A 57,671-nucleotide genomic window follows, 5' to 3' on the forward strand; every position below is an offset into this window, starting at 1 on the left:
CTATATGTCTATGTGGTTGCAAGCATGGGAGTTTACAGATACTATGTGCCCTATATGTCTATGTGGTTGCAATGAATTAAAGACCCAACAAAAGGCAACTCAATTGAGCTGCCTTTTTAAAATGAAAGATGGAAACAGAATTAACCTTCCATTCTCGCTACAATTTCTTCAGAAATTCCCACAGAGCAGAAGCCTCCGTCGTGGAAGAGATTTTGCATTGTAACTTTACGGGTAAGATCTGAGAATAAAGTTATAACATAGTCGGCACACTCATCCGCTGAAGCATTTCCAAGTGGTGACATTTGATTGGCATATTCATAAAATGCGTTAAACCCGCTGATACCGGTTCCGGCGGTAGTTTTGGTTGGCGACTGGGAAACGGTATTTACCCGTGTTCCGTTTTTCTTTCCATAGCGATAGCCATAGCTGCGGGCAATTGATTCAAGCATAGCTTTCGCTTGTGCCATGTCAGTATAATCAGGAAATGAACGCTGGGCAGCAATATAAGAAAGCGCTACAAGAGAACCCTTGTTTTCAATAGCATCCAGTTTTTCAGCAACCTGAAGCATTTTGTGGAAAGACAAAGCTGAAACATCAATTGATTTCAGAAACCATTCATAGTTTAAATCACCATATTCTTTGCCTTTACGGATATTTGTACTCATTCCTATTGAATGCAGGACAAAGTCGATCTTTCCGCCAAGTTCTTCCATCGAACCGGTATATAATTTCTCCAGATCTTCAATAGAAGTAGCGTCGGCAGGAATAATTTTTGCCTCGCAATGTTCTGCCAGTTTGTTGATTTCGCCCATACGCATCGCCAAAGGAGCGTTAGTCAAAGTGAAAGAAGCACCTTCTTCCTTAGCGCGGAGTGCTACTTTCCAAGCGATTGAGTTTTCGTCTAATGCACCGGAGATAATACCTCTTTTGCCTTTTAATAAACCGTATGCCATTTTTAAATTGATTGTTGAATGATATGTTTCAGGAGAGTCCTGTGATATTTTTAAGGTAACCTCTTTTGAAAAGGTATTTTGAGGGTATTATGATTTTTGCTAACAAATTGTTGAACTTGATTTTTCAGGGATATTGCTTAGTTTTGGACATTACGAACACTTAAGAAAAACCTCCGGATTTATATGTAGTGAAGACCGCCATTTTATCAGAGTCCTTCTCCTGAATTCCGGGTAAAGGACTTAAATAATTTTATTCAGAATATTGAAAAAATAATGGTTTAAGCCCTGGAAGCTATCATGTTAAAAGCGGATAACGACCTTTAAAATCCCCTCAAAGTAACAACTTTTTTACCAAAAATCATGACACTCAATATTCGAAAAGCGACAAAAGCAGATTTGCCAGAAATTCTTTCTTTATACAGTACGGTACTTGACAACGGAAAAATCTTAAGCCCGGAAAAGGCGGAGGTTCTTTTCAATAAAATGATGAGCTATCCGAATTATAGCATTTATCTCGCTGAAAATGAACATGAAGCCGTCGGAACCTTCGCCTTACTGATTATGGATAACCTGGCACATTATGGAACGCCATCCGGGGTGGTGGAGGATGTAGCTGTTAAAAATGAATACCAGGGAAAAGGAATTGGCAAAGCCATGATGAAATTTGCCATAAAATGCTGTGAGGAAGCAGGTTGTTATAAATTGTCACTTTCAAGTAATCTGAAAAGACATGAGGCACATGCATTTTATGAATCCCTGGATTTTGCAAGACATGGATACAGTTTCCTGATTGATTTGAGATAAAAACTTCAATCTGAGGCATTAAAAATCAGGCGAATCAAGGTAGATACTTGCATTCTACCTAAAAAATAGTTAATTTTGCATCGGTTTTAAAAATGAAGAAGAGGGGTCGTAAATCCCTCTTTTTTATTTCATTAACTTCTGTCTGGCAGCATCCGAAAAATCAGACAAAGCAAAATACTTGAAATGCTTAAAGATAAAATCACAGAACTACTTCAGAAATATCTGGAAGATGATAGATTGTTCATTGTCGAAGTAGAAGTAGGACAATCAAAGACCCGTTCTAATGTAACGATTTTATTAGACTCTGATATTGGAATCACCATTGAGGAATGTGCTAAGATAAGTCGTAAATTAGGGCATGAAATAGAGGAACTAAATCTGATAGAATCAGCGTTTAATTTAGAAGTATCCTCCCCCGGAATCGATCAGCCGCTAAAATTCAGACGCCAGTATGTTAAGAATATCGGCCGCTCTGTAAAGATCATACTGAAAGACGGTTCTGAAAAGAAAGGCAGCCTTGATGCCGTTTCAGATGAAGGCATCACCATCACTGAAGAATTGAAGAAAAAGCCTAAAAAGGGCGAAGAGCATGGTCCTCTTGAAATCCCTTTCAGCAATATAGAACAAACTAAAATTCAGATATCATTCAAATAATGGTATCATTTCGAGTAAATTGAGAAAATCAGAAAAGCAGTATTAATGAATTTTGCTCAGAACTCAGTAATGTCGCTCATTAAAAATAAAAACCAATGAATAGTGCAGAGCTAATAGCCTCGTTTGCGGATTTTGCAAAAGAAAAAAACGTTGACCGCCCGACGATGATCAAGGTGTTGGAAGAAGTTTTCCGCACCATGATTCGTAAAAGATATGGAACTGATGAGAATTTTGATGTAATCATTAACCCTGAGAGTGGTGACCTTGAAATGTGGCGGACCCGTGAGATCGTTGACGACAACTCAGAGGACATTTGGGATTATGACAAAATACCGTTAGCTGAAGCAAAATTAATAGAACCTGACTTTGAAATTGGCGAGGAAGTAGCCGAATTGATCAAACTGGAGGATTTTGGTCGCCGTATTGTTCAGACTGCCCGTCAGACACTGATTCAAAAGGTTAAAGATTTAGAAAAAGAAGGTCTGTTTGAAAAATATAAAGATCTTGTCGGAGAATTGATCACTGCTGATGTTTACCAAATCATTGGAAAAGAGTTAATTTTGATTGATTCAGAAGGAAATGAATTGAGCCTGCCAAAATCAGAAATGATTCAAAAGGATAGATTCAAGAAAGGTGAGCCGGTAAAAGCTGTCATTCATAAAGTTGACATGAATAATGGTACTCCGAAAATTACACTTTCCCGTACCTCTCCGGTATTCCTGGAAAGACTTTTTGAGCAGGAAATACCTGAAATTTATGATGGACAGATTATGATTCGCCGTATCGTACGTGAACCGGGTGAGCGTGCAAAAGTAGCAGTTGAATCTTATGACGACAGAATTGATCCGGTAGGAGCATGTGTGGGTATGAAAGGTTCCCGTATTCATGGAATTGTCCGTGAATTACAGAATGAAAATATTGACGTAATCAATTACACAGAAAACCTTGAACTATTGGTAGCACGTGCGCTAAGCCCTGCGAAAGTAAGTTCAATGAATATTGATCGCGAAAAGAAACGCATTTCGGTGTATTTGCTGCCTGACCAGGTTTCTCTTGCAATCGGTAAAGGTGGACAAAATATTAAATTAGCCGGTAAACTGGTCGGTTTTGAACTGGATGTATTCAGAGATATTCCAAAAGGTGAAGTTGACGATGAAGACGTTGACTTGAACGAGTTTACCGATGAAATTGAAGACTGGATTTTGAACGAATTCCATAAAATAGGTTTAGATACAGCCAAACAGGTTCTGTCTCTATCGAAAGAGGAATTGGTTCGTCGTACAGAGTTAGAAGAAGAAACTGTTCAGGAAGTAATGGACATTCTTCGTTCAGAGTTTGAATAATTTAGCAATGTGATTGAGTGAATGAGTGACTGAGTGCATCTTGACATTTAGTTTATCGCCCAATCATAAAAACTCAGTCACTCAACACACTCATTCATAAAATAATATTATTATAGAAAAGTATCAAGAAAAAAACATGGCAGAAGATAAAATGATGCGATTGAGCCTGGTGGCAAAGCAGATTAACGTGGGAACCTCAACCATCGTTCAATATCTCTCTGCCAAAGGTCACAGGGTTGAAAATAACCCAAATACCAAGCTGAATTTTGAACAACTTAAATTGCTGGCCAAAGAATATAACGCTACCAATTTATTGGATCAGCTTCCAATGTCTGTTCAGAAAGCTGTGGATGAAGTGGTTGCTCCGGAGCCTAAAAAATCGGATGATGATTTACCTTTGTATTTCCGTGGAGATGCTTCTAAAGAAGGTGCAAATGGTCCGAAAGCTGAGGAGAAAAAAGAAGAAGACAAGGAGCCTGAGTTGATTCAGGCTAAAGCGGAAGTTAAGTTCAAGGTTTTAGGTAAAATTGAATTGGATGCAAAAGGTAATCCGGTTCCTCCAAAACCTCAGACAATAGTTGAGCCTGAGAAGGTTGAAGAAAAGAAAGCGGAAGTTGTAGAACCCAAACCAGCAGAAAAGCCGGTTGAAGTCGCTCCAGTAGCTCCGCCCGTGATTATAGAAACTCCAAAATCTGATAACGTGGAACCTGTGAAGGTTGAACCAGTGATTGAATCCCCTAAAGTCGAAGCGAAGGTTGAAGTACCTGCTCCGGAGGCTGTTGAAGCTGTAAAAAAAGTTGAAGTGCCTGCTGAACAGGCTAAAGTTGAGCCTCCAAAGCCACCACAACAACCTCATAATCAACAAAAACCTCAGCAGAATCAGGGAAATGCTAATAATCAGCAGCGACCTTTTAACCAGCAGAATAATAACAATCAGCAACGCAATAACCCGAATCAGCAGGGACAGCGTCCGCAGCAAAATAACCCGAATAGCAATCAGCAGCGTAATAATCCGAATCAACAGAATCCGCAGCAGCCTGCTAAAGCATTCAACCCTAATCAGATTCCAAAACCTCAGCCACCAGCTCCGGCTCCTAAGCCTGAACCGGTTGAAGAACCGGAAATTGAGTTGATTGAGGCAAAAGGTGAAACTTTGCGTGGTTTGAAGGTTTTAGGTAAAATTGAATTACCTGTTGAAATTAGCCGCTCTGACCGTAACGACCGTAACAAGAAGAAGCGTAAGAGAATTAACAAAGCCGGGGAAAAAGTTACTGAAACTGAAATCAGAAACGAAAAAGGTGCTCCACGCCCTCCGAAAGATGGTTCGGCTCCTGCAGGAGGACAACAGGGAGGTTCTAAAAAACCTGGTACCAATAACCAGAATACCGGTGGAGGTAACAATAATAATAATAATAACAACAACAGAAATAAGCCGAATAACAATAATAATACTAATCAGGGAAATAAAGCTCCGCTTAAACCTAAAGAGGATGTAACCGAGAAGCAGATTCAAGACCAGATTAAGGCAACAATGGCACGTTTGCAAGGACAAGCCAATAAGCCAAGTTTCGGCGCAGATAAACGTAGAGCGAAGAGAAAAGTTCGTGCTGAGAAGGAAGAACGTCGTCAGCTTCAGGAAGAAGAAGAATCAAAAACATTGAAAGTAACCGAATTTATTTCGGCCAGCGATCTTGCTTCAATGATGGATGTTTCTGTAAATGAAGTAATCTCGACCTGTATGAGTCTTGGTATGTTCGTTTCAATCAACCAGCGTCTGGATGCCGAAGCAATTACTGTTATTGCGGATGAATTCGGATACGATGTAAGCTTTGTTTCTGCGGAAGAGGAAATAGAAGCAAGTATTGTTGAAGAAGTTGACAATGAAGACGATCTTGTAACAAGAGCTCCGATTGTAACAATCATGGGTCACGTTGACCACGGTAAAACATCCTTGCTTGACTATATCCGTCGTGCCAAAGTGGCTGCCGGAGAAGCAGGAGGTATTACACAACATATTGGTGCATATTCGGTACAAACGGATTCAGGAAAACGTGTTACCTTCCTGGATACGCCAGGTCACGAAGCCTTTACCGCAATGCGTGCCCGTGGTGCTAAAATTACTGACGTTGTAATTATTGTAATTGCAGCAGATGACTCAGTGATGCCACAAACCCGTGAAGCAATCAATCACGCACAGGTTGCCGGCGTACCAATCGTATTCGCTTTCTCAAAAGTTGATAAACCTGGTGCAAATACCGACAAAGTACGTGAAGAACTTGCTGCTATGAATATGTTGGTGGAAGAATGGGGTGGTAAATACCAGTCTCAGGAAATTTCATCGAAATCGGGTCTGGGTATCAATGATTTGTTAGAAAAAGTACTTCTTGAAGCTGAATTACTGGAATTGACAGCAAATCCTAATAAGCGTGCTGTTGGTACTGTAATTGAAGCGGAACTTGATAAAGGTCGCGGTTATGTAACAACAGTACTGATTCAGTCAGGTACTTTACATATAGGTGATATGATGTTGGCAGGAGCACACTACGGTCGTGTGAAAGCAATGTTTGACCACCTGGGAAGAAAAATCAAGGAGGCAGGGCCGTCAACTCCGGTTCAGCTTTTAGGTTTAAGCGGAGCACCTCAGGCAGGTGATAAGCTGAACTCACTTGAAAATGAGAGAGAAGCCCGTGAAATTGCCAACAAACGTGAGCAGATTCTACGTGAACAATCAATCAGAACACGTAAGCATATTACGCTTGAAGAGATTGGCCGTCGTAAAGCTATCGGAACATTCAAAGAACTGAACGTAATTGTGAAAGGTGACGTGGATGGTTCAGTAGAAGCACTTTCTGACTCATTATTGAAACTTTCTACAGAAGAGGTTCAGGTTCGTATCATCCACAAAGCAGTGGGTCAGGTATCAGAATCGGATGTATTGTTAGCTTCAGCATCAGATGCGGTGATCGTGGCATTCCAGGTTCGTCCAAGTGTAAATGCAAGACGTCTGGCAGAAAACGAACAAATCGAGATCCGTACTTATTCAGTTATCTATCAGGCAATTGATGATGTAAAAGCAGCGATGGAAGGCTTATTGGCTCCTACTTTTGAGGAAGTTGTTACTGCCAATATTGAAGTCCGTGATGTATTTAAGATTTCGAAAGTGGGTACAGTTGCAGGATGTTATGTGCTGGATGGTACTGTGAAACGTAATAATAAAATCAGAGTTATCCGTGATTTCGTAGTAGTGCATGAAGGTGAAATCTCAGCACTTAAACGTTTCAAAGACGATGTGGCTGAAGTTAAATTCGGCTACGAATGTGGTCTTTCAATCAAAAACTTCAATGATATCGTTGAATTAGACATTATTGAATGTTATGAATTGAAAGAAGTGAAACGTACACTTTAATCATTGGTCATATTGCTTTTAAAATATACCTCAATGGCCTGGCTATTGGGGTATATTTTTATCAGAAAATTTATAAAACCGATAAACTTTAAACAATAAAACTGTGATTGAAAATCTTTATGGGCTAATCGGCTATCCCCTCGGTCATTCGTTTTCCAAAGGATATTTTACGGAAAAATTTGAAAAATCAGGCCTGGCGGAAACGCATTTGTACGAAAAATTTGAATTAAAAGATATAACAGAACTTCCCGAATTACTTAACCGAAATAAGGCCAATCTGAAAGGATTAAATGTTACAATTCCTCACAAGCAGAATGTAATCCCTTTTTTGGATGAAATTGATGAGGCCGCTCAGAAAATCGGAGCAGTAAATACAATCAAAATCCTTCCGGATGGCAGAACAAAAGGCTTTAATACAGACTACTGGGGTTTCAGATGGACTTTGGAAAAATGGGCAGAATTTACTCAGGTTCAGCCAAAGAATGCCTTGATTTTAGGAAAGGGTGGTGCTTCAAAAGCCATTATTCAGGCACTTAATGATCTTGGGGTGCAAACACAATTAGTTTCAAGGTCGAAAGAATCTGATACAATTACCTATGAGGAACTGACCAGAGATATTATTGCAGAACATCTTCTGATTGTTAATACTACTCCTCTTGGAATGTATCCGAAAACAGAAGGATTTCCGGAAATTCCTTATGAATTATTAACCTCAGAGCATCTTTTATATGATATTGTTTATAATCCTCTGGAAACAGTGTTCCTTAAAAAAGGATTAGAGGCTGGTATCAAATCAGTACATTTTGGACTGGAAATGTTGCATGGTCAGGCAGAAAAAGCCTGGCAGATATGGAATGAATAGATAATAACCGTGATTTCCGGATGAATATGCCTCATTTTATTACCCTGAATGTAATATTGATCCGGACATCAACTGTGTTTTTTACTTTAGGCAACTGATGTTCCCAAAAATGCTGGGTTTCTCCCTGCATTAACAAAAAACTTCCATGACTGAGATCTATTGATCTGATGAGTTTTTTATCCTGATAATTTCGCAGCTGAAAACAACGGCTTGCTCCGAAAGTTACAGAACCGATTACAGGATTTAAACCCAACTCTTTCTCATTATCACGATGCCATCCCATACTGTCTTTGCCATCACGATAGAGATTTAGCAAGGCACTCGTAAACCGTACTTTAGAAATTTCCTCAGCTTTTTGCCTGATTTCAAGCAGGGCCGGAGTCCATTCATGAGGAATCATGGTAATTCCTGAATAAGTATATATTTTGCCCTCATCGCCATACCAGGCAGTGAGCCGGGGTTGCATAACTTCTTTTCCGAAAATCTTAATCGGTTCTTGTTTCCACCGGATTTCATCCAATAACTGATTGAAATAGAAATCACTCTTTGATTTGGAAAAAAAGTCAGGGTAAAAATAAGCTTCGCCCTGAAATGGCAATAAGTTCTGATTTTCTGACATGTAATTAAAGGGCTTTATTTTCGTTTTTCCAGATTTTGTAAGCATTCCTCATGCAATGCCCGCAAGGGCGATATCCTTCAGACTGTGCCTGTTTTTCGGAGCTGAAGAAAACCCGGTTGCTTTTTTTCATACGTTTCCCGGATTTGCAGAGTAAAGTACCATAAATCTTCAAAGCCGCATTTCCTCCAAAAGTTATGACACCTCGTCTGATAAGGGAATGTAAATCGGTTTTGTTCAGATTTTTATGAAAAAACATAGTTTTGCCAAGAGATATTTGTGCAATGATAGAAAAACAGCTTTACTAATTTTCAGCATCATGAAAGATAATGCCCAGAGTATGCCTTTGTCCGGAATGAAGTTCACTTACCCCATGTTTCATATTTACTCGGTAGTAGCCTTTACTTCCTCTGACCGGTCTGAAATTCGTGGTAAAAATAAGAATATCCCCTTTTCCCGGTTTTAAAACAATTGCTTTTGACTGTGCTCTTGGTGTTTGTTCAACCAGGACAAATTCCCCGCCCTGATAATCCTCTTCCGGATCATTCAAAAATAAAACCAGTTGTATCGGAAAAAAGACTTCTCCATAAAGATCCTGATGCAGGGTATTATGACCGCCTTTCCCGTATTTCAGAATTAAAACGGTTGGTCTGGTCTGATTATGCTGATGACATAAAGTATGAAGTTCTTTCAGCGTTTCCGGAAAGAATTTATCAATATTCAGCACCTTCATCCAGCTATTGGCTATAGAGGCAAGTTGAGGATAAACCGTTTCCCGGATACTTTGAAGCAGTTCCGGCAATGGATAACGGAAGTATTTGTATTCTCCAAGGCCAAAACGATATCGTTCCATTGTAATGGTTTTCCGGTAAAGTTCCTGCTTAGAATAGCTATCAATAAGTTCCTGACATTGCTCCGGTGTAAGCACTTTTGTGAGACTTGCAAAGCCTTTGGCGTGCATGCTCTCAGCTACCGAATTCCAGTCGATAGCTGTTAATGTTTCTTCAATGTTTTTCATGAAAATTAGAGGGAATGATTGCTTTTGACTGCTTCCCAGCCAATCATGGCAGTTTTGCGGCTGCTTCCCCAATGGTATTGTCCGAAAGCTCCTGTTGATTGAATTACGCGGTGACACGGGATCAGAAAAGCCACAGGATTATCCCCGATAGCAGACCCAACCGCTCTTGAGGCTTTCGGTTTTTCGATCGCTTCTGCGATATTTCCGTAGGTCGATAATTCTCCCATAGGAATTTTCAAAAGTGTTTCCCAGACTTTAAGCTGAAATTCTGTGCCTTTTAAATGAAGTTTAATCTGATTGAGTTTCTGCCAGTCATGCGTGAAGATATAGAGTGCATTTTGCTGGATCAGGTCAACCATCTGGTGATATTCAGCTTTAGGGAAACGGGTTTTAAATTCAGCAAGTGCATCATCTTCATTATCGGCAAATGACATATGACAAATTCCTTTGGAAGTGGAAGCTACCAGTATATTTCCGAAAGGGCTTTCGGCAAAACTATAATTGATTTGCAGGTTTTCGCCACCGTTTTTAAATTCTCCCGGTGTCATTCCTTCTATCCTGATGAATAAATCATGAAGTCTTCCCGTACTTGAAAGGCCGGTTTCATAGGCTGCATCAAACAAAGTGGCTTGTTTATCTTTCAGGATACTTTTGGCATATTCCACACTTAGATACTGTAGAAATTTTTTGGGGCTTACTCCGGCCCAGTCGCTGAAAAGCCGTTGGAAGTGAAAAGGACTTAGGTTGATTTTTTCAGCTACCTCATCCAGATTGGGTTGTTCCCTGAAATGTAGTTTTAAATAATCTATTGCCTCGGCAATGCGATTAAAGTTGATGTTTTCCTGAGTTGTCATTTTCTTCGAATTTTATGATACAAAGGTATAGCGTCGTCAAATATCATAAAATCCGAAAGTTGCGGAGTTATAAAAGGTCATAAACCTCTTACAGTGAAATAAACAAATGCCATTTTCGGTAATCGAATCTATTGCAGAAAAACACCTGAATTCTCTTCATCATCCAGAATCACACTTACATGTTCGCTGATGGTGGTAGATAAAGCATACCCTACATAATCAGCCAGAATCGGGAAACGGCGATAATTTCTGTCAACAATTACAGCAACCTGGATTCTTTTTACCGGGATGCTTAAAAAAGGTGCAAGGCTGTAAGCAAAAGTTCTTCCGGTATTCAATACATCATCCACAACAATAATTACCTTATTTTCAAGAAAACGTTCGTCGCAATCAAACTCTACCGGAGTTTCATAAGGAACATTTTTATCAAAATCTATCAGAACAGGATTACTCTTGATTCCGGAGATTTCCTGAAGCGTCTGGGCAAGCATCTGAGCAAAAACATAACCCTGTCCGCGAACTCCTGCAATGATGATTTCGCCTTCTTCAAAATTATTTTCATAAATCTCAAACGCAATTCTTCTGATTTTTTGCAAAACCTGCGTTTGGCTTAATATTTGATTAGTACTCGTTTCCATGATGCTAAGATAATAAAAAATGAAAACAGGAAGAATGAATTATATATTATCAGGCAGTAATAATTCGTTAATAACTGAAAATGCTGGTTTTTACCGGCTTTGAAACGAAACTGTAATCAGAAAACAGAAATAAAAAGAATACCTTCAAGCGTCTGAAATTTAAAATAAATATTTCTTCACTTGACACCAATACTCTTCAATCGCGGCATGATTTATGCTGTAAATAAGTTAACACACATGAAAGAAAATGAAAAAATTATGCAGTTTTTTAATTGCCATTGTATTGATTTGTGGCAATAGTGGAGCCGCCATTCCGGAAAACTTCTTAATCACTAAGATACAATCATCCCTCAGGACAGGTGATGCTTCCGAACTGGCCTCTTTATTTAACAAAAAAATAGAATTAATTATTGATTCTGAGCAGGTTGAGTTTAATCAGATTGCCAACGATCATGCTGAATTTATTCTAAAAGCGTTTTTCAGGAAAAAGACACCCAAAGACTTTCTTGTATCCTTTAAAGGAAATGACCCGCAAAAGCAGTTCTTTTCCGGGACCTATGTTACTGATAGTGAGAACTTCAGAGTATATGTCCTGCTGAAAAGGAAAGAAGGCCAATTCCTGATTGATACGATTCATTTCAGAAAGGACAGTTATCGTAACAATAGTATCGTGGCAGATTAACAGAGGGTAAAAACCTGAAACTCTTATTATAGAACAACAAATTTTTGGGCGTTTGAGCATCGAAGTGTTCTCTACGCCTTTTTTTTTGTACCTTTGCGACCAGAAATTTTGTTTGCGATTAGCAAACAGGCTCTTAACAAAGATTTTAAGACTAAATAACCCGATAAATTAACACAATATCATGGCAAAGACTTACGGAGGGCAACAGCAAAGGGTAATGATGCAGTCTCCTTCAAATCCATTGGCGATTAAAACCAAGAAATACGCCTTTGAAAAAAACAAGTATATCTCATTATCAATGCGCCAGTTGATTCAGAAGCAATGGTTTTGGGGATTTGTGCCTCTTGGGATTATTTTCCTGAACGTTATTCTGAATCTTACCGGAGCTTACAAAAACTGGTGGATCTATGTATTTGCTGTATTAGGAGCTGTTTTGTACCTTGCTTTCTGGGCTATTCAATTTACAGGAGTTACACAGCTGGCACAATACAAACAGTTATTCGACAAATATCGTTATGAAATTGACAGTCGTCAGATTTTAATGAAACTGAGCGACCAGGAAGGTGGCGTAATTAAATGGGATATGATTCTTTCAGCCTACAAGGATAAAGAAGCATATATTCTTACCATGGGGAAATTCCAGTTTATATATCTGCCATTCACGATCTTTACAAGTGAAAATGATAAAAAACTAATGGATAAGATTTTGAGAGATAAAGGATTTATCGCTTAATTTACTTCCTTACAACAGTATAAAAAGGCTTATCAGGCATTTGATCTGATAAGCCTTTCTTTTTGTCATTCAGATTAAAGTATCTGCGTTCAGGCTTTTAATGCTGAAAAAGGCGAATAGAAAGGCTTTTGTCTTAAAAAAGATAAAAAAATAGTAGATTTGACATGGTCATTTCATGGTTTGATTACTTTATATATTTGAAATAGTTATCATATGCAGCATAAATTCGAAAAGACTGAAGACTTTCTCAAAGAGCCTTCTTTTGTGGAGTGGGTTAAAAAAACACAGCCCTCAGCATTTTGGGAAAACTGGCTTGCTCTTAATCCTGAAAAAGAACAGGAATTTGAGAATGCCAGAAAGATTGTTTTGACCATAAATTATCAGAAACGATATGAATTGTCTGAAAACGATACAGAAGATATGCTTCATTCAATTCAGCAATTTGAAATGGTTCAGGCACAGAAAAGAACCTCAAAAAAACTGTTGTTTTCTCCTGTAATCCGGTGGTCAGCTGCTGCAATATTGATTCTCGCAATTTTGGGGACTTTTTACCTTAATCAGAACAAGACCAGGGGCACAGAGGCCGCTGAACTTGCTTTTAAGAATGAAAGGACTAAACGGGGAGATCGGAAAACGATAGTTTTGCCTGACGGTTCCAAAGTAACAATTAATGCACAAAGCACTTTAAGTTTTCCTGAACATTTTGAAGCAGGCAGGAGAGAGGTATATTTGAATGGCGAGGCCTTTTTCGAAGTAGTTAAAAATCCTGAATCTCCGTTTATTGTGAAGACCAGAAAGGTTGAAACGCAGGTACTTGGTACGTCTTTCAATGTTAACTCCTATGATGATCTTTCCACAGCTTCCGTAGCAGTAGTTATCGGAAAAGTAAATGTAAAAAACACCAAAGGGAGTGCTTTAATTCTTACTCCCACAGAAATGGGGCTGATTGAATCTGAAAAATCTGAGATTCAGAAAACAAGTTTTGACCCTGATGCTGTCACAGGATGGAAAGATGGAATGCTCTTTTTTGCAAAATCTGATTTTAATGAAGTTTTCAGAAAGATTGAAATCTGGTATGATGTGGAAATAATTGTAGAAGGTAATAATTTGCCGAAAGGAAGATACAGCGGAGCGTTTAAAAATGAAAAACTGGAAGATGTTATGCAAGGCATTGCATTTACGTCAGGATTTAAATTTCAGATCAAAGGGAAACAAATTATCATTCATAACTGACAAATATGATTACAGACAATTACATCTTCTCATACTGATTCCGGCCCGCGGAATGCTTTCCGGTTAGCATCGCATATCTTTTGTATCAGACAACTAAAGCATCACTTCGATGAAATGCTCCATATCCCTTATTCTTAAAAACACGGGATCTATGATCCGGGCGGGGATAATACTGTTTTTGCTGAGCAGAGATTTCAGTATTTACAGTCAGATTCCGGGGAGTGCTGAAGAAGTCAAATTAACTGTGCGATTTGAGAATAGACCTGTTCTGGAAGTTTTTAAGGAACTTGAAAAAAAAACGGGATTCAGATTTACTTACAACGATGCCTACCTGAACGAAAAACTAAAGGTTTCATTAAGAGCCGAAAACAAGAACATTCAGGAAATCTTATCTTACCTGTCAAAAGAAACCAATTTAGCTTTCAAAATTATCAAAAAGCATATTCATGTAATGGCTTTTGAGGATCTGCTGTCTTCCGGATCAGAACCTGATCCAAAAAACTTTTCCTTCAGAATAGAAGGAATGATTACAGGAACAGACACAGGAGAGCCGGTTTTTGGCGCCACTGTTGCTATAAAAGGCAGCACGAGAGGAACTGTCAGCAACGAAAAGGGAGCGTTTGTCCTTGATGCGGATAATGAAAATGCAATCCTTTTGATTTCCTCGATCGGGTTTGTGAAAAAGGAACTGAAAATCGGGAAAAAGACGAAGGTACAGATAACCCTTCAACCTGATATAATTCCTCTGGAAGAAGTGGTGGTGATAGGTTATGGAACTCAGAAGAAGAAAGACTTGACAGGAGCTATATCTACCATTGATCCGGAAAGAATTATCAAAATCGCGACCAATGATGTAACAAAGGCAATGCAGGGGCAGATAGCAGGAGTAAGTGTACACGGAAGCGGTGAACCGGGGATGAACCCGCAGGTAATTGTGAGAGGAATCGGAAGCTTTAACAGTACCAGTCCACTGTATATTATTGATGGAGTGCAGGCTCCGATCGGAGATTTGCCTGTTTCTGATATAGAATCTGTGCAGGTTCTGAAAGATGCTTCTGCCGCCGCAATTTATGGTTCCAGAGCGGCAAATGGTGTAATTATCATTACCACCAAACGAGGTAAATCGGGTAAAATGAAAGTAGATTATAGCTTCTATCATGGCTGGCAAAATATTGCAAAACGATTGGAGGTAGCAAACAGGGAAGAATATCAGATGCTTGTAAATGAGGCTTCTGCTAATGCTGAACCCGCTTTGGCAAAAAAACCTGCAAATGACTCTGATTCTCCGCTTTTTGTAAATAATATTGATACCGACTGGCAGAAAGAAGCATTTAAAACCGGAAAAATTCAGGAACATACTTTAGGTGTTTCAGGAGGAAATGAAACGGTAACGTACAATGTATCGCTTAATTATTTCGATCATACCGGTACCATTGTGGGCTCGGGGCCTGGTTATACCAGATACGGACTTAGGGTAAATACAGATTTTAAACATCAGAGATTTAAGTTTGGTGAATCATTAGGCTTTACCGGGGTTGACCAGAATTTTATGACGTTTGTTCATGACGGAACACCATTGGGATATATCGTCGGGGCAATTCCTACACTTCCTGTTTATGATAATACTACTAAAAACGGCTTTGGAAGTGCAAGTCAGACTATTCACGGATCATATACGGCCAATGCCATTGGTTTTAACAGTACCCTGCAAAGTAAAACGGATCGCAACCGCCTGATCGGAAATATTTACGGGGAATATGCTATTCTGGAAGACCTGAAATTCAGATTGAGTTTAGGATATGAAAGAACTGACTGGCGGGACTTTAATTTTCAACCCAAGTATGATTTTGGGTGGTTTTATGTGAATAATATTGCCAAAATGAATGATTGGCGAGGATACGGCTATACAGGAACGATTGAAGGGACTTTATCTTATGACAAAATAATCGGGAAAAACATTATTTCAGCCATTGCCGGATACTCGGTTTTGCAATCTGCCATCAGCAGAGTACAGGCGCATGCCGAAGGTTTTTCTGAGCCCTATTTCCCTGTTTTAAGCAACGGTACTTCAGGAATCAGCGTGACAGGTTATGAGGAAGAAAACAGACTTCTGTCTTACTTCGGGAGAGTTAATTATAGTTTTAACGACAAATACCTTCTTACTGCTACCATTCGCAGGGATGCTTCTTCCCGGTTTTCCAGACAAAACCGCTGGGGAACATTTCCTTCTCTCGCACTGGGCTGGAAAATGCATAATGAAAGATTCATGAAAGCACTTCCATTTATCAGCCAGTTTAAACTAAGAGCCAGTTACGGATTACTTGGTAATCAGGAAATCCCTTCCTATCAATATGAAGCGGTAATTAACCCATATGCACATGCCGTATTCGGGAATCAGCTGGCGCCTGGTGCCACGCAACTAGAGTTTGCAACACCAGATATTAAATGGGAGTCCAGAGAATCACATAACATTGGTTTAGATGCCGGATTTTTAGGTAACAAAATTACATTAACTGTTGAATATTATCAGAATACCTCCAAAGACATGCTGCTACGTGTAAGAATTCCCGAATCTACCGGAGTATATAACTGGAAGTCTCCTTTTGTAAATGGGGCGTCTGTCGAAAACAGTGGCTGGGAGTTTCAGGCAGGTTATAAAAATACCAGCGGGGGGCTTACCTATGGATTTAATGCCTATCTGACTACTTTGAAAAACAAGGTGCTTTCGCTCGGGTATGGCGATCAGCCGATTGGTGATGGAATTACCAGGACAGAAGTAGGAGGAGAGGTAGGTGCTTTGTATGGCTGGGTGACAGATGGTCTTTTTCAGACGCAGGATGAAATAGATCAGTTGAACCGCAAGTCACCGATCGGAAGATACCAGGAAGTACTGACACGCCCGGGAGATATCCGTTTTAAAGATATTAACGGACGTGATGCCAATGGAAAACTGACAGGCAAGCCTGATGGTAAAATTGATGATGATGACAGAACTTTTCTGGGAAGCGCCATTCCTGACGTCAGCTTTGGAATAAGTGCTAATCTGGCCTTTAAAGCATTCGATTTATCGGTAATGGCTTCAGGAGTCTCAGGAAACCTGATTTATAATGGGTTAAGAGCCAGTCTGGAATATGGCGGAGGCTGGGACAATTATGCTAAAAATTCCCTGAATCGCTGGACGCCGGCTAACACAGATACAGAGGTACCAAGGGTCGTTATGTTTGATCCAAACAAAAATAACAGGGCTTCTGCCCGTTGGCTTGAAAAAGGAGATTATCTGAGAATCACCACTGTACAATTAGGTTATTCTTTGCCTAAAAAGGTATTATCAAAGTTAAAAATGTCAAGACTCAGAGTGTATGTATCAGGGCAAAACCTGCTGACACTTACTGGATATACCGGTTTTGACCCGGATTTTGGAAATGATGGATTGTTCAACCGGGCCATTGATCAGGGACTTGCTCCGAACAGAAACTTTAACGCCTATGCCGGAGGTTTGCCAAACCCCAGAAGTTTTATGGCAGGAGTTCAACTCGGATTTTAAGATTTTAAGTCAAAATGAAGAAACAAAACATAAAATTTCTGATAACAGTCATCTTTTCCATGATTTCATGCAAAAGCGATTTCCTTGATCTGGCCAACCCAAATGTTCAGACCAGTGAAAGTTATTGGAAAACCGAAGATGATGCCTTAAAAGGCGTTAATGCCATTTATCAGGGACTTTATTATGACGGGACCTTTCTGCGTTTTGCCCAATGCGCATTAGATTTCAGGGGAGATGATACCATGAGTCCGAGTACCTGGGATGTCATGTCAAATACCGGGTCTTTCAAATTGTTTAACAATACCATTATGCAGGAATGGTTGTGGACCGCATTTTTTGGAGGGGTAAACAGAGCAAACCTTGTTCTGGATAACATAGAAAATATTCCTTTTAAAGACCAAAACTATAAAAACAGGCTGAAAGGAGAGGCCTTATATCTAAGAGCCCTTAATAATTTTTATCTGGTCAGTTTTTTCAATAATATCCCTCTGATTCTCAAATCTTATAAAAATTCCGGTGAGTATTTTCCTTCTCAGGCAACCCCTGAGGAGACCTGGACTCAGATAATGAAAGATTTTGATGACGCTTCAAAATTATTGCCTTCCGGTTATAGCAATGCCGATTTAGGCAGAGCCACAAAAGGAGCAGCATTAGCTTTTCTGGGAAAATCTTATCTGTTTAATAAAAGATACGCTGAAGCAGCTTTGAAGTTTAAAGAAGTAATTGATTCAAAAATATATAACCTTGTCAGTAATTACGGGGAAAATTTTACCGAATCGGGTGAAAACAATCCGGAATCTATTTTTGAAGTACAGTTTTCCAGAGAGGCAGGCGGGACTACCATAGGCTGGGTAGATGTACCAAATGCAGACTGGTCTAAGACAACTGCCAGAGCAGTTACTTACGCTCCTGCACCTTTCGGTTGGAATGATGCTGCACCTACCAAATGGATTTTTGAGGAGTTTAAGAAGGAAAAGACGATTGAGGATCAGGTTGACCCCAGATTGAAAGTGTCGATTTACTATAATTATCCTGACTGCAAACTTTACGGACAGTCTTTTCAGCAGGTTTATGCAAATGAAACTGATAAACTGGGCATGAAAAAGTATGGAAACGGGGATAGTGGCGTTATTGATGAAAAAGACTGGCGCTCCGGGATTAATGAAAGACTAATGAGGTATTCGGATGTGCTGCTGATGTATGCGGAATGTCTGAATGAATTGGGAAATACAGGACTATGTGCCGATTATATTCAAAAAGTAAGAAACCGGGTGAAATTACCTGACCGCTCTACAGAATTTGCGGGATTTACACAGGCACAGATGCGGGAACAACTGAGTCATGAAAGAGCTTTGGAATTTGCTTTTGAAGGACATCGGTTTGACGATATTCATCGCTGGGGCTGGTTGAAAGACCCTCTTAAACTGACGGAATTAAAACAACATGATGCTGAGTTTAACAGCTATGTTCAGGGAAGAGAATTCTTTTCTATCCCTCAGGCAGAAATTCAGGTAAATCCTAATCTCAGACAAAATCCAGGTTATTAGTCTGAAATACAGATACCTGAAAACAAAAAGAATCGTCGCCGGAGCAACGATTCCTGAGGGTAACAACTGTTTTAAATTAAATTGATTTGGGTAAATTTGATTGTGGATAATATCAGAAACGGACTTTCTTTCTTTTATGAGAAAAAAGCCAGCTTAGTAGATCAGGCTCCTGAAAAACATTGTCCCAGCTGTTATGATTTACATTAGGGTATTCTTTATATTGAACATCAACTTTCAACTCTTTTAATTTCTCTACCATTTTTCTGGAAAGGTTAACATCTACAACCTGATCTATGCTGCCATGAAAAACACGAAATGAAGTTTTATTGACACTCTTGTTATATTTCTCCACATCTCCTCCGCCACAAATAGGAACTGCTGCTGCAAAAATAGAAGGATAGCGGTAAAGGGCTTCAAAAGTACCCATTCCTCCCATCGAAAGTCCGATAATATAAAGATGAGTTTTATCAACGCTCTCAGTATTACAGATGTTTTTAACGATATCAATGGCTGAAACTAAAGGCCATGTTGGTTGACGCGAATAATCAAACTGAAGGTCTAAGGGTGTTTTGGTACGATCTACTTTTACAGAACTCCAGTAACTGTCTTCAGGACATTGCGGGATTATAACGAAGCAAGGGTAATTATTTCTGTTTTCATCTTTCAGGAAAAGCTTTGCTCCATGAGTAAGCTGCTTTTCATTGTCGTTGCCCCGTTCTCCTGCTCCGTGGAGGAATAGAATCAAAGGATATTTTTTGGTTTTATCGTAATTAGCCGGATAAAGAATGCGGTAAGGTAAAATCTTTCCTTCAGGATTTACATATTCTTTTTTCTGATATTCATTCAGATCCTGTGCGGAAATAGTACCTGTGATATAACAAATGATCAGGAATGAAAGGAGAATTTTTTTCATAATTTAAAGCGGGCATATTTTAAAGGAAATCTCCGAAGGAGAATACTTATAAAATTCTTAGGAAATAATCATTGTACCAATGTGATACAATGATAGTTCATATTCTTGAAATATTCAAAATATTTCTGATTTTTTGAATAGGTCCTGCGGCTTAATAATTAAGAATACGGGCTTAAACGTATCCTGTGATATTATTTGGTATAATTAAAACCGGATTAGTGCGTATAACTGGTATTACAGAAAAAGCCCCGAAAATCAAATTTCCAGGGCTTTTGAGCGAAATATAATAATTTTATTCCCCAACAATCTGTGCCACTAATTCTTCAGTATATTCTTCGATGTCTCCTTCCTCAATAATTCTTTTGGGGGATGGAATAGAATCAAGAACCCTTAATGCTTTATCGTAGGCAGGAAAAAGATTCTTTGCAGATGGACGGGAAACGAAAAGATCAAAAGTGTAATTTTCAGCCTTAGCAATTGCATTTAATAAAGTCAGGTAACCAAAATTTCTGGCAGACTTTTCCTGAATACCTTCTTCCGTCTCTAAATCAAAAGCCATAGGCTTAACCAGATGTTTTTGATGGTTTTGCCATTCATAATCAAATTTTAGACTTATCTCGTTAGACGTTACGATTATATCTTTCTTTAAATACTGCTCAACATTTTTATTCTTATAAATGATGCTTTTGAATAATTTCTGACTAATATATTTTTCATTACGCTGATTATCTCTGTGCAAAGGTTCTTCATAATCACTAAAATATAGCTCATAATAAGATGATGCTAGTTCTTCGCAATTTTCAATATCTAATATTCCTGTTCGGAACTCTCCAAACTGTAATGCAGTAGCATCTTCCAGTAAAAATTCACGGGCAACAAATATTTGAGGTTTGGCCAATAAATCATCATAAAACAGGTCCCAGTTAGCTGTAACTGATTGAGCTTTTTGTTTAATACCTTTTAAATGAGCCTTGACAAACCATTCTGAGAAGTTTAGATAACTGTGTGATAGCCTTGATAACCTGGTTGGAGCGTGGAATATGACTCGTTTTTGCCGAGGAAAAATAAACAAAATACCCACATTCAACGCTTCGCCAGACGCCGCCGAATGAACGTATCGTAAAAGGCTATATGTGAAAATATTTGTATTCATTGTAGTATTCCTTTCAAATGATTGACAAAAGTATGGCTATTTTGCTTTGCATTCCATAAATATTTTTGTAAAATCTCTATATCCGGTGAGGCAAAATTTTCCTTTTCTATCTGTTCAACGTAAGAATCCAGGACATTAACGTTTAAACGCTTTAAAAGTTCTTCAAAATCAGCGAAAAAGCCTTCTATTGTTTGCCTATTATGACCTGATAAAAATGGATAAAAAACATGATTGTGATATGGAAAAGTCCAAAGTGGCGATTCCCAACTTTCAAAGCCATGATTTGTACTTAAACAAAACTCATGATCTATTAAATAAATGTCATGATTCCGGATTAATAAATTCGATTTTTCTACAAAACGCCTGTCCAGATTTCCAACAAGAATATCAAATGCGAAAACAGTATCAATTCCAGAAAGCCCTTCTAAAGTATTTTTTGAAATATTTTTTCCAAAATTATTTGTTCCGGATAAATACTCACAGCCAAAATTTAATCGTGCTTCTTTTTGTATAATTTCTTTGCTTAATTCATCAGGAAGGGTTTTCATAAAAGCATCATCAAATCGAATCAATGCTGGTTGAGGAGTCAATAAATCAAATTCATTTATCAAAGCAACGGTGAGTATATCTTTGGCTAAGGCCATGTTTACCTGGACCTCGGTTTTATTGTATAATTTGACTACGAATTGTTGAAGTTCTCTCTTATCATTTCTTACTGTTACAATGATAGGACGGGTTCTTCCTCCTTTCTCAATTCTACTCTCAAAAGTTGTGGCTTTGTAGATAGGTAACAAATTGGTATCTGTTTAAATTAACAATACCTAAATATACAATTTATTCCTAACCTTTGTCAAATGCCTTCTGTAATGCTGTTATGATAAGTAAAGAACGTATAGAATTATTTACTTATTCTCAGCTTTTCGACTGATCTTAACTATCGTTGAGAATACCCGAATTAAACCAAAAAACCCTTCAGAGTTGCCTCTGAAGGGTTTGTGGTAAAGGGCGGACTCGAACCGCCGACACACGGATTTTCAGTCCGATGCTCTACCAACTGAGCTACTTCACCTTGACTGCCCGATTTTTGTTAACACTGTGTCTGTGTTTCGGGACTGCAAAATTAGAGGATGTTTTTTTTTAATCCAAGAGGTCAATTGAAAAAAAATCAATAAAAATTGTATCTGCCTGATTTTCTGTGAAATAAAAATAAAACTTTTTTTCAAATTTGTAAAAAACGTATGGTTTGAACATGAAAATTATCAAAAATCAGGATGAAATTTAAAAAAGAGTCACAAATAGAAGCTTTCGTCGTCGGCGTTTTTATTTCAGAAACCCCGAAATCTCTGATTTCTACCTCTTATTCCGGAATAGATATAAGTTTAGAAGGATTTTCTGGAGATAAACATTCAGGTTTCGGACGAAAAACTGATGCCAGAGATACGCACCGCTATAAAAAAGGAACTGTTGTATGGAATAGCCGGCAGTGGTCGGCCGTATCAGTGGAGGAACTTCAGTTTGTAAGAGAGAAAATGGATTTACCTGAACTTCTTCCGGAATGGCTTGGCGCAAATCTTTGCATTCAGGGGATTCCTGCCTTTACACAGTTAAAACCTTTAACACAATTGCTTTTTATAAGTAAGACCAACGAAGAAACGAGCCTGATTGTGTATGAAGAGAACTTTCCTTGCATAGGTCCTGCCAGAGTGATAGAAAGTCAGTTTGACTTTAAAGCAAAAGTTCCTTTTGTGAAAGCTGCAATGGGGAAAAGAGGGTTGGTGGGATGGGTTGAGAAAGCAGGACGAATTTCTATAGGAGACAGGGTTGAAGTTTGGAGTCCGCAGGTTTGAATTGCTTAACCTGAATCAATGCTATTTATTCAGGTTAAGCAATTTTGTATAAATACTAATGAAAAAACAGGTAGCTCACCAAAATAGCTGAGACAATTGAGGCGAAATCCGCAGTCAAACCAGCCCAAAGAGTATATCTCGTCTTTTTAATGTTTACAGAACCGAAATACAAGGCTACCACATAGAAAATCGTATCAGAAGAACCCTGGAAAACGCAGGACAATCTTCCTGCAAAGGAATCGGCCCCGAAGGTTTTCATATTGTCAATCATCATAGCTCTTGATCCGCTGGAGCTGAAAGGGTGCATTAGTGCGGTGGGAAGTGAATCTGAGAAATCTGTATTAAGGCCTGAAAAAGAAAAAGCATATTTTACGCCGTCCACCACCCAGGTAAGAGCCCCTGAATTTCTCAGTGCACTGATAGCAACGAGCATTCCGACCAGATAAGGAATAATTTTAACAGACGTTTCAAAACCGCTTTTGGCCCCTTCCACAAATGAGTCAAATAAATCAATTTTTTTCCTGACAGCTCCCAAAATAAAAGCCATCACAAAAAGATACAGGATAAGGTTACTGGCAACTTTAGAGGTTGTTTCTATTTCTTCTTTCGTCAGACCTGAAAAATACCAGAGTAGCACGCCTATAAATGCTGTTATTCCTCCCAGCCAGCTTAAGACCACAGGTTCAAAAAGGTTAATTCTTTGCCGGATTGCTACAAAAAGCAGACCTACCAACGTGGCAATATAAGTAGCAATAAGGCAAGGTATGAAAATATCTGAAGCATCTTTGGCTCCGTAAATCGACCTTTGTGCCATAATACTGAGTGGAATTAGCACTGGTCCTGCGCTATGAAGTGTCAGGAACATGATCTGGGCATTGGAAGCAGTATCTTTTTGCGGATTCAGTTCCTGCAAACTTTGCATGGCTTTTAGTCCGAAAGGGGTGGCAGCATTGTCTAAGCCAAGCATATTTGCAGAGAAATTCATAATCATTTGCCCGTGAACCGGATGATTATCAGGAATTTCTGGAAATAATCTCTTGAAAAACGGGCCAATAATTCTGGCAAGAAAGTTGATTGCTCCGGCTTTTTCTCCAATATTCAGAAGACCCATGAAGAAAGTCATAACGCCTACCAGGGGAAGAGCGATTTTCATAACAGCCATTTCAGAGGAGTCAAAAATACCATCAACAATAAGTTTGAAAATCTCTGTGTCACCAAACAGAATCAGTTTGATAAGGGCTACAATGAATGCGATTACAAAAAATGCCAGCCAAAGGTAATTTAATGCCATATTTGATAGATTGTTGTAAATGTTAAACTTTGATTCCTGAAACTAAACATATATACCAATAGGTTTCAAAAATTCTGAGGACTTGTCCGGGTTAAGATTCATTCCTGATTGCCTTCGCTAACCAAAAGGTAATATTTCAGGAAATGCGTTAGAATGTTTAAATACTGGCTAAATTTAGACTAATATTTGTAATCAACAGAATTTGTCATGAAAAAAGTGATTTTTATAAACGCTATTTTGCTGAGCTTTTCATTTGGAATATTCTCGCAACAGAGTCCCTCAAAAAATAAAAAGACCCCGACCCCCTGCCCTTATGAAGTTCAGATGCAGAAACAGGGTCTGGTTGACGTGCAGACCATAGATAAGTCTTTATTGGTGGAATTGAAATACTCAACAACTGACAATTTTGTAGGAAAAGACGTTTACGGATGTATTACAAAATGTTTTATGCAGAAAGAGCCTGCTGAAATGCTGGCAAAAGCCAACCGGATTTTAAAAGAGAAGAAACCGGGTTATTGCCTGCTGATATATGACGGAGGCCGGCCGAACGCTATTCAGAAAGTTTTATGGAATACACTTAGCCAGTATCTGCCTAAAGAACGGGAAAAATATGTCGCAGACCCGGTTCAGGGATCTATTCATAATTTTGGAAGTGCTGTTGATCTGACCGTTGCTGATGCAAAAGGAAAAGCACTTGATATGGGCACAAAGTTTGATTTCTTTGGAGAATTAGCTTATCCGGTAAAGGAGGAATATTTTTTAAAGACAGGCAGACTGACAAAACTTCAGATCCGGAATAGAAAATTACTCAGAGAGGTGATGAAACAGGCTGGTTTTATGCCGATTGACTATGAGTGGTGGCACTTCAATGCATTAGCCAGAGAGAAGGCGAAGCAACGGTACAAAATAATTAATTAACACAACAATCCTTCATCTGACCACTGAATTTCTAATTCTGCCGTTTATCCAAAATCGTTTTTTGGCTTAAGTTTTCATTCGTAACATTGAAACAATAAATGCCTGATCGACAAAAGGCCTGTAAATTGTTTGATTGTAGATAATTCATGGGTGTTATAAAGACTTTCAACGCAAAATGGTCTGACCATGTTACATACATTAAACCGAATGATAACCAGATGAAATCACATTTTTACAAACTCCTGCTCGCAGGAACCCTCTTAACCTCAGGAAATATTTACGCACAAACTGCTATTCAGGCTAATCGTAATGTTTCGAAAATAACCTTAGTTCAGGCAGTTGAAATTGCTTTGCAAAACAATATTTCAGTTAAGCAAAGTCAGGTTCAGGTTCAGAACAATGATTTATTACTTCGTCAGGCTAAATTTAACCGCCTGCCTAGTGCCAGTAGTAATATCAGTGAATCTTTCAGTTTTGGCCGAAGCTTGAACCCTTTTACAAACAGTTATGATTCCCAGAACATCAATTATAACAATATTGGGGTCAATGCAAGTGTAATTCTGTTCAATGGTAGTTTGCTGAAAAACAACATTATTCAGAATGATATCAACCTGAAAGCTTCTCAGCTGGATTTGCAGGCTATGAAGGAAAGCATTTCCTTACAGGTTGTTCTTGCCTATCTGAATATTTTAAGTGCTGAAGATCAATTGAGTATTGCACAATCTCAGACTGAAATCACCAAACTTCAAATCGAAAGAACTACCAAGCTGGTAAACGCAGGTTCCTTGCCGCAATCAAACGTGCTTGATCTTAAAGCGCAGCTTGCCAATGAAGAAACTACTGTTGTGAATAACCAGACAATACTTGATTTGAATAAATTAACGCTTATTCAGTTATTAAATGACAGAAGTATTACAGATGTCCAGCCCGAACGTGTCAGTGTTCCGATTCCGAACTCTCAGAGTTATGATGCTTCAATTGCCCAGATTTATGACATTGCCCAATTAAATCAGCCTGTTGTAAAAGCTGCTGATCTCCGTATTTTAAGTGCTGCCAAAGGTGTTGATATCGCAAGAGCCGGCTTACTGCCTGTTCTTTCTTTAAACGGAAGTATTTCTGCCAACCAGTCAAATGCTCAGAAATCTACACGGGTTGACGGTACAAAGGATAATTATCTGGGTGATGTAGTATTTCAGGGACAGACTATTCCTTTGGTGATCAAACAGCCTAATTATGTAAGTGGTGAAACCATCGGATATTTCGACCAGTTGAATAATACACAGAACAAGGTTTTTGGCCTTAACCTGAACATTCCGATTTTTAGTAAATTCCAGAATAAAACCAGAATTGCCCAGGCAAATCTCCAAAAAATCAATGCTGAATTTGAGGCTCAGAAAACACGCCTTACACTTCGTCAGAATATAGAACAGGCGTATGTTAATCTGACGAATGCTGCCAAACGTTTTGATGCACTTACGGTACAGGTTCAGGCATTGGAAGAATCGTTCCGTGCCGCAGACAGCAAATTTAACGCTGGCGCTATTGATTATGTAAGTTATAGTCTTCAAAAAACAAATCTTGATAAAGCAAAAGCGAATCAGGTTCAGGCAAAATATGATTTTGTGTTCAGAACCAAGATTTTAGATTATTACCAGAACAAACCGCTTACTTTCTAAATCTAAAAAAAGAATTGGGGTGCAAGCTGATAAATCTCATGTTCTATATGAAATTTATCAAAGTCAGGTACCCCGATACGCAGTTTGTTTGCCCTGATATTCAGGAAATTATTTGAATTTAAACCGTTTTCTCACTTTAAAAATACCTCCTGATAGACAGTCCATACCGGAATGTTTATTGAAAATTTAAACGTATATGGCAAAGAAATCTTCAAATCGAATTTGGTGGATATTGGGCGGACTTGTAGTCGTAATTATTCTGGGTTTGATAATCGCTAAGAAACAGGGATGGATCGGCAAAGAGCCTCCTACCGAAGTGGAACTGGCAAGAGCGAAAAAAGCTGATATTATCGAACGGGTTTCAGCTTCAGGTAAAGTTCAGCCTGAAATTGAAGTAAAACTTTCACCGGATGTTTCAGGAGAGATTGTTGGATTGTATGTGACTGAGGGAGATTCTGTTGTGGCAGGGCAATTGTTACTGAAAATCCGTCCTGATAACTATGAATCTTTACTTGCCCGTGCAGAAGCTCAGGTTAATTCTGCCAAAGCAAGTTTAGAACAGTCTAAAGCGGTTCAGGCTCAGTCTGAATCCAGATTAGTAAAAGCAAGAATTGATTTTGACAGAAATAAGAAATTACATGACGACAAAGTAATTTCTGATGCTGATTATGATCAGTTCAATTCTGCCTATCTGGTAGCAAAACAGGATGTGGAATCTGCAAAAGCCAATGTTTCAGCAGCTGCGTTTAACGTAAAAAGTTCTGAAGCAGCCTTTAAGGATGCTAAAGCTAACCTCACCAAAACTACCATTTACGCCCCTCAAAGCGGTACAATTTCTAAGTTGAATGTGGAATTGGGAGAACGCGTTGTGGGTACTTCACAAATGGCTGGTACAGAGTTACTTAGAATTGCGAACCTTAATAAAATGGAAGTTCGTGTAAATGTAAATGAAAATGATATTACCCGTGTAAGTATGGGAGATACTGTTTTGATTGATGTGGATGCTTATTCTACCACTGCAAGGAAGTTTAAAGGAATCGTATATGAAATTGCCAGCTCTGCCAATGGATTGTCCTCAACTACAGCTGCAGCTGCTACAAGTGATGCTGTAACCGAATTTGAGGTGAAAATCAGAATTTTAAGAAGTTCTTACAAAGACCTGATTAAAGGACCGCATTCTTATCCGCTTAAACCTGGTATGACAGCCTCTGTTGAAATTATTACAGATCGTAAAGACGGAGTGCTTTCTGTGCCTTTGGCTGCTGTAACTACCCGTGATCCGAATGCCGCAGCAAGTGATGATGATAAAGAGAAAAAAGAAGGCGAGGACAACAACAATGGTGAGCAGAAAAAACCGGAAACTAAGAAAGAAAAAGTAAAAGAGGTCGTTTTTATACATGAAAAAGACAAAGTGAAAATGATAGAAGTGAAAACGGGAATTTCTGATTTCGAAAACATAGAGATTTTGTCAGGATTGAAGCCTGGTGATGAAGTAGTTTCCGGTCCTTTCTTAACAGTTTCCAAAAAGCTTAAAGATGGCGAAATCGTTGTGAAAAAAGATGCTAATAAAAACAAAGAGCAGAAGAAGTAATCTTTAAATCGCATCGTTTTTGAAAAAATACTGAAATGTGGCTGATTTGAATAAAAATGAGGTTAACCTCAATCAGAGATGCTATCAGGAAGATAATTATTAGTTTGGTTTAGGGTTTATGGAAAACCTGTCCTGAAATGTTGGGGACAGGTTTTTTGTTGTTTCAGGGATAGTCGCCAATTATTTCGTAATTTTGAGAATATTTTAGAACCTGATGGTTGAATTTTATCCCCGGGTTTACTCATCGCAATTGATCCAATGAATTATATAGAAGGCTTAAATGATCCTCAGCGTGAAGCTGTTTTACATACTAACGGACCTTTAATGATTATCGCTGGTGCCGGTTCCGGTAAAACCAGGGTGTTGACTTACAGAACTGCGCATCTGATTGAAAAGGGGGTTGATCCTTTCAGAATATTATTGCTGACTTTTACCAATAAAGCTGCCGGAGAAATGCGGGAGCGTATCGAAAAAGTAGTTGGAAATGAAGCCAGAAATCTTTGGATGGGCACTTTTCACTCAGTTTTTGCTAAAATCTTAAGATTTGAATGTAAGGCATTGGGTTACACTTCTGACTTTTCTATTTACGATACGGATGATTCAAAATCCTTGCTGAGAAGCATCATTAAAGAGAGAAACCTGGATGACAAAGTTTACAAGGTAAACGGTGTTTTTAATCGTATTTCAGGGGCAAAAAACAGACTGATCGGCCCGGATGAATACTTGAATAATCCGATTATTCAGGCAGATGATGCGGCAGCTAAGCTACCGGAAGTTGGTCGCTTGTATAAAATGTATGCGGAAAGATGTTTCAAAGCCAATGCAATGGATTTTGATGATTTGTTGTATCAAACCAATGTTTTGTTCAGGGATCATGTTGAGATTTTGCATAAATATCAGCACAAGTTTCATTATGTAATGGTAGATGAGTTTCAGGATACTAACATTTCCCAGTATCTCATTACCAAGAAGTTATCTGCCGTGCATCAGAATATTTGTGTGGTTGGAGATGATGCTCAGAGTATTTATGCTTTCCGGGGAGCGGATATTCAGAATATTCTGAATTTTGAGAAAGATTACAGTGATTTGACCACCATCAAATTAGAGGAAAACTATCGTTCTACCAATAACATTGTCCAGGCAGCTAATTCCATTATTGCCCGGAACAAAGGACAACTCAAAAAGAACGTTTTCACCAACAATGAAGAAGGGGCCTTAATTGATTTGATTAAAGCTGCCTCCGACAATGAGGAAGGCCGTTTGATAGCTACGCATATATTTGAGTCTAAAATGGCAAATGGACTTAAAAATAATGATTTTGCCATACTATATCGGACAAATGCTCAGTCAAGGGCATTTGAGGAAGCCCTGAGAAAGCTCAACATCAAATATCGTATTATCGGAGGTTTATCGTTTTATCAGCGAAGAGAAATTAAAGATTTACTGGCTTATCTCAGATTTGTTATCAATCAGAATGATGAGGAGGCCTTCAAAAGAATTATTAACCTTCCCAAAAGAGGGATAGGAGATACTACTGTTGCCAAAATTACCGTAACGGCGGCTGAAAATGGAGTTTCTGTCTGGGATGTAGTGGCAAATATTAATCAATTCGGGGCAGGAAGACTTTCGGCTGGCATAGAAGCCTTTGCCGATCTGATCAAATCTTTCAAGATTATGGTCGAAATACAGGAGAAAGATGCCTATGAAGTAGCTTCACATGTAGCAAAAGCATCCGGTATTTTGAGGGAATTATACGAGGATAAAACAGTTGAAGGCCTGTCAAGATACGAAAACGTTCAGGAATTGCTGAATGCCATCAAAGAGTTTGTGGATAGTCCGGAAAATGAAGATAAATCTATTTCTAATTTCCTTCAGACAGTTTCTCTTTTAACTACGGCAGACAATGAGGAAGATGAGGGTGAGAACGATCGTGTGACTTTAATGACAATTCACGGGGCAAAAGGTCTTGAATTTGATCATGTTTATATTGTGGGAATGGAAGAAGATTTATTCCCGAGTCAGATGATGCTTCAGAGCCGCCAGGATCTGGAAGAAGAACGCCGCTTGTTTTATGTAGCAATTACGAGAGCTGAAAAGAGACTGATGATGTCTTTTGCAGAAAGCAGATACCAGTTTGGCCGACTGAAAGCCTGCGAGCCAAGTAGATTTCTTGATGAAATTGATCCGAAATATCTACAGATTGCCAGGAATATCCGAAGAGCAATTGAGCCTCAGGAACGGCCTTCGCCTGCTGCATTCATCAGAAAAGTTGCCAACGATGTGGCTACAAAAGCCACTCCGGCAGCCAGTTTACAGTCAAAACCAAAACCGGTGAATGCTGCCCCTTCAAATTATACACCTTCACCTGATTTTACGGCAAGCGATACTTCTTTTCTGGAAGAAGGACAAAAAGTGGAACATTTGAAATTTGGATTTGGAATAGTGAAAAAAATGGATGTTAATGGAAATGACAGAAAAGCTACTGTATTGTTTGAAGGTGGAGTGGGAGAGAAAACACTGTTATTAAGTTTTGCAAAACTGAGAATTTTATAATTACTATCTGACGCAATACTCCCGTTTCTGCCAAAAGGTTTTTCTGAATCTGAAAATTTGTAAAATATGAAAAAGATCGTTGCTTTTTTCTTAGTAATAGTCATGATTCTTGGTGGGTTATGGTACACCGGACTGCTGAATTTTCCGGAAGGAAAAAATGCTTCTGCGGAAACAACAGGTTCTGCACAAAACGCTCCCGATGAACCTGAATTTAAAAAAGAAGGAGAATTGACTTTTACGAGAAATGGGGAAAAACTTGCGATAGAAATTGCAGACAATGAGGCAGAAACCACCCAGGGATTAATGTACAGGCGTTCCATGCCCGATTCTGTAGGAATGTTATTCATTATGCCTGAAATCAGGCCTCAGAGTTTCTGGATGAAGAACACCTATATTTCACTGGATATTATCTTTCTGGATGAAAATCTGAAAATCGTTACGATTCAGGCTAACCGTATCCCTTTTTCGGAAGAAGAGGTACCTTCTTATGAACCTGCAAAATACGTTTTAGAAGTAAATGCAGGTTATTGTCAGCGGAAAGGCATTCAGAAAGGGGATCAAATCAGTTACAAAGTGCTGTAAATTGTGAAAGAACAACTACTGCTTTCTGGCATAGAAATATAAATGCACAGGTTCTTTGCTGTCACTTTCCTCGCTGATTGTATAATAACCCAAAGCATCAGGTATAAAGCAAATGCCTTCGCCTTGTGGTTCAACCTTGTATGGTAAAACTTTGGCCGGGCGTTTCAAGGTATTATAAATACTTTCATTAGTGCCTCTTTTCCAGTAAAATACCTGAATATAGCTTTTAATGATAATTTCCTGGTTGTTTTGTGCAATGTCACCTGCGGTGATATAAAACGCCTTTTTTATGTCATTGGAAGTGCCGACCGGAAATGAGAAATCTAATTCTCCGACAAATTCTGCGGTAGTAATTCCGGTAGTAGACTGTGGATAAGGGAGGCGATAAAGCCTTTTCCGGTCTTCTCTTTTGCTTAAAATATAGATATCTTTAGTCTGATGATCTACCATAAGGCATTCCGCATCTCTTGCGCCGTCCGGATAGATATATGAAATTTTCTCAACATTTTTGATGGTACTCGAAGGAGGAGTTGAGTCTGAAACCTTCGGTTCCTGGAAACGATAAATAGCACAGCTTGGATAAACACTGTTGTTATCGCCTATGTCTCCTACATAGATCGTTGCCCCGGAAGCATCCCCCGAAATGGCAATATCTTCCCAGTCCCGGTTTTCTGCACCTTCCAGAATAAATTGTTTCTGTCCTTTCCCGAATTTATCTATCAGAAAAATTCTGTTATAGTCACCACTGTCATTATGCGACCAAAGCATATTCGGATTTACTCTTCCGGCTACTAATCCTGAAGCCTCGTCCAATGCAGTGTTTTCAATAATTCCCCGGTCTTCAGCTTCTCCGAATTTTGCTTCCTGATTTACAACAGGCGCAGGGCTTTCCCCGCACGACAGGAAAATGAGAGATGTAAAAAATACAAAAGAGGTAAGTTTTATCGTAATTGATGAAGAAATCATTGAGAAATAGTGTTTCTGATTAATATATTGGTGGTATAGTAATATTTTAATTATTACAAAAAGACCTTCTGATCTGGGCGGGAAGGAAGGTCTGCAGTTTTATTACAACGAAATGAATACGGGGAATAGTATATGTCAGAAACTAAGAGATTTCTCTGCTTGTTTCGTCTTTCACCTGCACATTTCTGGTAATTTTTATCTTTTTGATTCTTCTTGAATCAACAGCCAGAATCCTGAATTTGAACGGATTCAGCTCTATTTCTTCTCCGGAATGAGGAAAACGGCTGAATACTTCAATAAGCATTCCACCAAGAGATTCACTTTCTCCTCTTTCTTTGTCGAAGAAATCATTATCCACACCAAGCGCTCTGCAAACATCATTCATTGATACTTTACCCTCAAATTCAAAGGTATTATCATCAATTTTCTGATACCCTAAATCTTCTTCATCGAACTCATCATTGATGTCTCCTACGATTTCCTCAATGATATCTTCCATTGTCACGATTCCTTCCGTTTCTCCATATTCGTTCACTACTACTGCCATATGAACCCTTTTCTCCTGAAAATCATAAAGAAGGTCATCGATCTTTTTGCTTTCCGGAATAAAAAAAGCCTGATGCAGCAGTTCTTTCCATTCAAAATGTTCATCCTTATCGATATGTGGTAAAAGATCCTTTATGTAGAGAATCCCTTCTATTTTATCAATCGTTTCACGATAAACCGGAACTCTTGAATATCCGGATTTATTGATTTTATCCATTAATTCATGATAATCCAGTGAAATATCAAAAGAAGTAACATCTCTCCGGGCCTTCATTACGCTTCGCGCGGAAGTGCTCCCGAAATTAACAATCCCTTTCAGAATATCTTTTTCCTGCTCTGTAGTGTCTTTACCCGTAGTTATTTCCAGGGCATGATTCAACTCATCAGCAGTAATGGTGTAACCTTTTCGTTCTACTCTCTTTTCAATGATATTGCTGATTCCCAGAAGCATAGATGATAATGGTCTGAAGATCAGTGTGGCAACATCGATAATCGGTGCGGTAGTTTTAGCAAATTGCAAGCTGTTTTGTTGTGCCCATACTTTCGGAATAAGTTCTCCGAAAAAGGAAATCACGAAAGTAACACCAACCAATAAGATAAGAGTAATCAGTAAAGGATCAGCGTTTTTATCTCCGGCCAGCTGTTGTGTCAGATAAGTAGAGATGGTAATGAATGAAATATTGACCAGGTTAATAAAAATAAGAAGCGTTGCCAGCAAAAGCTGAGGTTTGTCCAGCAAATTTGAAATAGTTCTTTCTCTGCTGCTTTCACTTTCACGGCAAGCGGCTCTTTGCTCGGCAGTTAAAGAGAAAAAAGCAACTTCTGACCCTGAAAGAATTGCTGAAAGAAACAACAAAACCAACAGAATGAGCACATTAATTCCATAAACACTAAAAGAGGTACTATCGATTTGGGCTAAAAGCACCCAACCAGGAGGAGGTTCAGACGATGTAATAGAGGAGTGTGTTTCCAAGAGTCTTTTAAGTTTGGTTAATACTGTAGAAGAAGGTGTCCGTTAAATGAAAAGCCGGACACCTTCTTCTATTTAAAATGGCAGGTCGTCATCTCCACCGTTGTTAAACTCGGATGGAGGCGGACTTGCAGGTGTCGGAGCCGGGCGGGGTGATGACTGCGGCTGTGATTGTGGCGCAGATGCTACTCCGGTATTGTTCTCGGCATTATCATTTCTACCTCCGACAAGCGTCAGTGCTGTTCCTCTGATTTTAACAGTTCTTCTTACAATGCCGTCTTTGTCGGTATATTCTTCAGTTCTGATTCTACCCTCTACATAAGCACTATTGCCTTTTCTGAGGTATTGTTCCGCAATATTGGCCAGATTGTCCCAGAGCTCAATACGATGCCACTCTGTCTGTTCGATTCTCTGTCCGTCCTTATTGGTATAAGCTTCCGAAGTTGCAATACTGAAAGATGCAACTTTTGAACCACTTGGTAAGGTTCTGATTTCCGGGTCTGCGCCCAGATTTCCTAATAAAATTACTTTGTTTACTCCAGCCATTGTTTTAAAGGATGTTATAAAATGTTTAAATTAAAAAGTATAGAAACTACCAGAAAGTATTTTGAGTAATTCAGTGCAGGATGTAGAACGATTTACTCAGAATCCTTTCAAAAAGTGAATTTATAAAATAATAGAAACAAATAAAAGCTAAAGATGAGCTATCGGTCGCGATTATTTTTCAAAAAAGTATTGTTTCAGGTAATTATTGACCAGGGTTGATTTGGGCAGGTCATCTATTTCATTCAGAGAATAATACTTCAGGTTCTCTGGAAGTTCAATTTTCGATCCAGGATTAATCTGAATATGCCAGAACTGAGCCGTAATTCTCTGGTGAGTCAGGATATGTAAATATTTTTCTGATTCACCGGAGATTGTTGATTCCCGGAGCAGAGCATCTATAAAAGTATCATTTCCGGCAAGTACCGAAAGATCCTGCATGCTTTCCTGTTCTGTTAAATAAAAATCATACATTCCCGACCATACATCTTTTCCGTTTCGTTCTTTCATGGCGAAGCGACCCTCTTTTTCAAGAATAAAGTAATGGAAGAAGCGTTCTTTTACTTTTACTTTCTTTGACTTAACAGGTAACATGCTCTGTTTCCCCAGTTCATTTGCCGAACATTCCGGTGAAAAAGTACAAAACATACATTGTGGCAGTCCGGGAGTGCATTGAATCGCTCCGAATTCCATGATGGCCTGATTGTAAGTACTAACCTGCTGGTCGGGTAATAATTCCGTTGCCAGTTTGCCAAAGACCTTTTTCGCATCTTTTCCGGCAATATCTGTTTCTACACCAAAAACTCTTGATAAGACCCGGTAAACATTTCCGTCAAGAACTGCCACTTTTTCATCATGAGAGAAAGATGCAATGGCAGCAGCAGTATAAGACCCTATACCTTTTAGTTTTAATAATTCGTTATAAGTATCCGGAAAAACACCTCCGAATTCGCTGACTACCATTTTAGCAGTCGTATGCAGGTTTCGTGCTCTTGAATAGTATCCAAGTCCCTGCCATAAACGGAGTACCTCTTTTTCGTCAGCGGCGGCCAGATCCTGTACTGTAGGAAAGTTTTCAATGAACTTCTGGTAATATGGTAATCCCTGAACGACACGTGTTTGCTGAAGGATGATTTCTGAGAGCCAGATAAAGTAAGGGTTTCGGGTATTTCTCCAGGGCAGGTCTCTTTTATGACGGTTATACCAGCTTATAAGCTTATGAGCAAAAAAATCAGTGTTCAAGGGTATGAAATTTTGGTTGAAATTATGGTTCTGATGAAGCCAGCAATAGTACAAAGTTAAGCCGGAAAGTAGTTGTTATACATCTTTTTATTGAATCATTTTAAGACTTGTTTTTCGGAAAGTGCTAAAAATTAAGCGATTAGCGAAAAAAAGTTTAATACAATATTTAACAGGGCTTTCAAAATTAAAAGCAAACTCGTACCTTTGTGTCCCCTTAATAATCAGGGGGTTACACAAGACCATCATTTAAACAGTATATTCAACTCTTAAAATTCGTAAAAAAGTGACAAAAGCAGACGTAATTGCAGAAATTGCTGAGAAGACAGGCATTGATAAAGCAGATGTAGCAAGCACATTAGAGTCGTTCTTCAACGTTGTTAAAGACAATCTTGCAAACCAGGAAAATATCTATGTGAGAGGATTTGGTAGCTTCATTAATAAGAAAAGAGCTAAGAAAATTGCTCGTAATATTTCAAAGAATACCGCTATTACAATCGACGAACATTACGTACCAAGTTTTAAACCTGCGAAAATTTTCGTAGAACAAGTTAAAACTTCAACTGTGTTAAAGTAAATTCTAAGAGATGGCCAGCGGTAATATTTACAGCCTTACCGCTGGATATTCTAAAATCTAATGAAAAAATCTTTTATTATTGTAATAGTAATTGCCCTAGGGACGGTTGGCGTACTGTACAGCCTTCCGAAAGTAGTTGTAAGCGATGAGAAAAAGAATTTAGAGCAATCTGCTGAAACAACGGGGCAAACTGCAAATCGTGATGCCGGTTTGAAGAAACAGGAAAACCCTTCGGCAGAAGAAATGCATGCCGCATCACTGACTCCGGAACAGAAAAAAGCAATTGACGGCCTTAAAAGCAGGTTTTTGCAAAGTACCGACAGTCAGTCAAAAATTAAAGCAGCTGAAAACCTGATTAAACAGTTCGTAAGCTATACCAAGTACGACAGTGCGGCTCATTATGCTGAAGCTATTGTAAAAATTGATCCTTCTGAATATCATTTGGTTCAGGCCGGAAACCTTTATTACGAAGCATTTACCTATTCACTTAATGACCAGAAGGGTGCAAAGATGGGAGAGAAAGCTCGGGAGTATTATCAGAAAGCCCTTACTGTAAATCCTAATAACCTATTAGTTAAAACAAATATGGCAATGACTTATGTCTCTACGGCAACCCCAATGCAGGGAATTGCTTTATTGAGAGAAGTTATTGGACAGGATCCGGACAATATACCTGCGTTATTTAACCTTGGTATTCTGGCAATCAGATCAAATCAGTTTGGCAAAGGTGTTGACCGTTTCAAACAAATTCTGAAAATTGACCCTGCAAATACAAAAGCGGCATTAAATTTGGGCTATTGTTTTGCGGAGTTGGACAGAAAAGACGAAGCTCGTAAGATTTTAGAAAAAGTTGTTCAGAATACGAAAGACCCGCTCGAGAAATCTGCAGCAAATGAGATATTAGAAAAATTGAAGTAAATTCCGAATAAGTGAACAAATTGATATAGAATTTGTGTATTGTAAAGTAAATCCGATTTTCTTAACAAAACTCAGTGTTCCGGACAAAATTTGCCAGCTGTTCAAAAAACATTGTAAAATATTTTAAACATTTTAATCCTTAAACGTTATGCCTTGCGGAAAGAAAAGAAAAAGACACAAAATTGCAACTCACAAAAGAAAGAAGCGTCTTAGAAAGAACAGACATAAGAAAAAATAGTGCATAGTTTCCAGCGTCTGATGCAGATTTTTTAATGTTTTATTGCTTAATCTACGCACCGGATACTGATAACTAATCACTTTCGAAAACAGGCTGCTTTTCTACACAGAAAAGCGTGCCTGTTTTTGTTGTTTAATTTATTGTTCGAAATCAGGCACATTTTTAATTCTGTAAGTCTTTGATTTGTAGGATTTTGTTTGCCAGTTGAAACCTCTTTGTTTATCAGTTTCAAATCACAAAACGGGAAGAAAAATCCCGGATTTAAAATTGTGTGAAATAACAATTGAGAATGAAATACCTTTTAAGAGAATCCTTATAAAACAAGTCCCTGCCCTAGGAAATAATTTATAACATTGCCTTTTGAACAATAAGTTACTGTTTAATCGATCCAGACACTTCTAATCCTTCAATCACCTGTGAGTAATGAATTAATCATCAATTCGACTCCTAAAGGTGACCGCATAGCTCTTTTGCAGGATAAGAGGATTGTGGAGTATCACCTTGAGGAATCAGAACCACACTTTTCCGTAGGAGATATTTATCTTGGTACGGTCAAGAAGATGGTAACGGGATTGAATGCAGCTTTTATTGATATAGGTTATGAAAAGGATGCTTTTTTGCATTATCATGATTTAGGTCAAAACATCAATTCCTTAAACAAATTCACGAAAGATGTCATCGCCAAACGTCAGCAGAATGGCAGATTAGACAATTTCAAACTTGAAGCAGAAATTGATAAACTGGGCAAAATTGAGAAGGTTCTGGGAAAGAATTCACCAATTTTAGTACAGGTTGTCAAAGAACCAATTTCAACGAAAGGCCCCCGGTTATCATGTGATATTTCGATCGCCGGACGATATTTAGTGTTGGTTCCTTTTTCAAACGGAGTTAATATTTCTAAAAAAATTACGGCGAAAGCTGAACGTCAGCGTCTGCAGCGATTGATGTCATCAGTAAAGCCAGCCAACTTCGGCGTAATCGTGAGAACGGTCGCTGAAGGAAAAGATGTAGAAGAGTTAGAACGGGATTTAAAAGATTCTCTGGCAAAGTGGGAACTGGGTGTCAAAAATTTATTAGACGCTAAACCACGCGACAAAGTAATCGGAGAGATGAGTCGGGCTACCTCTATGCTTCGCGATTTACTAAATGAGAATTTCGACAGTGTCATTGTTGATACTCCGGAATTGTTTCAGGAAGCGAAGAACTACGTACACAATATTGCACCCGATAAAGAGAAGATTGTTAAATTACATGCCGGAAAAACGAAGGCATTTGAACAATTTGGTATCGAAAAGCAGTTGAAAATGCTTTTTGGAAGATCGGTAAGTTTACCCGGCGGAGGATATTTGATTATTGAACACACAGAGGCTTTGCATGTAATTGATGTAAACTCCGGCAATAAATCAAATACCGAAGAAGATCAGGAAGCTACGGCTCTGAGCGTAAACCGGGAAGCAGCTAAAGAAATTGCCCGTCAGTTAAGACTACGGGATATGGGCGGGATTATCGTGATCGATTTCATTGATATGAAGAAAGCTGAAAACAAAAAGCTGATTCAGGATATCATGAAAGAGGAAATGAGAACCGACCGCTCAAAGTACACAATTTTGCCATTAACCAAGTTTGGTCTCATGCAGATCACCCGTCAGAGAGTTCGTCCTGAGATGAATGTTCAGACTCAGGAGACCTGTCCGACCTGCGGAGGAACCGGTAAAATTTCGGCAAGTATCGTTGTTTCAGATGTGATTGAGCATAACCTTGAACATATCATTATAAAACAGAATGAGAAAAAGCCTACTATTTTGTTACATCCGTTTTTACACGCTTATTTCACGAAAGGATTTCCTTCACTTCGCATGAAATGGTACTTTAAATACAAAACCTGGGTGAATCTTATTGAAGATACTTCGCTTGGTGTGACGGAATTTAAATTCCACAACAAATATGGTGAAGAAATTGAGCTTAATGGATAAGATATTTAAATTTATAGAAGCCCTGATTACGAAAGAATTCAGGGTTTTTTGTTTCTATTGTGCTTAATTTTTTAAAGAAAAGACAGGGTTTTAATATGAAAGCTGAAGTTAAAGATATTGGTGTAAATTATTGAAAATCAAACAACTGTATTAGCTTGATAAGGTTCGAACAGAGATCGCTGAAAAATGACCTGAGCTAATTAAATAATGTTTAAGGAAAGCCGCATTGATGTTTATTTTGAAAGAAAACTATTTTTGTAGACTATAGTAGTTACTAAGCCAATAAATTAATGGGATGAATGATAAAGAAATGAGTAATCCAAGAAACATCCCTCCAATTACAGCAAGAGCCAAAGGTTGTTGAAGTTCCGAACCTAGGCCACCCGAAAAAAGGATAGGTAGAAGTCCCAGAATCGTTGTTAAGAATGTCATTATTTGCGATTTCAAACGTTTTTTACCTGACATTTTAATTGCATCTAATAATCCCATTGAATTAATAGAACGATTCATTGTATCTATCTTTAAGATTGAATCATTGTCTAAAATACCAATCAAAACAATCATTCCGATTACAGACATGATATTTATGCTATTTCCCCCTAACCATAGTAGGAACTCGGCTCCCGTTAAACCAAAAATAATCGTTAACATTACAATAAATGGTTGTGTAAGAGATTCAAATTGAGCTGATAAAATGAAATATAATAATCCGATTGCAACCAATAAAATATATAATAATTCTCTTATGAGGGCTTGATTTTTGAAAAAGACTCCCGAGAAATGAACATTTAAATCGTTAGTGTTATTAACAATTTCTTTGATTTTTCTTTGGTCTTCTTCAACTTTTTCTGAATCAAATTCAAACGGAATGAAGCTACCATCCTTACTCTGAAAATAAGACTTATAATCTTGTTTAGTAGTCAACAAAATAAGCTGACTTAACGAAATGAAATTTCCTTGCTTAGTATTTACAATCGAATTTTGAATATTCTCAAAAGTTTTTTTTTGATCATCACTAATTAATATTGGGATATATTTTTGCTCTGATTTTAAATTTCCGATAGTATTTTCATTAAAAATAGTCTTTAATTTTTGGTAAACGGTTTCATAGGTTACATCATATATTAATAATTTCTCAGGATCGATTTTTATATATACTCTATTCTGTAAGGCAGGAGGAGGGGTTACTAGTTGGTTTTTTAAAAACAAATTATGGAGACTGTTAATGGATTTTATATCAGGGATATCTGCTTCAATATCGCTTGATATTTTTGCTCGTAAAGGTGTTTCGTTGGTATTAAATAACTGCTCAAAAACATTCTTTCCAGCCCTTATCTTACTTGAGGCAGTAGGATATTTAGATTGTAGAAAGGTTATAATCTCATTTTTTAAATACTCGAAATCTGTATTAGATTTAACTTTACATATTAACAAACATTCATTGAAATTTTGTTGCAAATCTCGATTTAATATAAACTGTTGCTGTCCAATAAAATTACTTTGAGAGATTATTTTTGTTTGGATTACTTTTCTTAGTTCTTTTAATCTTTTTTCATTTTCTTCAACTGTTATTGGTTCATTCCAGTCTATTTTAGTCTCCAATTCATTATGACTAACAACCGGCATTCCTTGTTTTTTGATAGTTAGAAAAAGAGGGATTGCCAATATCCCAATAATTATAAAAAAAATAAAAAAACTTTTTTTATAATTAAAGACGATATCAAAAAAACAATCATATAGCTGTTCTGTTTTTTTTCCTAGAAAAGTAGTATAGGGTTTGAATTCATACTGTTTGAAATAGAATACCCTGTATAAGATAGGTACAAATGTGTAAGAACATAATAATGATATACCAAGAGAAATAGAGACAGCGAGGGCTTGATCAATAAATAATGCTCCTGCGATACCACTCATAAAAATTAGAGGTAAAAAAACAGCGGAGTTAGTTAGAATAGATGTAAACAGTGGAATAATTACTTCTTGTGTCCCATTAATGCAAGATGTTTCTAAATCGTTATTTTCTTCTCTGTATTGTTCAATGCTTTCAATAACTATAATCGCACTATCAATAATTTCCCCGATTCCTAAAACTAACCCGGCTAACGAGACAATATTTATGGAAATATGAAACAAATAGAAGCATAAAAAGGTGATGGCTAATGATACGGGAATGACCATCCCTACTATAATGGGTGTTTTGAAATCATTCATAAAAAAAAAGATCATTATGAAAGTGCAAAGACCACCAAAAAGAATATTTCCGATGAGGTTATTTATGGATAGATTTAATAACTCTGTTTGATCCTGGCTTATTGCGAATGAAAGTTGCGGATAATCTTTTTTATATTGATTTATCTCACGACTTAGTTCTTCCTGAAGTTTTAAGAGTTGCGAATCTGATTGTTTGATTATCGAAAGGCAAACAGCACGATTACCATTATAAGTATAAAATCCATTTAATTTTTGTTCTCGAATTTTTACACTTGCAATTTCCTTAAGCTGAAAGACCTTTTCCCCTTTTCGAAAGTATATATTTTCAATATCCTGAGTAGTTTTTAAAACAGAAGAAAACCTTATATTGTATTGGTATTGTCCATCTTTTACCGCAAAATTTCCTAAATCAATATTGTTTTCTTGCAAAACATTTTTCAAGTATTGTTCGTCGATACCTAAACTCTGAAATTTTGCTTGATCCGGAGTTATTACTACTTCAGACTTTGATAAACCTGTTATATCAACCAATGCAACTTCATTGAGTTGCTCAATGCGTCTACGTAATACATTTTCACAAAAGTCACTAAGAAGTAAAAAATCCTCTTTAGTTTTTAATTCGTTTTTCTGAAGTGGATAGGATAAATTGTTTTGCCAAACATTTAGATTAAAAACAGGTATATCTGTTGCTCCGGCTTTAATTACTAATGGACGCTCCATATCCCGTGGCAAACTACTTATTATGGCATCTATTTTTTCATTGGTTTCGACATAAGCGAGATTAATATTTGACCCATAGTCAAAGCTTAATTTTAAAATGACAGAACCATCCCTGCTTTCTGCTTGAATATCATCCAAATGATTTACTTGTTGTAATTGATTAAGAACCCTTTTGGTAATAGTTTGATTAAGTTCTTGAGCAGAAGCTGAGGGATAATTTATCTGAACTGATATTTCAGGTACTGAAATATCGGGCAATAAAGAAACGGGTATTTGTTGGAATGTAATTAACCCTAGGATTACCAAAGAAAGTGTAGTTACAAGAACAGCAATTGGACGGAAGATAAGAAATCGTATCATTTGTCTTTGTTAATTTCAACCTTAGCATCATGCCCTAAGTTGAGGTTTCCATCTAGAATTATCCAATTGCCTGCATTTAGCCCCTCTGATATTGCCATATGTGTTTCATTTTCGTGAGAAATTGAAACATAATGCCATTTAGCAAGCCCTTTTTCATAAGTAAAAACGACTTTCCTCCCAGATCTTTCAACTATGGCCGATTTAGGAATAACCAATTGATTAGATAGCGATTTTTCGATTACGATATGAGCATTCATCCCATCAAATAGATATTTATTTGGATTTTGTATTCTAATTTTAATAGATACCAAGCCTTGCTGATTTACCTGAGGATTGATTTCATAGACTTTGCCAATATAGTTTTTATCCTTGTAAGCCAAAGGCTTAATTTTTACGGACTGACCGATTTGAACATACGAAAGTTCAGATTCAAGTATGAAGGCTTCTATAGCCATAATACTATTATTTATTAAAGTACAAAAAGGCTCTGAAAGACTTGCCTGATTATGCTCTTTGGTTTTAAGATTGGTAATGACCCCTGTGTATGGAGCTTTCAAAAATGTATTCTCATATTGTACTTGTGCATGACGAAGAGCAGTTCGAGCTTCATAGTAAGCACTTTGAATTTTGATATTTTCTAAGACACGAGAAGGAATACTGAGTGTGTCCAGGTCTTTTCCACCGTATTCAATAAGCAATTTATTGAGAATGAATGAAGCTTTTTTAAATTGATCCTGAGCTTGCAGAACCAATAATTTTTCTTTACGATTATCTAATTCTGCAATAATACGTCCTGCACTAACTACAGATGTGTTGGGGAAATTGATTCTATTGATTTCGCCTGTTTGCTTAAAGAATAGTTGTGTTTGTTGTTGCGCTTTCGTAATTCCATTGGTTTGAAGTTGCAGTAAAAAAGGCTTAGATTGTATCTGTTGAATTTTTACAACCGGCACTTTATGAGAAGAGCCAATAGGTAAATTGTTTGTTTTTTCACTCTTTTGGCAAGAAAAAAACAAGAAAAGGGAAAAGTAAAAGTTGAAATAGGTTAAAAATGTTGTCTGCATTTATTGGTAATCAATAGGTTATATTTTAGGTTAGGGAATAAAACAATTTATACTATCACTTTCATTAAAAAATAAACATCTTTTTATATTTGATGTTGAATTTTTTCCAATGTTGATAAAACATTTTCCGGATCTAAAATTTCTTTTGATAAAACATTTCCATCCTTCAGCTTAAATATTATAAGATAAAGACTTCTTAACTCCATTTTCTTTGTGTCCATTTTTCTGTCGAAAATAAGGTTACTTGAAGATACTTCCTTGTCAGAAAAATTAGCTCTTGTTTTTTTAAAATCGAAATCTGATGTCACGAAGAAATAGATGTTCTTATTATTTATGTTCTTTTTTGAGAAATTTATACCATAACTAACACATTTACTGCAACCAAGATTTGGGATCAAAACTATGAAACCACTAAAATTAGGGTCAATTTTTGCTCCATTATTTATAAGAGCATCTAAAACTGTAAAGTCCTTAGTTCTATTACATGAAAGTAGGAATGAAGTAAAAAGAATAAGAGAAACCTTACTTTTTAAGAGAGAATATGCTATATGACAGGTAGTTTTCATCAATATTAGGGTTTGCCTGGTGATTATTTGAAATATAAAGTCCTTTTTTACCGACGAAAGCGTCTATGAAATCAAAAGATTGTTTTGAAAAGATCTCTGTTTCATCTAAAAAATTAAGATCACCATCAAATATTTGGATAGAGAATGGTTTATAAATCAATACATCATTAAGATTACCGCTTTTCTTCCATTCATCAGTATGATGTGCTACAAACCGATATATTCTATTTCTGAACGGATCTGCCAGCACCTGTACATAGGAAGTGTTTTCTGCAAACACTGATAGTAGCCCTTCAACAGTAGTATATTTTCGTTGAAAAACTCCATTTCCTTTTCTAACATGTTTACTAATAGCAGATACTTGTTTTTTAAGCCCTGTTTTTAAATTATAGGAGTATAGACTATCTGAGCCTGAGAAAGTATAAATTAAATTATTCCCCAATAAATCACTCCCTGTTTTAAAATGAAATATATCCCAATACTCGTTCTTGTTTGCCATGAAATTTGGGAATTTGACAGGAAGCATGCTGAAAATACCTGTTTTTAAATCGAGAGATAGAAATACCTTCACATTTAGATCAAAATATCTTTTCCCAGATTTTTCATTAAGAAGTATCGCAGGATGAACCTGATATATCACCTTGTTATCAGCATGCAATAAACTTAAGGTTGGCATAATAAAAATTTCCCTGGTACTTAATTCTCCAGTGGCCTTCATGGAGAAAGTAGCCATTTTTTTGGCCTGGCTGTTCATTAAATAAATGGAATAATGATTCTTTCCTATCAAGATGATTGAATCATTATTGATTTCATTGATAACAAAAAAATCTCCGATACCATCAGGTCCTTCTTTTTGAAATGTCAAATTTCTAACTTGTTTTCCTTGATTAATGTCATAGGAAAGAAGTTCATTTTTCAGGGTAGGGATATACAGTATTTCTTTCCCTGTAAGTGTGTCACTTTTAAAGAAGCTATAATAATTCCCCTCCGCACTGATGGTTTCTCCTACAGGAATCTTTAAGCTGTCTGTGACAGTCAAAATTTCATGTTGACTATTATTGTTCTCATTTTTGGCACAATGCCAAAATAGAAATGCTATTAGACTAAAAGACAGATACTTCATCATATTAAATTAGAGGAAAATAGCCTTACCTGATTATGCAAGGCTATAAGGTTTGAGATGATTAACCACACATACAATTGCCAAGGTCGTTGGTTGGACACTCGCATCCATCCCAAAGACAATTTGCTGCACGATTTGCTGAGCTTTCATTGAAAATAGATGACATGGTAACAATACCTCCAATAAGGGCAACAACAATCATTACTCGCTTTGCCAGCTTCTTGTTTACTTTCATAAATTTTGTTTTTAAAGAGTGAAATGTCAAAAATGACATTTCAAAACTGGAGAATCTTTAAAGTTTAATCAATAGGAAAAACGCCTATTTGGGTTTAAAATCTAAAAAACAGGTATTTTTCCTAGGCTAAATAATCATTCGTATTCATCCAATATGGTTGAATATTTTACTGCATAGCATAGTAGCTCTGTTGTACTTTTTAGTTGGAGTTTTTTGCAGATATTGCTTTTATGGTTCTTTACTGTATGAGTACTTATAAATAAGACATCTGCAATTTGTTGACTCTTATAGCCATTTGCAATGAGGAGAAGAACCTTCCGTTCTTGTATGGTAAGCGAATCAATAGATATATTCATAATATTATTAATGATTGTATGGGTGGTAAAACCGTAAGAACTTGGTTGAATCTATAGGCACATATATAAAATAGAATTTAGATATTTAATTTTGCGGGCTAAACTTAAAGAGCAGACATCAGATTGATTTTTCCTCATTCTTAGCATCTAACATGGCCTCATCAATTTCACAACGAGGGAGTTAGTCTATGTCAATCCGAATATTTATGGTTGGTTTGAGAATAATTGATACTCCAGATTGTAGCAAAAAGAAAAAAATAATCACTAAGAGAATTGTAAAGCTAAGTCTAGCCTGGTATTGAAATGTTAACATACTTATTAAACTTTTGATTAAGTGTAAAATTAAGTTTAATAGGGGTGTGCTGGTAGTAGGTTATATTGTTTAGTAATATTAATAGTAATGGAAAGATAAAACTAATCCGTTTGTTATAAATGTCCTTTTTGCTAAGAGAAATGTCTTTGTTGTTAATAATATACTACCAATCAAAGCATATCGCTGCTTTGGTTAGGACGAATCTGGTAGTTTATAATAGTTCATATTATAAGATACTTGTTTGTAGTGAGCTCTTTGAACCGCTAGAAGTTATAGGCGATCAGCAAATTGTAAGAGGAATAGATACAACTCTACAGGGTATAATCAGAGTAACACAGGATTTTATTTCGCATTTCTGTAAAAAACTATAGTTAAGTTCTTCTCTGCAATCTGAAAAAGGGGCTTGTTGTGCTTGGAGAGCATGATTTTGATGAGATGTTTTCCGATAAGGAATTGAGATTTAAGTAGCGAAAAATGGAATAGAAATATAAACGAGTTGCCAGGTAGTAAATGATAATTTGATGTATCTCAATCTGTTTTACTCTTTTCCCTAATTCGGCAGTTGTAAGGATATAGAACTTATAATTTGGTAGGTTGTTGCAAATGCATTATTAAGATTTTTACAAATATGTTGATATTATATTTTAAAGAGATAGCCTGTGTTATTCTAGTAATCTATACAATTTCAACATATTAGGAAAACTTCCTATTTAAAATCTTGCATAATGTTTTTACATTTGAAGCTTTCTACTAACTAAATAAGATGGTTCAACACCGAAGTTATCAAATCATACTTGCTTTTACTCTTTTGTCTTTTGTTGGGATTGCTTTGATATCACAATTGTCGCTTCAACTTAATCCTACTGAGTCAGTTGGGAGCATCGTTGTTAGATTTTCTTTACCAAATACTTCTCCTGAAGTTCTTGAACAACAACTTACCTCTAAAATTGAAGGTGCATTGAGTACAATACAAGGAGTCAAGAAAATATCCTCTCAGTCAATGTATAATTATGGATATGTTACGTTGGAGCTCGAAAAAAGAATTAATGTTGATCAAGTAAGATTTGAAGTAGCGATGCTTGTTAGACAGCTTTATCCGAAATTGCCAAAGGAAGCTGGTTATCCGGTCATTCAGCTCAATTCAAATGAAGGAATTGAAAAGCAGGAGTCGTTTATGACTATGCAACTAAGTGGGAACGGCCAATCAGAAGAATTAAGTAGGTATGTTGAGGAAAAACTCAATCCCAAATTAGCAAGTGTAAAAGGAATTTATAAAATAGAAAGTTATGGAGGGAATAGGTTAGAATGGATAGTTTCTTATGATAAACAGCTTTTAGATGCTTTAAATATAAATGAAAAGGCAATAGTTGATAGAATAGAACAGACTTTCAAACAGCAAGGTATCGGGCTAAGTAAAAATGCTGACGGACAATTGATTCGAGTGGTTCTGAATAATCAGAATCGAGATGAAGAGAGATGGAAAATTCCGATTGGCAAACAAAATAATCGTATTATTTATTTAACGGATGTTGCAAAGGTCTATCAGCAAGCCCGACCAGTATCTCAATTTTATAGAGTAAATGGAAAAAATACGTTGAATATTGTAATTACTGCGGATAAAGGCGTAAATCAAATTCAATTGTCATCACAAATTAGAGGAAAATTAAGTGAAATTAGAAATGCTCTCCCTCAATCCTACCAATTGGTTATAGAAGAAGATTCGAGCCAATATATAATTGAAAGTCTTGAAAAAATAGGTATTCAAGCATGTCTGGCACTTTTAATTTTATTAGGGTTTATTTGGATTACAATACGTAAATGGTGGTATCTTACTTTAATATCAATAAGTTTGGTCATTAACTTAGCTTTGTCCTTTATACTATTTTACATTTTCGAAATAGAAATACATCTATATTCCTTAGCTGCACTTACAACTTCACTTGGTATCATCATTGATAATACCATTGTAATGATTGAACATTATCAACGTTGCAGAAATCTCAAAGTATTCATAAGTTTGCTTGGTGCTACGTTTACAACGATTGCCGGACTTGTTGTGATTTTTTTTCTGCCGGAAGAGAATCGTGTAGCACTTACAGATTTTGCACTTGTGATGCTAATTACATTATTGGTTTCTCTGCCTGTTTCCGTACTTTTTATTCCATCTGTAATGGAAAGGATAAGAAAGAATGTTGTTTTGCAGACAAGAAATAAAGTCCGGGTTCTACGATTTAAAGTGAAAATCAGTCAATTCTACTTAAAAATTATTTTATTTCTCAAAAAATATCAGAAGACTACATATTTAATCGGAATTCTGGTATTTGGGATACCGTATTTTTTATTACCAGATAAAATAGCTCAACCTTTCTTTGCGGTAAATATTTATAATAAATGCATAGGAAATGAATGGTATCAGGAAAATGCAAAGCCGGTGCTGAATAAATGTTTAGGAGGAACATTACGACTTTTTGTTCAATATGTCTATCAATCATCTTATTTTCAAAGTACAGAGCGGACGGTTTTAAATATTTATGCTGGTTTACCAAATAATAGTACCATAGAGCAGATAAACGATGTTTTTAGAGAGCTTGAGGATAAAGCGGGGGAGTTTAAAGATATTGATAAATATGTTACCAATATCTATGATGCTCAGAACGGGACAATGCGTATTTATTTTACAACAAAAGCAGAAGAAAATGGCTTCCCTTACAGGTTAAAAAATATGATGGTTCAGCTTTCGGCGCAAATGAGTGGTATAGAATGGAATATATCTGGAGTGGGGCAAGGTTTTAATCAAAGTCTAAACGAAACAGAAACTCCTACCTTTAACGTAAAAATGGTGGGATATAACTATGACGAATTAGAAAGGCAGGCTCTTAAACTTAAAGAAATACTAGAAAAACATCCGAGAATTCAGGAGGTTAATATTAATACCAGTATGTATTGGTATAACCGTAAGTTACTTCACGAATATTTACTAAAAAGTGATGATAGAATTCTTTCGATTAGAAAAGTACCCAAAAAACAAATGACAGATTTATTAACTCAATTAAGTGCTCAACCCTCGCCAGACTTATATTCTTTTGTTAATAATGAGTATATTCCTGTAAAGATTACTCCTTTGGAAAGTCAGAAGATGAGCCTTTGGAATATTGAAAATATGGCACTTAAGCTGGATTCTTCTATTGTGAAATTGAGTGGTTTTTCAAAAATAGTGAAAGAAAAAATAATGCCTGAAATTCTTAAAGAGAACCAGCAATATTTACGGAGAATTAGTTTTACATATTTTGGCAGCAACGTTTTTGGAGAAAAGTTTTTAGAAAAAACATTGTCTGAATTCAATCGGACTACCCCGATCGGCTATAAAGCTGAGAAACAAAGCTATAATTGGCTTCCCGAGGGTAAAGAAACGCAATATTGGCTAATAGGGTTAGTCATAATACTCATTTACATTATTTGTGCTATTATTTTTGAATCGCTGCTTCAACCCTTTGCACTTATTCTCATTATCCCTTTGTCATATATAGGAGTGTTTTTGACCTTTTACTGGTTCGATTTCAATTTTGACCAAGGTGGTTACGCATCTTTTATATTATTAAGTGGGAATGTAGTTTGCGCAGCTATTTTTATTATAAACGAATACAATATCTTGAGGGAAAAATGCCCTTTTTCCTCAGACCTTAGTTTATATATAAAAGCTTTTAATCATAAACTTATACCTATTCTATCAACAGTTCTTTCAACAGTTATAGGACTTATCCCATTTTTGATTTATGGTGAGAAAGAACCATTTTGGTTTGCTTTTGGTGTTGGTACTATTGGAGGTTTATTGATGTCTTTAATTGTCATCCCGATTTTTTTGCCTTTATTTCTGAAAATGAAAAATTAGTTTTTATTTACAAGAAAACCTCAATCCACTTAGGCTAAAACATATAAATCTGCCAGGTTTCTGCCTAAACCATCGTAATCCAAACCGTATCCGAGTACAAACTTATTCTCAATCTCAAAGCCGGTATATTTAATATCCATAGGCTTTTTAAGGGCTTCCGGTTTCAGGAAAAGCGTAGCTAACTCAAGTGTTTTCGGATTTTTAGCCCATAATTGCTCTTTAATTTCACACATCGTCAGACCCGTGTCAATAATATCTTCAAGAATAATGACGTCACGGTTTTCCAGGTTTTCCTTCAACCCCAGAACCTCTTTCACATGTCCGCTTGAACTGGTGGATTCGTAAGAAGCTACGCGAACAAATGTTACCTCACAGGGAATGGTAATGTTTTTCAGTAAAGTTGCCGTAAACATAAAAGAACCGTTCAGGACACTCACGAAAAGCGGGCATTTATCTGCATATTCTTTATTAATCAGGCTGGCTAATTCCGAAATTCTTTGTTCCAGAGTTGAGCATTCAATAAATATTTTAAAATGTTTATCGTGAACCCGCAGGTGTTTTTGATCGTTGGTCATCGGTTGTTTTAGTTGTTGGAAATTATTCAAAATTACGCCTAAAAAGAGATTTAGAAAATTTTTTATGAATTTGAGACTTTAGCATCAGAAATAACGTTTTATTCAACACTCTGTTTCAGTAAAAATTAATCGTAATTTTGTCAGAATATAGAGGCTAAGAAACCTCAGATATAAGAATTCTAATAAAATGAAAAGTCAAATAATAAGATTCCTGGTCATTCTGACGGTGTTTATTCCGGGGCAGAACCAGGCGAATGCTCAGTGGTGGAAAGCAACGGAGGACGCAGAAAAGGAGCGTTCAAAGGGAATGCTTTTACTTACTTCTGAAGTGCAGATTGAGGCAACAAATGCAATCAATCACATGTACAATTTCAAGTTTTATGATGCTGAAAGGGAATTTAACTACCTGAAAGTCAAATACCCGGATCATCCGCTTCCGGAATTTCTTCTGGGTTTGATGGAATGGTGGAAAATTGTACCAAATACAGAAAATGTGCTGTATGATGAGCGTTGTCTGGATTATATGGATAAAAGTATCCAAAAAGCCGAAAAAATCTGGGATGATACAGAAAACCCCGAAGCCGCCTTTTTCATGGCTGCTGCGTATGCTTTTAAGGGGCGTCTTCATTCAGAAAGAAAACATTGGACAAAAGCTACTTTTGCCGCAAAAAATGCGTTGAAATACCTCGACAGATCTAGAAATTTTGCTGATTTTAGTCCTGAACTGATGTTCGGTGACGGACTTTATAATTACTATTTTCATTATGTAAAAGAGAATTATCCCTTGTTGCGCCCGGTTTTATGGCTTTTTCCAAAAGGGGATAAACCCAAAGGTATTCAGCAACTGGAAAAAGTGAGCTATAATGCTTTCTATACCAGAACTGAGGCAAGGTATTTTCTGCTACAGATTTATGGCATGGAGAATATGAATGATAAAGCGTATGACTTAGCCAGATACACGCACGATACTTATCCTGATAATCCTTTTTTTGAACGTTATCATGCAAGAACAGCTTTTGTAAGCGGACATATGGCTGAGGCAGAACAGCTTTCAAAAGACATCCTTCGTAAAATTGACGAGCATTATGCAGGATATGAAGGGGTGAGCGGGCGATATGCTACCTATATTCTGGCTTATTATGCTTATAATTACAATAAGGATTTTGCCAAGGCCAGGGAATATTATCAAAAAACCATTGAGTTTGCCGAGCAAACCAGCTCTACCAAATCCGGGTATTATTTATCTTCAATGATTGGTTTAGGAAAAATTGCCATGCAAAGCCAGGATTATGATAAAGCTATTGAATATTTTAAACAGGTAATTGATGATTCTGAAAGGAAATCTGCGCAAAGAGAAGAGGCTAAGAAACTGTTAACTGAAGCGAAAAAGGCCAGAAGGAAGAATAAATAAATTATCTCCATAGAAGACAGTCTTACATTGAAGGCTGTCTTTTGTTTTTCAATTTATAACTGGAAAAAATCGGATAATGGTCTGAATATGGGATCTCCGAATGTGTTTTAAAACTCGTGATATCCAATTCCTTACTGAAAAACTGATTATCGATTCTTACCCATTTAGGACTTCGGTTAAGTGTAAAACCAAATCCTTTCCCTGCTTCCTCAAAGCTGTTTTTAAGACGATCTCTTACCGTTCCGTATGCTAATCCGTAAGGGGTTTCATTAAAATCTCCGCAGAGAATTACCGGATAAGGGCTGTTGTTAATAACCCGGCTGATAGAAGCGATTTCGTCACGATGTCTTTCAAAACCCTTTTTCAATGAAGCAATGATGCCGCGTCCCTCTCTTTTTGCATCTGTATAATCATTGTCCTTCATTTGTCCGACAACTCTCCCTACTCTGATTCCCATAGACCAGAGCTGCATATTAATAACCCTGATTGTATCATCCTTGATTTTAATGTCAGCCACCAGATAGCCGTTATTAGCCTGCTCAAATTTCTTATATTCTTTGTAAATAATCGGATATCTTGAAAAAATAGCAACCCCGATCACCCCTTCGTTTGCATCCGCTCCATGTCTTTGAGCAATGGCGGCATAAGGGTGGGATTTTTTCATCATTCTGATGGTTTGAAAGCCCTTGATATATTGAGAATTATAAAATTCCTGAAAGCATTCTATATCTGCATCGTAATTGCTGATGAAGTCTATGCAGTCGTTGGTTAGCTTCAGAATCCCTTTTTCCTCCCACATACCTGCATGAAGTCCGTAAAGGTTAAAGTTTAATACACTGATATCTCCTTTTGAAGGAGCATTTTTATCGTGAAAAGTAATAGTTCTCTGGATAAAAGGATAACCGATAATCAGGACGATACAAGGTAAAATAGCTCTTGATGGTCTGATAAACAGCCACATAACAGCGATAAAAAAGCAGGTAAAGATGGCAATGGGCATTGACATCATGATGAATCCTGCAGACCAGTGTTCAATAATCAGGGTATAGCTCAATAAGTATGTGATAAGAGTATACATACAAATTGGCAAAGAACTAAGCCAAAGAAAAGAAGTGGTTAATTTTTTAAACATTTCGACTAATTGTAATATCTCTTGCAGGTATTTTTGCAGATTTTATACTTAAATTCTTAATATACAACGACTAAGTCAATGGATTTAGGTAAAACTTTCCGGAATAACTTTGCGAGTTTACGAAAATATTCCTACTTTTGCATTCCAATTTTAGAAAACACTGAAAATCAAGTCAATTATTAGCAGATGATCTGCCTGATTTTTTGACAATTTTTCGATAACAAATAACGTAATTTCATAATATAATGGCGAAGGTTTGTCAACTTACAGGAAAGAAAACACAGGTCGGAAACAACGTTTCTCACGCTAATAACAAAACTAAAAGAAAGTTTTATCCAAACTTGCAGACTAAAAGATTTTACCTTCAGTCTGAAGATGCTTGGGTTACTTTGAAAGTTTCTGCAAAAGCTATCCGTACTATCAATAAAAAAGGATTCGAGGCTGCTTTAATTCAGGCTGCCCGTAAAGGAACTTTAAGTGTATAATCGCACAGAATTCAGCGAATAGCATTTAGATTATTGATCTCAGACCTCATCAAATACATTTGATGAGGTTTTTTATGTAACAATGAAATTTATTTTCTGTTCACAACGTTCAACGTATGTTTGAATTATAAACCTTTTGGGCTTTAATTTGTCGAAAATGTATAAACAAAGTCCGGAAAACGATGCCTTTCTTCAATTTTCAGGATATTTTCTAATTAAGAGCCAGTTATTTAACGTCTAACAATTAACTGAATGTTATTATTACCTGCTGAACAGACACGCTATCAGAAACATCTTCTTCTCCCTCAGATTGGTTTGGAAGGACAATTGAAACTAAAAAATGCCAAAGTACTGGTAGTAGGTGCCGGAGGACTCGGCTGCCCGGTTTTATTGTATCTTGCCGCAGCAGGGGTAGGTAAAATCGGTATTATAGACGGAGATGTTGTTGATCTGACGAATCTTCAAAGACAGGTAATTTATAAGATTGAAGATATCGGCATTTCTAAAGCTGTGGTAGCAGTTTCCCGTCTTAAAAGCCTTAACGATAATATCGATTACGAGACAATCAATAGTAAGTTAAAAAAGGAGAATGCAGAGCCGATTATCGGTAGTTATGATATTGTTGTGGATTGTACCGATAATTTTACGACAAGGTACTTAATAAATGATTTTTGTGTAAAACTGGGAAAACCTTATGTTTATGGGGCAATTCATCAGTTTGAAGGACAAGTCTCGGTGTTTAACTTTAAGGATAAAGACGGAACGCCGGGGCCTACATACCGATGCCTTTTTCCTGAGCAGCCTTCTGAAGCCGAAATTCCGAATTGTTCAGATATTGGCGTATTAGGAATTTTACCCGGAGCTTTAGGAATGTATCAGGCAAATGAAGTAGTTAAAATGATAACCGGAATAGGTAAGGTTTTGAGCGGTGAACTACTTATGCTCGATTTACTGGAAAATACCTCTCAAAAAATAAAAGTAAAACGAAGAGCGAATGCTGAAGAATTAATTTTTCCGGTTGCCGGCAAAGATGAAAGTGCCTTTGATCTGGAAAGAAGTATTATGAAAACAATTACGGTGTATGAACTGGCAGAGAAACTGGAAAACAAAGATGATATTCTGATTGTCGATGTCAGAAATCATGATGAGTATGAAACCTGCCACCTTGAAGAAGCTCTGCTGATTCCGATGAACACAATTCCGAATAATATCAAGCATATTCCCAAGGATAAACCGGTTGTGGTTCATTGCCATCATGGCATCAGATCTGCGAATGTTATCCAGTTTTTAGAACAAAACCATGAATATCAGAATTTATATAACCTTACAGGAGGTATTGATGCCTGGGCACGTGAAATTGATGAAGAGATGATGAGGTATTAATCAGAGAAGAATTTTCTGAAGGGAATATTTATTTGAAGCCCACGAAATCAAGCGTGGGCTTTTTTGTAACTTTACTATCTAAGACGTTTCTTGAACTAAAAACATCATTTCCCGCTTCTTTACTTACGGATTTGATGAACGAAGTGAAAGTTTCCCTCAGAAAAGAACCTAATATTAAATCAGATGAGTATTCATATACTATGACTTCCTGAAGGCTTTGTTACCATCTGATACCAATAAAAAGAAGCTGCATAAAATTAGATGAAAGAAGTAGATACATTCGATATTAACGGGCACGAACAAATAGAGATTCTGGGTGCAAGAGAACATAATCTTAAAAATATAGATTTATCAATTCCCCGTAATAAACTGGTTGTTTTTACCGGAATAAGTGGTTCAGGCAAGTCTTCACTGGCTTTTGATACCATTTATGCCGAAGGGCAAAGAAGGTATATGGAAAGTTTCTCTGCTTATGCCAGAAGCTTTATCGGAAATATGGAAAGACCTGATGTTGATAAAATCAACGGACTTTCTCCCGTAATTTCAATCGAACAAAAAACTACCTCTAAGAATCCCCGATCTACGGTCGGTACAGTTACCGAAATATATGACTTTATGCGTCTTCTATTCGCCAGAACAGCTGAAGCATTCAGCTATGTGAGCGGCGAAAAGATGATAAAGCAGTCTGTTGACCAGATTATCGATATTATTCTTCAGAGTTTTGATAACCGGAAAGTGATCTTACTGGCTCCGGTAGTAAAAGGCCGGAAAGGACATTATCGTGAATTGTTTCTTCAAATTGCTAAACTGGGTTATACCAAGGTGAGGGTTGACGGGGTTGTGATGGAGATTGAGCCTAAGATGCAGCTGGACCGTTTTAAGGTTCATGATATAGAAATAGTAATTGACCGCCTGATCGTAAAAGAAGAAGACCGGTTCCGCATTTCTCAATCCGTTCAGACAGCTCTTAATCAGGGAAAAGGTCTGATGATGCTTTGTGACGATAAGGGAAATATTCAGAATTTCTCTAAAACACTGATGGATCCGGTATCCGGAATAAGTTATGATGAACCGGCTCCGAATACATTTTCATTCAATTCACCATATGGAGCCTGCCCTACTTGTAATGGTTTGGGAATGGTGGAAGAAATTACGGAATCTTCTATTATTCCGGATCACTCCTTAAGTATCAGTCGGGGAGCAATTGCTCCGATTGGAGAATACAGGGAACTTTGGATTTTCAAACAACTTGAAGTGCTTTTGAAGCCATTTAAGGTCAGTCTGAGTACACCGATTTCAAAATTTCCTCAGGAAGCCATAGAAATAATGCTCTATGGAACAGATGAACCTGTACCCTTGCCTTCGAAGAAATATGAAGGAACTGAATGGAATACAAAATATGAAGGGATCATTAACTTTTTGAAACGTCAGCAGGAAAGCGGTTCGGAGAAAATACAGGACTGGCTGAAAGATTTTATGGTAGTGAAAACCTGTCCGACCTGTAATGGAATGAGGTTGAAACAGGAAGCATTACATTTTAAAATAGATCATAAAAATATCTCTGAGCTGGCTCGGATGGATATTACGGAGCTGTCAGCCTGGTTTGAAAACCTGGAAGACCGTTTATCAGACAGACAAAATCAGATTGCCAGAGAGGTTTTGAAAGAAATACGGAAAAGAATTGGCTTTTTGACAGGTATTGGCCTTGAATACCTCACCCTGAACCGGGCCATGAGGACTTTATCCGGAGGTGAATCTCAGCGGATTCGTCTCGCTACGCAGATTGGTACACAGCTGGTTGGTGTTTTATACATTATGGATGAACCCAGTATTGGATTGCACCAGCGAGATAATGTAAAGCTAATCCAGGCTTTGAAGGATTTAAGAGATTTGGGTAATACTGTTCTTGTGGTTGAGCATGATAAGGATATGATGCTTGAGTCTGATTACATTGTTGATATAGGACCTGGAGCGGGGCGTCACGGAGGACAGATTGTAGGAAAAGGAACGCCGGATGAGTTTTTGAAGAATAATTCCCAGACCGCTAATTACCTGAGTGGAAAAGTGGCGATTCATGTTCCGAAACAAAGAAGAAAAGGAAACGGGAATGTGCTTACTATAAAAGGAGCAACCGGAAATAATCTTCGGAATGTAACGTTGAAACTTCCTTTGGGAAAGATGATTTGTATTACTGGTGTTTCAGGTTCAGGGAAGTCATCTCTGATTCACGAAACAATGTACCCGATACTCAACCGTCATTTCTATAATGCCAAGCGTGAACCTATGCCACATGAATCTGTGGAAGGATTGGAGCATCTGGATAAAGTAATTGAGGTAGATCAGTCTCCTATCGGTAGGACACCAAGGTCAAATCCGGCTACTTATACGGGAATGTTCTCAGATATCCGCACACTTTTCTGTGAGTTACCTGAATCCAAGATTCGTGGTTATAAAGCCGGAAGGTTCA

44 protein-coding genes, 1 tRNA gene and 1 pseudogene (1 of these 46 only partly in view) are annotated in these 57,671 nt (G+C 37.3%); 24 read left to right on the forward strand and 22 right to left on the reverse strand.

Features of this window, described 5'->3' with window-relative positions; genetic code table 11:
* Window positions 1-140: 140 nt before the first annotated feature.
* Window positions 141-953 carry an enoyl-ACP reductase FabI gene (locus BM179_RS07610; RefSeq protein WP_092014653.1) on the reverse strand — a complete coding sequence of 271 codons (813 nt, stop codon included), beginning with the start codon at window positions 951-953 and terminating at the stop codon, window positions 141-143.
* A 360-nt stretch (window positions 954-1,313) separates the two neighbouring features.
* Between BM179_RS07610 and BM179_RS07615 the strand changes: the two genes are divergently transcribed.
* The 5 genes from BM179_RS07615 to BM179_RS07635 all read left to right on the forward strand — a co-directional run bounded on the left by BM179_RS07615 (window position 1,314) and on the right by BM179_RS07635 (window position 8,022).
* A complete protein-coding gene (locus BM179_RS07615; protein ID WP_092014656.1) occupies window positions 1,314-1,757 on the forward strand; it encodes a GNAT family N-acetyltransferase in 444 nt (147 codons plus the stop codon).
* A gap of 183 nt (window positions 1,758-1,940) precedes the next feature.
* Window positions 1,941-2,411 carry a ribosome maturation factor RimP gene (gene rimP / locus BM179_RS07620; protein WP_092014659.1) on the forward strand — a complete coding sequence of 157 codons (471 nt, stop codon included), beginning with the start codon at window positions 1,941-1,943 and terminating at the stop codon, window positions 2,409-2,411.
* A 95-nt stretch (window positions 2,412-2,506) separates the two neighbouring features.
* Window positions 2,507-3,754 (forward strand): transcription termination factor NusA, encoded by a 1,248-nt coding sequence (nusA, locus tag BM179_RS07625; protein WP_092014662.1) that lies wholly within the window; start codon window positions 2,507-2,509, stop codon window positions 3,752-3,754.
* Window positions 3,755-3,890: 136 nt separating this feature from the next.
* Window positions 3,891-7,160, forward strand: coding sequence for a translation initiation factor IF-2 (gene infB / locus BM179_RS07630; RefSeq protein ID WP_092014665.1), 3,270 nt, complete (start codon window positions 3,891-3,893; stop codon window positions 7,158-7,160).
* A 103-nt stretch (window positions 7,161-7,263) separates the two neighbouring features.
* Window positions 7,264-8,022, forward strand: a complete 759-nt coding sequence (locus BM179_RS07635; RefSeq protein ID WP_310586930.1) for a shikimate dehydrogenase family protein — start codon at window positions 7,264-7,266, stop codon at window positions 8,020-8,022.
* A 31-nt stretch (window positions 8,023-8,053) separates the two neighbouring features.
* Here BM179_RS07635 and BM179_RS07640 read toward each other — a convergent pair whose 3' ends face one another.
* The 5 genes from BM179_RS07640 to BM179_RS07660 form a co-directional block, all read right to left on the reverse strand.
* Window positions 8,054-8,641 (reverse strand): alpha-ketoglutarate-dependent dioxygenase AlkB family protein, encoded by a 588-nt coding sequence (locus BM179_RS07640; RefSeq protein ID WP_092014668.1) that lies wholly within the window; start codon window positions 8,639-8,641, stop codon window positions 8,054-8,056.
* A gap of 4 nt (window positions 8,642-8,645) precedes the next feature.
* Window positions 8,646-8,897 (reverse strand): Ada metal-binding domain-containing protein, encoded by a 252-nt coding sequence (locus tag BM179_RS07645; protein ID WP_092014672.1) that lies wholly within the window; start codon window positions 8,895-8,897, stop codon window positions 8,646-8,648.
* Window positions 8,898-8,942: 45 nt separating this feature from the next.
* Window positions 8,943-9,656 carry a 2OG-Fe(II) oxygenase gene (locus tag BM179_RS07650; protein WP_092014675.1) on the reverse strand — a complete coding sequence of 238 codons (714 nt, stop codon included), beginning with the start codon at window positions 9,654-9,656 and terminating at the stop codon, window positions 8,943-8,945.
* Between the two features lie 5 nt (window positions 9,657-9,661).
* Entirely contained in the window at window positions 9,662-10,510 is an 849-nt protein-coding gene (locus BM179_RS07655) for a bifunctional helix-turn-helix domain-containing protein/methylated-DNA--[protein]-cysteine S-methyltransferase (protein ID WP_092014678.1), read from the reverse strand.
* 128 nt (window positions 10,511-10,638) lie between these two features.
* Window positions 10,639-11,148 (reverse strand): phosphoribosyltransferase family protein, encoded by a 510-nt coding sequence (locus tag BM179_RS07660; protein WP_092014682.1) that lies wholly within the window; start codon window positions 11,146-11,148, stop codon window positions 10,639-10,641.
* Window positions 11,149-11,395: 247 nt separating this feature from the next.
* Between BM179_RS07660 and BM179_RS07665 the strand changes: the two genes are divergently transcribed.
* From BM179_RS07665 to BM179_RS07685, 5 genes are all read left to right on the forward strand, one after another.
* Window positions 11,396-11,830: a DUF4783 domain-containing protein gene (locus BM179_RS07665; RefSeq protein ID WP_092014686.1), complete on the forward strand. Its 435-nt coding sequence runs from the start codon at window positions 11,396-11,398 to the stop codon at window positions 11,828-11,830.
* Window positions 11,831-12,011: 181 nt separating this feature from the next.
* Window positions 12,012-12,563 carry a YcxB family protein gene (locus tag BM179_RS07670; protein ID WP_229632917.1) on the forward strand — a complete coding sequence of 184 codons (552 nt, stop codon included), beginning with the start codon at window positions 12,012-12,014 and terminating at the stop codon, window positions 12,561-12,563.
* A gap of 213 nt (window positions 12,564-12,776) precedes the next feature.
* Window positions 12,777-13,796 carry a FecR family protein gene (locus BM179_RS07675; protein ID WP_092014689.1) on the forward strand — a complete coding sequence of 340 codons (1,020 nt, stop codon included), beginning with the start codon at window positions 12,777-12,779 and terminating at the stop codon, window positions 13,794-13,796.
* A 109-nt stretch (window positions 13,797-13,905) separates the two neighbouring features.
* Window positions 13,906-17,340, forward strand: coding sequence for a SusC/RagA family TonB-linked outer membrane protein (locus BM179_RS07680; RefSeq protein WP_092014692.1), 3,435 nt, complete (start codon window positions 13,906-13,908; stop codon window positions 17,338-17,340).
* 59 nt (window positions 17,341-17,399) lie between these two features.
* Window positions 17,400-18,887, forward strand: coding sequence for a RagB/SusD family nutrient uptake outer membrane protein (locus tag BM179_RS07685; protein WP_218159175.1), 1,488 nt, complete (start codon window positions 17,400-17,402; stop codon window positions 18,885-18,887).
* Window positions 18,888-18,999: 112 nt separating this feature from the next.
* On the opposite strand, the gene BM179_RS07690 is transcribed toward BM179_RS07685, so the two are convergent.
* From BM179_RS07690 to BM179_RS07705, 4 genes are all read right to left on the reverse strand, one after another.
* Window positions 19,000-19,800, reverse strand: coding sequence for a carboxylesterase family protein (locus BM179_RS07690; RefSeq protein WP_092014698.1), 801 nt, complete (start codon window positions 19,798-19,800; stop codon window positions 19,000-19,002).
* Between the two features lie 292 nt (window positions 19,801-20,092).
* Complete coding sequence (locus BM179_RS07695; protein WP_092014700.1) at window positions 20,093-20,953, reverse strand: DUF3037 domain-containing protein; 861 nt, start codon at window positions 20,951-20,953, stop codon at window positions 20,093-20,095.
* Window positions 20,950-21,747, reverse strand: coding sequence for a HipA family kinase (locus BM179_RS07700; protein ID WP_092014703.1), 798 nt, complete (start codon window positions 21,745-21,747; stop codon window positions 20,950-20,952). The genes BM179_RS07695 and BM179_RS07700 overlap by 4 nt, the downstream gene beginning before the upstream one ends.
* Before the next feature lie 202 nt (window positions 21,748-21,949).
* Window positions 21,950-22,022, reverse strand: a tRNA-Phe gene (locus BM179_RS07705).
* A 202-nt stretch (window positions 22,023-22,224) separates the two neighbouring features.
* Between BM179_RS07705 and BM179_RS07710 the strand changes: the two genes are divergently transcribed.
* The gene (locus tag BM179_RS07710) at window positions 22,225-22,800 is read left to right on the forward strand and encodes an MOSC domain-containing protein (RefSeq protein WP_092014706.1); all 576 of its coding nucleotides are present in this window, start codon (window positions 22,225-22,227) and stop codon (window positions 22,798-22,800) included.
* Window positions 22,801-22,855: 55 nt separating this feature from the next.
* Here the strand turns inward: BM179_RS07710 and BM179_RS07715 are convergent, their stop codons facing one another.
* Window positions 22,856-24,091 carry a spore maturation protein gene (locus BM179_RS07715; RefSeq protein ID WP_092014709.1) on the reverse strand — a complete coding sequence of 412 codons (1,236 nt, stop codon included), beginning with the start codon at window positions 24,089-24,091 and terminating at the stop codon, window positions 22,856-22,858.
* Between the two features lie 207 nt (window positions 24,092-24,298).
* Here BM179_RS07715 and BM179_RS07720 point away from each other — a divergent pair, with 207 nt between their 5' ends.
* The 5 genes from BM179_RS07720 (at window position 24,299) to BM179_RS07740 (ending at window position 31,411) form a co-directional block, all read left to right on the forward strand.
* On the forward strand, window positions 24,299-25,009 hold the full coding sequence (locus tag BM179_RS07720; RefSeq protein WP_092014712.1) for a M15 family metallopeptidase: 711 nt from the start codon (window positions 24,299-24,301) through the stop codon (window positions 25,007-25,009).
* A gap of 218 nt (window positions 25,010-25,227) precedes the next feature.
* A complete protein-coding gene (locus BM179_RS07725) occupies window positions 25,228-26,685 on the forward strand; it encodes a TolC family protein (protein ID WP_177219323.1) in 1,458 nt (485 codons plus the stop codon).
* Window positions 26,686-26,881: 196 nt separating this feature from the next.
* A complete protein-coding gene (locus BM179_RS07730; protein ID WP_092014721.1) occupies window positions 26,882-28,276 on the forward strand; it encodes an efflux RND transporter periplasmic adaptor subunit in 1,395 nt (464 codons plus the stop codon).
* A gap of 258 nt (window positions 28,277-28,534) precedes the next feature.
* Window positions 28,535-30,829 carry an ATP-dependent helicase gene (locus BM179_RS07735; protein ID WP_092014725.1) on the forward strand — a complete coding sequence of 765 codons (2,295 nt, stop codon included), beginning with the start codon at window positions 28,535-28,537 and terminating at the stop codon, window positions 30,827-30,829.
* Window positions 30,830-30,895: 66 nt separating this feature from the next.
* Window positions 30,896-31,411: a DUF192 domain-containing protein gene (locus BM179_RS07740; protein WP_218159176.1), complete on the forward strand. Its 516-nt coding sequence runs from the start codon at window positions 30,896-30,898 to the stop codon at window positions 31,409-31,411.
* Window positions 31,412-31,426: 15 nt separating this feature from the next.
* Here BM179_RS07740 and BM179_RS07745 read toward each other — a convergent pair whose 3' ends face one another.
* From BM179_RS07745 to mutY, 4 genes are all read right to left on the reverse strand, one after another.
* Complete coding sequence (locus BM179_RS07745) at window positions 31,427-32,377, reverse strand: YjiK family protein (RefSeq protein WP_092014728.1); 951 nt, start codon at window positions 32,375-32,377, stop codon at window positions 31,427-31,429.
* Between the two features lie 142 nt (window positions 32,378-32,519).
* On the reverse strand, window positions 32,520-33,896 hold the full coding sequence (gldE, locus tag BM179_RS07750) for a gliding motility-associated protein GldE (protein WP_229632918.1): 1,377 nt from the start codon (window positions 33,894-33,896) through the stop codon (window positions 32,520-32,522).
* Between the two features lie 72 nt (window positions 33,897-33,968).
* The gene (locus tag BM179_RS07755; RefSeq protein WP_092014731.1) at window positions 33,969-34,439 is read right to left on the reverse strand and encodes a single-stranded DNA-binding protein; all 471 of its coding nucleotides are present in this window, start codon (window positions 34,437-34,439) and stop codon (window positions 33,969-33,971) included.
* 171 nt (window positions 34,440-34,610) lie between these two features.
* Entirely contained in the window at window positions 34,611-35,678 is a 1,068-nt protein-coding gene (mutY, locus tag BM179_RS07760; protein WP_092014734.1) for an A/G-specific adenine glycosylase, read from the reverse strand.
* 268 nt (window positions 35,679-35,946) lie between these two features.
* On the opposite strand from mutY, the pseudogene BM179_RS07765 reads away from it, so the two are divergent.
* The 3 genes and pseudogenes from BM179_RS07765 to BM179_RS07775 all read left to right on the forward strand — a co-directional run.
* Window positions 35,947-36,252: pseudogene (locus tag BM179_RS07765) on the forward strand (HU family DNA-binding protein); the annotation flags it as partial.
* 60 nt (window positions 36,253-36,312) lie between these two features.
* Window positions 36,313-37,170: a tetratricopeptide repeat protein gene (locus tag BM179_RS07770; protein ID WP_092014740.1), complete on the forward strand. Its 858-nt coding sequence runs from the start codon at window positions 36,313-36,315 to the stop codon at window positions 37,168-37,170.
* Window positions 37,171-37,824: 654 nt separating this feature from the next.
* Entirely contained in the window at window positions 37,825-39,381 is a 1,557-nt protein-coding gene (locus tag BM179_RS07775) for an Rne/Rng family ribonuclease (RefSeq protein WP_092014743.1), read from the forward strand.
* A 249-nt stretch (window positions 39,382-39,630) separates the two neighbouring features.
* On the opposite strand, the gene BM179_RS07780 is transcribed toward BM179_RS07775, so the two are convergent.
* The 5 genes from BM179_RS07780 to BM179_RS25795 all read right to left on the reverse strand — a co-directional run bounded on the left by BM179_RS07780 (window position 39,631) and on the right by BM179_RS25795 (window position 46,016).
* Window positions 39,631-42,672, reverse strand: a complete 3,042-nt coding sequence (locus BM179_RS07780) for an efflux RND transporter permease subunit (protein ID WP_092014746.1) — start codon at window positions 42,670-42,672, stop codon at window positions 39,631-39,633.
* A complete protein-coding gene (locus BM179_RS07785) occupies window positions 42,669-43,736 on the reverse strand; it encodes an efflux RND transporter periplasmic adaptor subunit (RefSeq protein WP_092014748.1) in 1,068 nt (355 codons plus the stop codon). The genes BM179_RS07780 and BM179_RS07785 overlap by 4 nt, the downstream gene beginning before the upstream one ends.
* 83 nt (window positions 43,737-43,819) lie before the next feature.
* Window positions 43,820-44,302: a hypothetical protein gene (locus tag BM179_RS07790; RefSeq protein WP_092014751.1), complete on the reverse strand. Its 483-nt coding sequence runs from the start codon at window positions 44,300-44,302 to the stop codon at window positions 43,820-43,822.
* Entirely contained in the window at window positions 44,259-45,428 is a 1,170-nt protein-coding gene (locus tag BM179_RS07795; protein WP_092014754.1) for a DUF4221 family protein, read from the reverse strand. Before BM179_RS07795 ends, BM179_RS07790 begins: the two co-directional genes overlap by 44 nt.
* Window positions 45,429-45,794: 366 nt before the next feature.
* Entirely contained in the window at window positions 45,795-46,016 is a 222-nt protein-coding gene (locus BM179_RS25795; RefSeq protein WP_092014757.1) for a response regulator transcription factor, read from the reverse strand.
* A 1,076-nt stretch (window positions 46,017-47,092) separates the two neighbouring features.
* Here BM179_RS25795 and BM179_RS07810 point away from each other — a divergent pair.
* On the forward strand, window positions 47,093-50,218 hold the full coding sequence (locus BM179_RS07810) for an efflux RND transporter permease subunit (protein ID WP_092014763.1): 3,126 nt from the start codon (window positions 47,093-47,095) through the stop codon (window positions 50,216-50,218).
* A 29-nt stretch (window positions 50,219-50,247) separates the two neighbouring features.
* Here BM179_RS07810 and hpt read toward each other — a convergent pair whose 3' ends face one another.
* Window positions 50,248-50,793, reverse strand: a complete 546-nt coding sequence (gene hpt / locus BM179_RS07815; protein ID WP_092014766.1) for a hypoxanthine phosphoribosyltransferase — start codon at window positions 50,791-50,793, stop codon at window positions 50,248-50,250.
* Window positions 50,794-50,980: 187 nt separating this feature from the next.
* Here hpt and BM179_RS07820 point away from each other — a divergent pair, with 187 nt between their 5' ends.
* On the forward strand, window positions 50,981-52,204 hold the full coding sequence (locus BM179_RS07820; RefSeq protein WP_229632919.1) for a tetratricopeptide repeat protein: 1,224 nt from the start codon (window positions 50,981-50,983) through the stop codon (window positions 52,202-52,204).
* Window positions 52,205-52,226: 22 nt separating this feature from the next.
* Here BM179_RS07820 and BM179_RS07825 read toward each other — a convergent pair whose 3' ends face one another.
* Window positions 52,227-53,336, reverse strand: coding sequence for an endonuclease/exonuclease/phosphatase family protein (locus tag BM179_RS07825; protein ID WP_092014769.1), 1,110 nt, complete (start codon window positions 53,334-53,336; stop codon window positions 52,227-52,229).
* 245 nt (window positions 53,337-53,581) lie between these two features.
* Here BM179_RS07825 and rpmB point away from each other — a divergent pair, with 245 nt between their 5' ends.
* From rpmB to uvrA, 3 genes are all read left to right on the forward strand, one after another.
* On the forward strand, window positions 53,582-53,821 hold the full coding sequence (gene rpmB / locus BM179_RS07830; RefSeq protein ID WP_092014772.1) for a 50S ribosomal protein L28: 240 nt from the start codon (window positions 53,582-53,584) through the stop codon (window positions 53,819-53,821).
* A gap of 252 nt (window positions 53,822-54,073) precedes the next feature.
* Window positions 54,074-55,204, forward strand: a complete 1,131-nt coding sequence (moeB, locus tag BM179_RS07835; protein WP_092014775.1) for a molybdopterin-synthase adenylyltransferase MoeB — start codon at window positions 54,074-54,076, stop codon at window positions 55,202-55,204.
* Window positions 55,205-55,465: 261 nt separating this feature from the next.
* Window positions 55,466-57,671 carry the 5' portion of an excinuclease ABC subunit UvrA gene (gene uvrA, locus BM179_RS07840; protein WP_092014778.1) on the forward strand. It continues 638 nt past the right edge of the window, so the window shows 2,206 of its 2,844 coding nt (coding positions 1-2,206); its start codon is at window positions 55,466-55,468; the stop codon falls past the right edge of the window.

Source organism: Pseudarcicella hirudinis (genome assembly GCF_900115665.1).
GTDB classification, from domain to species: Bacteria; Bacteroidota; Bacteroidia; order Cytophagales; family Spirosomataceae; genus Pseudarcicella; species Pseudarcicella hirudinis.

What these genes read in the sequence shown, in the direction of transcription:
- BM179_RS07610 (WP_092014653.1), bottom strand. Translation starts at nt 953, where the DNA reads ATGGCATACGGTTTATTAAAAGGCAAAAGAGGTATTATCTCCGGTGCA.
- BM179_RS07615 (WP_092014656.1), top strand. Translation starts at nt 1,314, where the DNA reads ATGACACTCAATATTCGAAAAGCGACAAAAGCAGATTTGCCAGAAATT.
- rimP (WP_092014659.1), top strand. Translation starts at nt 1,941, where the DNA reads ATGCTTAAAGATAAAATCACAGAACTACTTCAGAAATATCTGGAAGAT.
- nusA (WP_092014662.1), top strand. Translation starts at nt 2,507, where the DNA reads ATGAATAGTGCAGAGCTAATAGCCTCGTTTGCGGATTTTGCAAAAGAA.
- infB (WP_092014665.1), top strand. Translation starts at nt 3,891, where the DNA reads ATGGCAGAAGATAAAATGATGCGATTGAGCCTGGTGGCAAAGCAGATT.
- BM179_RS07640 (WP_092014668.1), bottom strand. Translation starts at nt 8,641, where the DNA reads ATGTCAGAAAATCAGAACTTATTGCCATTTCAGGGCGAAGCTTATTTT.
- BM179_RS07645 (WP_092014672.1), bottom strand. Translation starts at nt 8,897, where the DNA reads ATGTTTTTTCATAAAAATCTGAACAAAACCGATTTACATTCCCTTATC.
- BM179_RS07650 (WP_092014675.1), bottom strand. Translation starts at nt 9,656, where the DNA reads ATGAAAAACATTGAAGAAACATTAACAGCTATCGACTGGAATTCGGTA.
- BM179_RS07655 (WP_092014678.1), bottom strand. Translation starts at nt 10,510, where the DNA reads ATGACAACTCAGGAAAACATCAACTTTAATCGCATTGCCGAGGCAATA.
- BM179_RS07660 (WP_092014682.1), bottom strand. Translation starts at nt 11,148, where the DNA reads ATGGAAACGAGTACTAATCAAATATTAAGCCAAACGCAGGTTTTGCAA.
- BM179_RS07665 (WP_092014686.1), top strand. Translation starts at nt 11,396, where the DNA reads ATGAAAAAATTATGCAGTTTTTTAATTGCCATTGTATTGATTTGTGGC.
- BM179_RS07670 (WP_229632917.1), top strand. Translation starts at nt 12,012, where the DNA reads ATGGCAAAGACTTACGGAGGGCAACAGCAAAGGGTAATGATGCAGTCT.
- BM179_RS07675 (WP_092014689.1), top strand. Translation starts at nt 12,777, where the DNA reads ATGCAGCATAAATTCGAAAAGACTGAAGACTTTCTCAAAGAGCCTTCT.
- BM179_RS07680 (WP_092014692.1), top strand. Translation starts at nt 13,906, where the DNA reads ATGAAATGCTCCATATCCCTTATTCTTAAAAACACGGGATCTATGATC.
- BM179_RS07685 (WP_218159175.1), top strand. Translation starts at nt 17,400, where the DNA reads ATGATTTCATGCAAAAGCGATTTCCTTGATCTGGCCAACCCAAATGTT.
- BM179_RS07690 (WP_092014698.1), bottom strand. Translation starts at nt 19,800, where the DNA reads ATGAAAAAAATTCTCCTTTCATTCCTGATCATTTGTTATATCACAGGT.
- BM179_RS07695 (WP_092014700.1), bottom strand. Translation starts at nt 20,953, where the DNA reads ATGAATACAAATATTTTCACATATAGCCTTTTACGATACGTTCATTCG.
- BM179_RS07710 (WP_092014706.1), top strand. Translation starts at nt 22,225, where the DNA reads ATGAAATTTAAAAAAGAGTCACAAATAGAAGCTTTCGTCGTCGGCGTT.
- BM179_RS07715 (WP_092014709.1), bottom strand. Translation starts at nt 24,091, where the DNA reads ATGGCATTAAATTACCTTTGGCTGGCATTTTTTGTAATCGCATTCATT.
- BM179_RS07720 (WP_092014712.1), top strand. Translation starts at nt 24,299, where the DNA reads ATGAAAAAAGTGATTTTTATAAACGCTATTTTGCTGAGCTTTTCATTT.
- BM179_RS07725 (WP_177219323.1), top strand. Translation starts at nt 25,228, where the DNA reads ATGAAATCACATTTTTACAAACTCCTGCTCGCAGGAACCCTCTTAACC.
- BM179_RS07730 (WP_092014721.1), top strand. Translation starts at nt 26,882, where the DNA reads ATGGCAAAGAAATCTTCAAATCGAATTTGGTGGATATTGGGCGGACTT.
- BM179_RS07735 (WP_092014725.1), top strand. Translation starts at nt 28,535, where the DNA reads ATGAATTATATAGAAGGCTTAAATGATCCTCAGCGTGAAGCTGTTTTA.
- BM179_RS07740 (WP_218159176.1), top strand. Translation starts at nt 30,896, where the DNA reads ATGAAAAAGATCGTTGCTTTTTTCTTAGTAATAGTCATGATTCTTGGT.
- BM179_RS07745 (WP_092014728.1), bottom strand. Translation starts at nt 32,377, where the DNA reads ATGATTTCTTCATCAATTACGATAAAACTTACCTCTTTTGTATTTTTT.
- BM179_RS07755 (WP_092014731.1), bottom strand. Translation starts at nt 34,439, where the DNA reads ATGGCTGGAGTAAACAAAGTAATTTTATTAGGAAATCTGGGCGCAGAC.
- BM179_RS07770 (WP_092014740.1), top strand. Translation starts at nt 36,313, where the DNA reads ATGAAAAAATCTTTTATTATTGTAATAGTAATTGCCCTAGGGACGGTT.
- BM179_RS07780 (WP_092014746.1), bottom strand. Translation starts at nt 42,672, where the DNA reads ATGATACGATTTCTTATCTTCCGTCCAATTGCTGTTCTTGTAACTACA.
- BM179_RS07785 (WP_092014748.1), bottom strand. Translation starts at nt 43,736, where the DNA reads ATGCAGACAACATTTTTAACCTATTTCAACTTTTACTTTTCCCTTTTC.
- BM179_RS07790 (WP_092014751.1), bottom strand. Translation starts at nt 44,302, where the DNA reads ATGAAAACTACCTGTCATATAGCATATTCTCTCTTAAAAAGTAAGGTT.
- BM179_RS07795 (WP_092014754.1), bottom strand. Translation starts at nt 45,428, where the DNA reads ATGATGAAGTATCTGTCTTTTAGTCTAATAGCATTTCTATTTTGGCAT.
- BM179_RS25795 (WP_092014757.1), bottom strand. Translation starts at nt 46,016, where the DNA reads ATGAATATATCTATTGATTCGCTTACCATACAAGAACGGAAGGTTCTT.
- BM179_RS07810 (WP_092014763.1), top strand. Translation starts at nt 47,093, where the DNA reads ATGGTTCAACACCGAAGTTATCAAATCATACTTGCTTTTACTCTTTTG.
- hpt (WP_092014766.1), bottom strand. Translation starts at nt 50,793, where the DNA reads ATGACCAACGATCAAAAACACCTGCGGGTTCACGATAAACATTTTAAA.
- BM179_RS07820 (WP_229632919.1), top strand. Translation starts at nt 50,981, where the DNA reads ATGAAAAGTCAAATAATAAGATTCCTGGTCATTCTGACGGTGTTTATT.
- BM179_RS07825 (WP_092014769.1), bottom strand. Translation starts at nt 53,336, where the DNA reads ATGTTTAAAAAATTAACCACTTCTTTTCTTTGGCTTAGTTCTTTGCCA.
- rpmB (WP_092014772.1), top strand. Translation starts at nt 53,582, where the DNA reads ATGGCGAAGGTTTGTCAACTTACAGGAAAGAAAACACAGGTCGGAAAC.
- moeB (WP_092014775.1), top strand. Translation starts at nt 54,074, where the DNA reads ATGTTATTATTACCTGCTGAACAGACACGCTATCAGAAACATCTTCTT.